Source organism: Streptomyces hygroscopicus, from assembly GCF_026168105.1.
In the GTDB taxonomy this organism is placed as follows: domain Bacteria; phylum Actinomycetota; class Actinomycetes; order Streptomycetales; family Streptomycetaceae; genus Streptomyces; species Streptomyces hygroscopicus_D.
On sequence record NZ_LBMW01000027.1, the window covers coordinates 1 to 54,946 of the forward strand.

61 protein-coding genes and 1 tRNA gene (1 of these 62 cut by a window edge) are annotated in these 54,946 nt (G+C 68.0%); 51 read left to right on the forward strand and 11 right to left on the reverse strand.

Going from position 1 to position 54,946, the window contains the following annotated elements:
• Positions 1–159: 159 nt before the first annotated feature.
• Positions 160–1,191 carry an adenosine deaminase gene (locus AAW14_RS24120; RefSeq protein ID WP_265566037.1) on the reverse strand — a complete coding sequence of 344 codons (1,032 nt, stop codon included), beginning with the start codon at positions 1,189–1,191 and terminating at the stop codon, positions 160–162.
• A gap of 135 nt (positions 1,192–1,326) precedes the next feature.
• On the reverse strand, positions 1,327–2,553 hold the full coding sequence (locus tag AAW14_RS24125) for a pyridoxal phosphate-dependent aminotransferase (RefSeq protein WP_265566038.1): 1,227 nt from the start codon (positions 2,551–2,553) through the stop codon (positions 1,327–1,329).
• 261 nt (positions 2,554–2,814) lie between these two features.
• On the opposite strand from AAW14_RS24125, the gene AAW14_RS24130 reads away from it, so the two are divergent.
• From AAW14_RS24130 to AAW14_RS24155, 6 genes are all read left to right on the forward strand, one after another.
• Positions 2,815–2,887 (forward strand) — tRNA-Trp (locus AAW14_RS24130).
• Between the two features lie 107 nt (positions 2,888–2,994).
• The gene (secE, locus tag AAW14_RS24135; RefSeq protein ID WP_265566039.1) at positions 2,995–3,282 is read left to right on the forward strand and encodes a preprotein translocase subunit SecE; all 288 of its coding nucleotides are present in this window, start codon (positions 2,995–2,997) and stop codon (positions 3,280–3,282) included.
• An 80-nt stretch (positions 3,283–3,362) separates the two neighbouring features.
• Positions 3,363–4,196, forward strand: coding sequence for a transcription termination/antitermination protein NusG (nusG, locus tag AAW14_RS24140; RefSeq protein ID WP_265566040.1), 834 nt, complete (start codon positions 3,363–3,365; stop codon positions 4,194–4,196).
• 169 nt (positions 4,197–4,365) lie between these two features.
• Positions 4,366–4,800 (forward strand): 50S ribosomal protein L11, encoded by a 435-nt coding sequence (rplK, locus tag AAW14_RS24145; protein ID WP_055493153.1) that lies wholly within the window; start codon positions 4,366–4,368, stop codon positions 4,798–4,800.
• A gap of 103 nt (positions 4,801–4,903) precedes the next feature.
• Positions 4,904–5,629 (forward strand): 50S ribosomal protein L1, encoded by a 726-nt coding sequence (rplA, locus tag AAW14_RS24150; RefSeq protein ID WP_265566041.1) that lies wholly within the window; start codon positions 4,904–4,906, stop codon positions 5,627–5,629.
• A gap of 221 nt (positions 5,630–5,850) precedes the next feature.
• Positions 5,851–6,729: a hypothetical protein gene (locus AAW14_RS24155; protein ID WP_265566042.1), complete on the forward strand. Its 879-nt coding sequence runs from the start codon at positions 5,851–5,853 to the stop codon at positions 6,727–6,729.
• On the opposite strand, the gene AAW14_RS24160 is transcribed toward AAW14_RS24155, so the two are convergent.
• Positions 6,645–6,947, reverse strand: a complete 303-nt coding sequence (locus AAW14_RS24160) for a hypothetical protein (RefSeq protein WP_265566043.1) — start codon at positions 6,945–6,947, stop codon at positions 6,645–6,647. The genes AAW14_RS24155 and AAW14_RS24160 overlap by 85 nt on opposite strands.
• Positions 6,948–7,437: 490 nt before the next feature.
• On the opposite strand from AAW14_RS24160, the gene rplJ reads away from it, so the two are divergent.
• The 4 genes from rplJ to AAW14_RS24180 all read left to right on the forward strand — a co-directional run bounded on the left by rplJ (position 7,438) and on the right by AAW14_RS24180 (position 16,651).
• Entirely contained in the window at positions 7,438–7,968 is a 531-nt protein-coding gene (gene rplJ / locus AAW14_RS24165) for a 50S ribosomal protein L10 (RefSeq protein ID WP_265566044.1), read from the forward strand.
• A 111-nt stretch (positions 7,969–8,079) separates the two neighbouring features.
• The gene (rplL, locus tag AAW14_RS24170) at positions 8,080–8,466 is read left to right on the forward strand and encodes a 50S ribosomal protein L7/L12 (protein ID WP_265566045.1); all 387 of its coding nucleotides are present in this window, start codon (positions 8,080–8,082) and stop codon (positions 8,464–8,466) included.
• A 703-nt stretch (positions 8,467–9,169) separates the two neighbouring features.
• Positions 9,170–12,658, forward strand: a complete 3,489-nt coding sequence (gene rpoB / locus AAW14_RS24175; protein ID WP_265566046.1) for a DNA-directed RNA polymerase subunit beta — start codon at positions 9,170–9,172, stop codon at positions 12,656–12,658.
• Between the two features lie 93 nt (positions 12,659–12,751).
• Positions 12,752–16,651, forward strand: coding sequence for a DNA-directed RNA polymerase subunit beta' (locus AAW14_RS24180; protein WP_265566047.1), 3,900 nt, complete (start codon positions 12,752–12,754; stop codon positions 16,649–16,651).
• Between the two features lie 66 nt (positions 16,652–16,717).
• Here AAW14_RS24180 and AAW14_RS24185 read toward each other — a convergent pair whose 3' ends face one another.
• From AAW14_RS24185 to AAW14_RS24210, 6 genes are all read right to left on the reverse strand, one after another.
• Positions 16,718–17,971, reverse strand: coding sequence for a M48 family metalloprotease (locus AAW14_RS24185; protein WP_265566048.1), 1,254 nt, complete (start codon positions 17,969–17,971; stop codon positions 16,718–16,720).
• A gap of 53 nt (positions 17,972–18,024) precedes the next feature.
• Positions 18,025–18,597, reverse strand: a complete 573-nt coding sequence (locus AAW14_RS24190) for a Pycsar system effector family protein (protein ID WP_265566049.1) — start codon at positions 18,595–18,597, stop codon at positions 18,025–18,027.
• Positions 18,594–20,246 (reverse strand): hypothetical protein, encoded by a 1,653-nt coding sequence (locus tag AAW14_RS24195; protein WP_265566050.1) that lies wholly within the window; start codon positions 20,244–20,246, stop codon positions 18,594–18,596. Before AAW14_RS24195 ends, AAW14_RS24190 begins: the two co-directional genes overlap by 4 nt.
• Before the next feature lie 138 nt (positions 20,247–20,384).
• A complete protein-coding gene (locus AAW14_RS24200; protein ID WP_265566051.1) occupies positions 20,385–22,598 on the reverse strand; it encodes a hypothetical protein in 2,214 nt (737 codons plus the stop codon).
• The gene (locus AAW14_RS24205) at positions 22,595–23,503 is read right to left on the reverse strand and encodes a hypothetical protein (RefSeq protein ID WP_265566052.1); all 909 of its coding nucleotides are present in this window, start codon (positions 23,501–23,503) and stop codon (positions 22,595–22,597) included. The genes AAW14_RS24200 and AAW14_RS24205 overlap by 4 nt, the downstream gene beginning before the upstream one ends.
• Before the next feature lie 398 nt (positions 23,504–23,901).
• Positions 23,902–24,654, reverse strand: coding sequence for a Crp/Fnr family transcriptional regulator (locus AAW14_RS24210; protein ID WP_265566117.1), 753 nt, complete (start codon positions 24,652–24,654; stop codon positions 23,902–23,904).
• 481 nt (positions 24,655–25,135) lie between these two features.
• Between AAW14_RS24210 and rpsL the strand changes: the two genes are divergently transcribed.
• The 38 genes from rpsL to AAW14_RS24400 all read left to right on the forward strand — a co-directional run bounded on the left by rpsL (position 25,136) and on the right by AAW14_RS24400 (position 50,357).
• The gene (gene rpsL, locus AAW14_RS24215; protein WP_003948652.1) at positions 25,136–25,507 is read left to right on the forward strand and encodes a 30S ribosomal protein S12; all 372 of its coding nucleotides are present in this window, start codon (positions 25,136–25,138) and stop codon (positions 25,505–25,507) included.
• Between the two features lie 2 nt (positions 25,508–25,509).
• The gene (gene rpsG, locus AAW14_RS24220) at positions 25,510–25,980 is read left to right on the forward strand and encodes a 30S ribosomal protein S7 (protein WP_003992340.1); all 471 of its coding nucleotides are present in this window, start codon (positions 25,510–25,512) and stop codon (positions 25,978–25,980) included.
• Positions 25,981–26,019: 39 nt separating this feature from the next.
• A complete protein-coding gene (gene fusA, locus AAW14_RS24225) occupies positions 26,020–28,146 on the forward strand; it encodes an elongation factor G (RefSeq protein ID WP_265566053.1) in 2,127 nt (708 codons plus the stop codon).
• 143 nt (positions 28,147–28,289) lie between these two features.
• Complete coding sequence (gene tuf, locus AAW14_RS24230; RefSeq protein WP_265566054.1) at positions 28,290–29,483, forward strand: elongation factor Tu; 1,194 nt, start codon at positions 28,290–28,292, stop codon at positions 29,481–29,483.
• A gap of 310 nt (positions 29,484–29,793) precedes the next feature.
• Positions 29,794–31,200 carry an alpha/beta hydrolase family protein gene (locus AAW14_RS24235; RefSeq protein ID WP_265566055.1) on the forward strand — a complete coding sequence of 469 codons (1,407 nt, stop codon included), beginning with the start codon at positions 29,794–29,796 and terminating at the stop codon, positions 31,198–31,200.
• Between the two features lie 64 nt (positions 31,201–31,264).
• On the forward strand, positions 31,265–31,387 hold the full coding sequence (locus AAW14_RS24240; RefSeq protein WP_265566056.1) for a hypothetical protein: 123 nt from the start codon (positions 31,265–31,267) through the stop codon (positions 31,385–31,387).
• 573 nt (positions 31,388–31,960) lie between these two features.
• Positions 31,961–32,269 carry a 30S ribosomal protein S10 gene (gene rpsJ, locus AAW14_RS24245; protein WP_003948644.1) on the forward strand — a complete coding sequence of 103 codons (309 nt, stop codon included), beginning with the start codon at positions 31,961–31,963 and terminating at the stop codon, positions 32,267–32,269.
• A gap of 17 nt (positions 32,270–32,286) precedes the next feature.
• Entirely contained in the window at positions 32,287–32,931 is a 645-nt protein-coding gene (gene rplC, locus AAW14_RS24250) for a 50S ribosomal protein L3 (RefSeq protein WP_265566057.1), read from the forward strand.
• An 8-nt stretch (positions 32,932–32,939) separates the two neighbouring features.
• Positions 32,940–33,593, forward strand: coding sequence for a 50S ribosomal protein L4 (gene rplD, locus AAW14_RS24255; RefSeq protein ID WP_265566058.1), 654 nt, complete (start codon positions 32,940–32,942; stop codon positions 33,591–33,593).
• A complete protein-coding gene (gene rplW, locus AAW14_RS24260; protein ID WP_265566059.1) occupies positions 33,593–34,012 on the forward strand; it encodes a 50S ribosomal protein L23 in 420 nt (139 codons plus the stop codon). The genes rplD and rplW overlap by 1 nt, the downstream gene beginning before the upstream one ends.
• 52 nt (positions 34,013–34,064) lie before the next feature.
• Positions 34,065–34,901, forward strand: coding sequence for a 50S ribosomal protein L2 (gene rplB / locus AAW14_RS24265; RefSeq protein WP_006140909.1), 837 nt, complete (start codon positions 34,065–34,067; stop codon positions 34,899–34,901).
• Between the two features lie 12 nt (positions 34,902–34,913).
• On the forward strand, positions 34,914–35,195 hold the full coding sequence (gene rpsS, locus AAW14_RS24270; protein WP_003948639.1) for a 30S ribosomal protein S19: 282 nt from the start codon (positions 34,914–34,916) through the stop codon (positions 35,193–35,195).
• A gap of 43 nt (positions 35,196–35,238) precedes the next feature.
• Positions 35,239–35,586 carry a 50S ribosomal protein L22 gene (gene rplV / locus AAW14_RS24275; protein WP_030778516.1) on the forward strand — a complete coding sequence of 116 codons (348 nt, stop codon included), beginning with the start codon at positions 35,239–35,241 and terminating at the stop codon, positions 35,584–35,586.
• Complete coding sequence (gene rpsC / locus AAW14_RS24280; RefSeq protein WP_055706471.1) at positions 35,586–36,404, forward strand: 30S ribosomal protein S3; 819 nt, start codon at positions 35,586–35,588, stop codon at positions 36,402–36,404. Before rplV ends, rpsC begins: the two co-directional genes overlap by 1 nt.
• A 5-nt stretch (positions 36,405–36,409) precedes the next feature.
• A complete protein-coding gene (rplP, locus tag AAW14_RS24285) occupies positions 36,410–36,829 on the forward strand; it encodes a 50S ribosomal protein L16 (protein ID WP_030174541.1) in 420 nt (139 codons plus the stop codon).
• Positions 36,829–37,053, forward strand: a complete 225-nt coding sequence (gene rpmC, locus AAW14_RS24290; protein ID WP_018564811.1) for a 50S ribosomal protein L29 — start codon at positions 36,829–36,831, stop codon at positions 37,051–37,053. Before rplP ends, rpmC begins: the two co-directional genes overlap by 1 nt.
• Positions 37,053–37,337, forward strand: a complete 285-nt coding sequence (gene rpsQ, locus AAW14_RS24295; protein ID WP_004984524.1) for a 30S ribosomal protein S17 — start codon at positions 37,053–37,055, stop codon at positions 37,335–37,337. Before rpmC ends, rpsQ begins: the two co-directional genes overlap by 1 nt.
• Before the next feature lie 192 nt (positions 37,338–37,529).
• Positions 37,530–37,898, forward strand: coding sequence for a 50S ribosomal protein L14 (gene rplN / locus AAW14_RS24300; protein ID WP_003998823.1), 369 nt, complete (start codon positions 37,530–37,532; stop codon positions 37,896–37,898).
• A 2-nt stretch (positions 37,899–37,900) separates the two neighbouring features.
• Positions 37,901–38,224, forward strand: coding sequence for a 50S ribosomal protein L24 (rplX, locus tag AAW14_RS24305; RefSeq protein ID WP_265566060.1), 324 nt, complete (start codon positions 37,901–37,903; stop codon positions 38,222–38,224).
• Entirely contained in the window at positions 38,224–38,781 is a 558-nt protein-coding gene (gene rplE / locus AAW14_RS24310; protein WP_019753095.1) for a 50S ribosomal protein L5, read from the forward strand. Before rplX ends, rplE begins: the two co-directional genes overlap by 1 nt.
• 5 nt (positions 38,782–38,786) lie before the next feature.
• A complete protein-coding gene (locus AAW14_RS24315) occupies positions 38,787–38,972 on the forward strand; it encodes a type Z 30S ribosomal protein S14 (RefSeq protein WP_003956452.1) in 186 nt (61 codons plus the stop codon).
• Positions 38,973–39,181: 209 nt separating this feature from the next.
• Positions 39,182–39,580 carry a 30S ribosomal protein S8 gene (gene rpsH, locus AAW14_RS24320; protein WP_030046382.1) on the forward strand — a complete coding sequence of 133 codons (399 nt, stop codon included), beginning with the start codon at positions 39,182–39,184 and terminating at the stop codon, positions 39,578–39,580.
• A gap of 24 nt (positions 39,581–39,604) precedes the next feature.
• Positions 39,605–40,144, forward strand: coding sequence for a 50S ribosomal protein L6 (rplF, locus tag AAW14_RS24325; RefSeq protein ID WP_265566061.1), 540 nt, complete (start codon positions 39,605–39,607; stop codon positions 40,142–40,144).
• A gap of 3 nt (positions 40,145–40,147) precedes the next feature.
• On the forward strand, positions 40,148–40,531 hold the full coding sequence (rplR, locus tag AAW14_RS24330; RefSeq protein WP_190181497.1) for a 50S ribosomal protein L18: 384 nt from the start codon (positions 40,148–40,150) through the stop codon (positions 40,529–40,531).
• A gap of 37 nt (positions 40,532–40,568) precedes the next feature.
• Positions 40,569–41,174: a 30S ribosomal protein S5 gene (gene rpsE, locus AAW14_RS24335; protein ID WP_009190144.1), complete on the forward strand. Its 606-nt coding sequence runs from the start codon at positions 40,569–40,571 to the stop codon at positions 41,172–41,174.
• Positions 41,174–41,356 (forward strand): 50S ribosomal protein L30, encoded by a 183-nt coding sequence (gene rpmD, locus AAW14_RS24340; protein ID WP_265566062.1) that lies wholly within the window; start codon positions 41,174–41,176, stop codon positions 41,354–41,356. The genes rpsE and rpmD overlap by 1 nt, the downstream gene beginning before the upstream one ends.
• A gap of 2 nt (positions 41,357–41,358) precedes the next feature.
• On the forward strand, positions 41,359–41,814 hold the full coding sequence (gene rplO / locus AAW14_RS24345) for a 50S ribosomal protein L15 (protein ID WP_265566063.1): 456 nt from the start codon (positions 41,359–41,361) through the stop codon (positions 41,812–41,814).
• A gap of 242 nt (positions 41,815–42,056) precedes the next feature.
• A complete protein-coding gene (secY, locus tag AAW14_RS24350) occupies positions 42,057–43,370 on the forward strand; it encodes a preprotein translocase subunit SecY (protein ID WP_265566064.1) in 1,314 nt (437 codons plus the stop codon).
• On the forward strand, positions 43,370–44,035 hold the full coding sequence (locus tag AAW14_RS24355; protein ID WP_265566065.1) for an adenylate kinase: 666 nt from the start codon (positions 43,370–43,372) through the stop codon (positions 44,033–44,035). Before secY ends, AAW14_RS24355 begins: the two co-directional genes overlap by 1 nt.
• Positions 44,036–44,169: 134 nt before the next feature.
• Positions 44,170–45,006: a type I methionyl aminopeptidase gene (gene map, locus AAW14_RS24360; protein ID WP_265566066.1), complete on the forward strand. Its 837-nt coding sequence runs from the start codon at positions 44,170–44,172 to the stop codon at positions 45,004–45,006.
• Positions 45,007–45,147: 141 nt separating this feature from the next.
• Positions 45,148–45,369, forward strand: coding sequence for a translation initiation factor IF-1 (gene infA, locus AAW14_RS24365; RefSeq protein WP_003948620.1), 222 nt, complete (start codon positions 45,148–45,150; stop codon positions 45,367–45,369).
• 62 nt (positions 45,370–45,431) lie between these two features.
• Positions 45,432–45,545: a 50S ribosomal protein L36 gene (gene rpmJ, locus AAW14_RS24370; protein WP_003998809.1), complete on the forward strand. Its 114-nt coding sequence runs from the start codon at positions 45,432–45,434 to the stop codon at positions 45,543–45,545.
• A gap of 192 nt (positions 45,546–45,737) precedes the next feature.
• Complete coding sequence (rpsM, locus tag AAW14_RS24375; protein WP_030788235.1) at positions 45,738–46,118, forward strand: 30S ribosomal protein S13; 381 nt, start codon at positions 45,738–45,740, stop codon at positions 46,116–46,118.
• A 64-nt stretch (positions 46,119–46,182) separates the two neighbouring features.
• The gene (rpsK, locus tag AAW14_RS24380) at positions 46,183–46,587 is read left to right on the forward strand and encodes a 30S ribosomal protein S11 (protein WP_003956432.1); all 405 of its coding nucleotides are present in this window, start codon (positions 46,183–46,185) and stop codon (positions 46,585–46,587) included.
• A gap of 159 nt (positions 46,588–46,746) precedes the next feature.
• On the forward strand, positions 46,747–47,769 hold the full coding sequence (locus AAW14_RS24385) for a DNA-directed RNA polymerase subunit alpha (protein ID WP_003966937.1): 1,023 nt from the start codon (positions 46,747–46,749) through the stop codon (positions 47,767–47,769).
• A 174-nt stretch (positions 47,770–47,943) separates the two neighbouring features.
• Positions 47,944–48,447: a 50S ribosomal protein L17 gene (gene rplQ / locus AAW14_RS24390; protein ID WP_265566067.1), complete on the forward strand. Its 504-nt coding sequence runs from the start codon at positions 47,944–47,946 to the stop codon at positions 48,445–48,447.
• A 98-nt stretch (positions 48,448–48,545) separates the two neighbouring features.
• Positions 48,546–49,409, forward strand: coding sequence for a tRNA pseudouridine(38-40) synthase TruA (truA, locus tag AAW14_RS24395; protein WP_265566068.1), 864 nt, complete (start codon positions 48,546–48,548; stop codon positions 49,407–49,409).
• A gap of 186 nt (positions 49,410–49,595) precedes the next feature.
• Positions 49,596–50,357, forward strand: coding sequence for a polyprenol monophosphomannose synthase (locus tag AAW14_RS24400; protein WP_265566069.1), 762 nt, complete (start codon positions 49,596–49,598; stop codon positions 50,355–50,357).
• Positions 50,358–50,375: 18 nt separating this feature from the next.
• Here AAW14_RS24400 and AAW14_RS24405 read toward each other — a convergent pair whose 3' ends face one another.
• Positions 50,376–51,251 (reverse strand): hypothetical protein, encoded by an 876-nt coding sequence (locus tag AAW14_RS24405; protein ID WP_265566070.1) that lies wholly within the window; start codon positions 51,249–51,251, stop codon positions 50,376–50,378.
• A 349-nt stretch (positions 51,252–51,600) separates the two neighbouring features.
• Between AAW14_RS24405 and rplM the strand changes: the two genes are divergently transcribed.
• The 3 genes from rplM to glmM all read left to right on the forward strand — a co-directional run bounded on the left by rplM (position 51,601) and on the right by glmM (position 54,210).
• Positions 51,601–52,044 carry a 50S ribosomal protein L13 gene (gene rplM / locus AAW14_RS24410; RefSeq protein ID WP_265566071.1) on the forward strand — a complete coding sequence of 148 codons (444 nt, stop codon included), beginning with the start codon at positions 51,601–51,603 and terminating at the stop codon, positions 52,042–52,044.
• A 42-nt stretch (positions 52,045–52,086) separates the two neighbouring features.
• Entirely contained in the window at positions 52,087–52,599 is a 513-nt protein-coding gene (rpsI, locus tag AAW14_RS24415; protein WP_265566072.1) for a 30S ribosomal protein S9, read from the forward strand.
• Between the two features lie 252 nt (positions 52,600–52,851).
• Entirely contained in the window at positions 52,852–54,210 is a 1,359-nt protein-coding gene (gene glmM / locus AAW14_RS24420; protein WP_265566073.1) for a phosphoglucosamine mutase, read from the forward strand.
• Between the two features lie 146 nt (positions 54,211–54,356).
• Here glmM and coaA read toward each other — a convergent pair whose 3' ends face one another.
• On the reverse strand, positions 54,357–54,946 hold the 3' portion of the coding sequence (gene coaA / locus AAW14_RS24425) for a type I pantothenate kinase (protein WP_265566074.1). The gene runs 379 nt beyond the window's last position; the window shows 590 of its 969 coding nt (coding positions 380–969); its start codon lies beyond the right edge, outside the window — the gene reads right to left on this strand; its stop codon occupies positions 54,357–54,359.

Below are 54,946 nucleotides of genomic sequence, written 5' to 3' on the forward strand. Positions count from 1 at the left end.
CCCCCGGGTCCCGCCGGGGACGGCGTCCCCTGGGCCCTTCCGGCGGTGTGCCTGCGTCCCCTGAGGCCCCTCCCGTGAAGCCCCTCCCGGCTGCTGCCTGCCCGCGCCCCTGCCCGGGAACTGCCCCCGCCCCGACACCGACCCCGATCTGCCCCGGGCTCACGCGGTGAGCCAGTCGTCCACCCCGGTGAGCAGTTTCGTCTTCATGTTCTCGGGGGCCGCCGAACCCCGTACCGACTGCCGCGCCAGTTCCGCCAGTTCCTCGTCCGTGAAGCCGTGCTGGTGGCGGGCGATCTCGTACTGGGCCGCCAGCCGGGAGCCGAACAGCAGAGGGTCGTCCGCGCCCAGGGCCAGCGGGACACCCGCCTCGAAGAGCGTCCTCAGCGGGACGTCCTCCGGCTTCTCGTACACCCCCAGCGCGACGTTCGACGCCGGGCACACCTCGCACGTCACCCCGCGCTCCGCCAGGCGCCGGAGCAGACGCGGGTCCTCCGCCGCGCGCACCCCGTGGCCCACCCGGTTCGCGTGCAGGTCGTCCAGGCAGTCGCGGACCGAGGACGGGCCGGTCAGTTCGCCGCCGTGCGGGGCCGAGAGCAGGCCCCCCTCGCGGGCGATGGCGAAGGCGCGGTCGAAGTCGCGCGCCATGCCACGGCGTTCGTCGTTCGAGAGGCCGAAGCCCACCACACCGCGGTCGTGGTACCGCACCGCCAGACGGGCCAGCGTGCGGGCGTCCAGGGGGTGCTTCATACGGTTCGCGGCGACCAGGACCCGCATGCCCAGGCCCGTCTCGCGCGACGCCGCCTCCACCGCGTCCAGGATGATCTCCATTGCGGGAATCAGACCGCCCAGACGTGGCGCGTACGACGTCGGGTCCACCTGGATCTCCAGCCAGCCCGAGCCGTCCTTGACGTCCTCCTCCGCGGCCTCCCGCACCAGGCGCTGGATGTCCTCCGGCTCCCTGAGGCACGAACGGGCCGCGTCGTACAGCCGCTGGAAGCGGAACCAGCCCCGCTCGTCCGTCGCCCGCAGCTTCGGCGGTTCCCCGCTGGTCAGGGCTTCGGTCAGCGCCTCCGGCAGGCGCACGCCGTACTTGTCGGCCAGTTCGAGCAGGGTGGCGGGCCGCATGGACCCGGTGAAGTGCAGGTGCAGATGGGCTTTCGGCAGCTCAGAGACATCACGTACACGCTCCATCCCAGGATCCTGCCGCACGTCCCCGGCGTCCCTCCAGCGGTTTCCCCGTTCGTGGTCTTGCTCGCACAAAAGAACGGGGCGGTCACCTCCCCCGGAAGGGGAGACGACCGCCCCGCAGGACGGGGGAGCGGGACGTCAGTCCTGCGCCTCCGCCAGCAGCTTCTGAAGCCGGCTCACGCCCTCGACCAGGTCCTCGTCACCGAGGGCGTACGACAGCCGCAGGTAGCCGGGGGTGCCGAAGGCCTCGCCGGGCACCACCGCGACCTCGGTCTCCTCCAGGATCAGCGCGGCCAGCTCCACCGTGTTCTGCGGGCGCCGACCGCGGATCTCCTTGCCGATCAGCGCCTTCACCGACGGGTACGCGTAGAACGCGCCCTCCGGCTCCGGGCACAGCACGCCGTCGATCTCGTTCAGCATGCGCACGACGGTCCTGCGACGCCGGTCGAAGGCCTCGCGCATCTTCGCGACCGCCTCCAGGTCACCGGAGACCGCCGCCAGAGCCGCCACCTGCGCAACGTTCGACACGTTGGAGGTCGCGTGCGACTGAAGGTTCGTCGCCGCCTTCACCACGTCCTTGGGGCCGATGATCCAGCCCACGCGCCACCCCGTCATCGCGTACGTCTTGGCGACGCCGTTGACCACGATGCACTTGTCCCGCAGCTCCGGCAGGATCGCGGGCAGCGAGGTGAACTTCGCGTCGCCGTAGACCAGGTGCTCGTAGATCTCGTCCGTCAGCACCCACAGGCCGTGCTCGACCGCCCAGCGGCCGATCGCCTCGGCCTCGGCCTCGCTGTAGACCGCGCCGGTCGGGTTCGAGGGGGAGACGAAGAGGACGACCTTCGTCTTCTCGGTGCGGGCCGCTTCCAGCTGCTCGACGGAGACGCGGTAGCCGGTCGTCTCGTCCGTGACGACATCCACCGGGACACCCCCGGCCAGCCGGATCGACTCCGGGTACGTCGTCCAGTACGGCGCCGGGACGATCACCTCGTCGCCCGGGTCGAGGATCGCGGCGAAGGCCTCGTAGATGGCTTGCTTGCCGCCGTTGGTGACCAGGATCTGGGAGGCGTCGACCTCGTACCCGGAGTCGCGCAGCGTCTTCGCGGCGATCGCGGTCTTCAGCTCGGGAAGGCCGCCGGCCGGCGTGTAGCGGTGGTACTTCGGGTTCTTGCAGGCCTCGACGGCCGCCTCGACGATGTAGTCGGGTGTCGGGAAGTCGGGCTCGCCGGCGCCGAAGCCGATCACCGGGCGCCCGGCGGCCTTGAGGGCCTTGGCCTTGGCGTCCACGGCGAGGGTGGCGGACTCGGAGATCGCGCCGATCCGGGCGGAGACCCGACGCTCGGTGGGAGGGGTTGCAGCGCTCATGGGACCCATCGTTTCAGACCGGAAACTGCCCCGGCACGCGGGTTTCACAGACTGGGCAGGACAGGGCCGTGGACCGGACAGACGTCCGAATTCGTGCGGTGGCCTGGCCGATCTTGCGGGGGCAAGGCCCCTACGGGCACTTTCTGTTCGACGCCCAGCCGTGGACCACGTACACTCTCACCTCGTTGGCCTCCAGCGGCCTCGCCCGAGCCGGTGCACACCGAGCACCCGGCCGGATGCGGTACGTTGGGGTACACACAAAGGGTCGTAGCTCAATTGGTAGAGCACTGGTCTCCAAAACCAGCGGTTGGGGGTTCAAGTCCCTCCGGCCCTGCTACACACTCCTCCACCAGGAAGTGTGCGCACAGTACGTACGTATTGCACGCCGTGCGGCTCCACCGGGCGCGGCACGGCCACGACCCGGGAATCAGGTGAGGACGAGTGACGGACGCCGTGGGCTCCATCGACATGCCTGACGCCCAGGACGAGGTGCAGGAGTCGAAGAAGAAGACCCGCAAAGGCGGCAAGCGAGCCAAGAAGGGCCCGCTCAAGCGCCTTGCCCTCTTCTACCGCCAGGTCATCGCGGAGCTCCGCAAGGTTGTCTGGCCGACGCGCAACCAACTGACGTCGTACACCACCGTGGTGATCTTCTTCGTCGCGATCATGATCGCCCTGGTGACTCTGATTGACTATGGGCTCAACCACGCCGCCAAGTACGTCTTCGGCTGAGCCGAGAGCGAAGGACGCCGAGGTAGCCGGCGTCCCTTTCGCGTGTTCCACCCCTATGTATCCAGGAAGAAGCAGCCACCGTGTCTGACCCGAACCTGAACGACGCCATGGAGCCTCGCGGGGAGGCCGTCGAGTCCGTGGATGACGAGCTCGACATCGTCGAGGGCGCGGACGAGGTCGACGAGGCCGAGGCTGCCGAAGCCGCCGCGGGCGAGCCGGCCGAGGAGACCGCCGTGCACGTCGTCGACGAGGACGAGGTCGCGTCCGAGGAGCCCGAGGGCGAGCAGGAGCCCGAGCTCGACCCGGTCGAGCAGCTCCGCCAGGAGCTGCGCACCCTGCCGGGCGAGTGGTATGTGATCCACACCTACGCCGGTTACGAGAACCGCGTGAAGACCAACCTCGAGCAGCGTGCCGTCTCGCTGAACGTCGAGGACTACATCTTCCAGGCCGAAGTGCCGCAGGAAGAGGTGGTCCAGATCAAGAACGGCGACCGCAAGACCATCCGTCAGAACAAGCTCCCGGGCTACGTCCTGGTGCGCATGGACCTGACGAACGAGTCCTGGGGAGTCGTCCGCAACACGCCCGGTGTCACCGGCTTCGTGGGCAACGCCTACGACCCGTACCCGCTGACGCTGGACGAGATCGTCAAGATGCTCGCTCCGGAAGCCGAGGAGAAGGCCGCCCGTGAGGCCGCGGAGGCCGAGGGCAAGCCTGCTCCGCAGCGCAAGGTCGAGGTCCAGGTGCTGGACTTCGAGGTCGGCGACTCGGTCACCGTCACCGACGGTCCGTTCGCCACGCTGCAGGCGACCATCAACGAGATCAACGCCGACTCCAAGAAGGTCAAGGGCCTCGTGGAGATCTTCGGCCGCGAGACTCCGGTCGAGCTCTCCTTCGACCAGATCCAGAAGAACTGACACCTTCTGGTACAGCACCTCCGACCAGGTCAGACAGGCTCCCGCAGCTGGTCTGACCTGCTCGGTTTTTGGCCGCGCAGAGGTACCCGTTATCGTTGTGCGGTATGCCTCCATCCGGATGATCCGGATTGGACGGCGGAAAACTCTCACTAAGGACCCGGAGAGAGCAATGCCTCCCAAGAAGAAGAAGGTCACGGGGCTCATCAAGCTCCAGATCCAGGCCGGCGCCGCCAACCCGGCCCCGCCGGTCGGCCCGGCGCTGGGTCAGCACGGCGTCAACATCATGGAGTTCTGCAAGGCCTACAACGCCGCGACCGAGTCGCAGCGCGGTTGGGTCATCCCGGTGGAGATCACGGTCTACGAGGACCGTTCCTTCACCTTCATCACCAAGACTCCACCGGCCGCCAAGATGATCCTCAAGGCCGCGGGCGTCGAGAAGGGCTCCGGCGAGCCGCACAAGACCAAGGTCGCCAAGATCACCGAGGCGCAGGTCCGCGAGATCGCCCAGACCAAGATGCCCGACCTCAACGCCAACGACCTGGACGCCGCCGCGAAGATCATCGCCGGCACCGCGCGTTCCATGGGCGTCACGGTCGAGGGCTGAACCCCACCTTCGTAGAACCATGCAGCTGCCGAATACGCGGCCGCACGTGGCAGGGCCTGCTCGGCCCGTACCACGACTCCTTTCAGAACACACAGGAGCAGTTGTGAGCAAGCGCAGCAAGGCTCTCCGCGCTGCGGACGCCAAGATCGACCGGGAGAAGCTCTACGCCCCGCTCGAGGCCGTCCGTCTCGCCAAGGAGACCTCCACGACCAAGTTCGACGGCACCGTCGAGGTCGCCTTCCGTCTGGGTGTCGACCCGCGCAAGGCCGACCAGATGGTCCGTGGCACCGTGAACCTCCCGCACGGCACCGGTAAGACCGCCCGGGTCCTGGTCTTCGCGACCGGTGACCGTGCCGAGGCCGCTCGTGCCGCGGGCGCCGACATCGTCGGCGCCGACGAGCTGATCGACGAGGTGTCGAAGGGCCGTCTGGACTTCGACGCCGTCGTCGCCACCCCGGACCTCATGGGCAAGGTCGGCCGCCTCGGCCGCGTGCTCGGTCCCCGTGGTCTGATGCCGAACCCCAAGACCGGCACCGTGACCCCGGACGTCGTCAAGGCCGTCAACGACATCAAGGGCGGCAAGATCGAGTTCCGCGTCGACAAGCACTCGAACCTGCACTTCATCATCGGCAAGACGTCCTTCGACGACGCCAAGCTGGTGGAGAACTACGGTGCGGCGCTGGAGGAGATCCTCCGTCTTAAGCCGTCCGCCGCCAAGGGTCGCTACATCAAGAAGGCCGCCATCACCACCACGATGGGCCCCGGCATTCCGCTCGACCCGAACCGCACCCGCAACCTCCTCGTCGAGGAGGACCCGGCCGCCGTCTGATCCTGACGGCAGCCGCGGGCACGCGCAGCTGACGCCGGGCCCCGCACCTTCCGAGGTGCGGGGCCCGGCGTGTTTTTTCGGCTCGCTCGCCGCCGGAGTGCGCCCCGGCGGCGCACTCCGGTGCGACGATCCGGGGCACATGGCGTTTCCCGGGAGGTGCGTGCCGTGTCCCCTGCGTCGGAGTTAGCGTGAAGATCACGGAGCGCACGAGGGGGGAACGGATGAGGGACAGGATCGTGAGGCGCGGGATCCTCCCGGTCGTGGCGGTCACGGCACTGTCCACCCTGGCTGCGTGCGGCTTCCCCGGGGACGACGACCACAAGGACTCCGCGCGGCCGCCACACGGCCGCACAGGCCGTGTCGACCCCCGGTCGGCGTCCGCCCTGCGGGCCGTCGTGAAGGCCACCTCGAGGGCCGGTTCCGCGCGGATCGAGTCCACGACCGCCATGGGCGGGATGCTCTCCCTGAGGACGGACGGCGCCCTCGGCTGGTCCGGCGACCCGGTCGGCACGCTCCGCATCACCTACACCGGCGGCCGGCTCGCCGAGACCATGCGCACGCTGAACAGCACCTCCATGGAAGCCCGGGTGCTGCCCGACGCCTACTACGCGAAGGTCGGGGCCGCGTTCGCCCGCCGTCTGCACGGCAGGCACTGGATCAGGTACGCGTACGAAGACCTGTCCGCCCTTCCCGGGGGCTCGGGTGCGCATCTGAGGGACCAACTGCGCAGCACGGCCCCTCTTCAGCCGGTCAGGCTGCTTCTCGCCTCCGGGGACGTGCGCAGGGACGGCGAGGAGACCGTGCGCGGCCGGCACACCACGCACTACTCGGGAACGGTCACCGCCGCGGACCTCAACGGCGAGGGCGCGGCCGGGCTCAAGGCGCAGCTGGAGCAGGCCGGAGTCACCACGGAGACCGTCGACATCTGGGTCGACGACCACGACCTGCTGGTCAAGAAGGTCGAACGGGGTGAGCTGTCGAGCGGACGGCTGTCCTCGACGGCGTACTACCACGACTACGGCGTGCAGTTCTCGGCCGCGAAGCCGCCGGTGGCGGACACCGCCGACTTCAAGGAGCTGATTGGCACCCCGGTCTCGTAGGACGTGGCCCCGGTCTCGTAGGACGTGGCCCCGGTCTCGTAGGACGTGGCCCCGGTCTCGTAGGACGTGGCCCCGGTCTCGTAGGACGTGGCCCCGGTCTCGTAGGACGTGGCCCCGGTCTCGTAGGACGTGGCCCCGGTCTCGTAGGACGTGGCCCCGGTCTCGTAGGACGTGGCCCCGGTCTCGTAGGACGTGGCCCCGGTCTCGTAGGACGTCATGGCCGCCCCCGGCCCAGGGAAATCAGGAGTCTTCGACGCCCGGTCAGGGCAGGCTCGCGGTCCTGCTGTGAACCGCCCCCCGGCTCCGCCACCCTGGGCATGGACAAGCCCCTGGGCATGGACAAGCCAAGCCGGTGACGGTGACGGCTCGCCCGCCAAGGACACGGCCGACCTCGCCGAGATGATGAGGGGCGCCCAGCAGGGCTGAGCCGTGGGAGCGGATTTGCTTGCCGGCGATCCGTTCCTCTACTCTCCTACAGAAGCCAAAGACCGCTGGTCGTTGCCGTGCGCTCGGATGAGGGCGCGGTGGCCGAAGGATCCGCTGAACTGCGGACGACCCGCGCAGGTGACAGTGGAAGAGCTCCCGGAGTATGTGCGTCCGCCGCACGTGCAACCGGTCGAGTCCGCCCCGTGCGCCTGCGCCGGGGCGTTTCGTTTTCCCCAGCCCCTTCCGAGCGGTCCTCATCACCCGGAAGGAGGCCGACGCTCTATGGCAAGGCCCGACAAGGCTGCCGCGGTAGCCGAGCTGGCGGAGCAGTTCCGCAGCTCGAACGCCGCCGTGCTGACCGAGTACCGGGGTCTCACCGTGGCGCAGCTGAAGACGCTGCGTCGTTCGCTCGGTGAGAACGCCCAGTACGCCGTGGTGAAGAACACGCTGACCAAGATTGCGGCCAACGAGGCCGGGATCTCGACGCTCGACGACCTGTTCAACGGTCCGACGGCGGTCGCCTTCGTCACCGGTGACCCGGTGGAGTCGGCGAAGGGTCTTCGTGACTTCGCCAAGGACAACCCGAACCTCGTCATCAAGGGCGGTGTCCTTGACGGCAAGGCGCTGTCCGCCGACGAGATCAAGAAGCTTGCGGACCTTGAGTCCCGCGAGGTTCTGCTCGCCAAGCTGGCGGGCGCCATGAAGGGCAAGCAGTCCCAGGCTGCCGCGCTCTTCCAGGCGCTCCCGTCGAAGCTCGTCCGCACCGTGGACGCTCTTCGCGCCAAGCAGGCCGAGCAGGGCGGTGCCGAGTAATTCGGCTCGCGAAATGACCGCCGCCACAGGCGACGGTCGTAGCGGGCCGAACGTACGCCCGCCATACATGTACATCCGGCACCAGCCGAATTAGTGGAAGGATCGCCCATCATGGCGAAGCTCAGCCAGGAAGACCTGCTCGCGCAGTTCGAGGAGATGACCCTCATCGAGCTCTCCGAGTTCGTGAAGGCGTTCGAGGAGAAGTTCGACGTCACCGCCGCCGCCCCGGTCGCGGTTGCCGGTGTCGCGGGCCCGGGTGCCCCGGCCGCCGAGGCCGAGGAGGAGAAGGACGAGTTCGACGTCATCCTCACCGGTGCCGGCGACAAGAAGATCCAGGTCATCAAGGTCGTGCGTGAGCTGACCTCCCTGGGCCTGAAGGAGGCCAAGGACCTCGTGGACGGCGCCCCCAAGCCCGTCCTGGAGAAGGTCGCCAAGGACGCCGCCGAGAAGGCCGCCGAGTCCCTCAAGGGCGCCGGCGCCTCCGTCGAGGTCAAGTAACACCTCCGGGCCTGCACGGGCCCACGGGTCCGTACCGGACTCATCGGGCCGTACGGGCCTCGCTCCGTACGGCCCGCTCGCGACCGCCGGTCGCGGCTCACTCGAACGCCGCAACGGCGCCCTCGGGCCGACGGACACGGCTCACTCCTGGGCTGTAACGCGGACGCACCGAAGAGCGATCATCCATCCGGGTGGTCGCTCTTCGTCGTTCCGGAGGGTCCGGCGGCGGCTGCCTTGCGACCGTCGTCGCGGGGAGTATGGTGATCTTCGTCGTGCCTCCCGAGGGCCCCGGTGACAGGTTGCACGTGACGATGGCAGCACCCGGTTTTGGGCAAGGGGGGCCTTGACGAACTGCACGCAGCGCGCAATTCTCAGGACGCGTCGTCACAACGATCCGGATCCGAGGCATGGATCGACGACGAAGAGGGCAGTATCGATGTGCAACGAGGGCGTGGCTTGCCGCAGGTGTTGAGGGACAACGAGGGACTCCGTCGTGAGCCTGCAAACCCGCACTGGACATCAGTGTGCCAAGTGGCTACACTGACCCTTTGCGCTGCCTGTTAGCTGTCTCCTGCCCGTCACCAGGAGCACGCTCCCTGCTTGAGCACGACGATCAAAAGTCTCTGACCTGGGACTTCTATCTCTGTGCCCGGCGGGGACCGGGACGCGCGTAGTGAGTCCGAGCCCTCGGAAGGACCCCCTCTTGGCCGCCTCGCGCACCGCCTCGACCGCGAATACGAACAACGGCGCCAGCACCGCCCCGCTGCGCATCTCCTTTGCAAAGATCAAGGAGCCCCTCGAGGTTCCGAACCTTCTCGCGCTGCAAACCGAGAGCTTCGACTGGCTGCTCGGCAACGACGCGTGGAAGGCTCGCGTCGAGGAGGCTCTCGAGAACGGGCAGGACGTCCCCACCAAGTCCGGCCTCGAGGAGATCTTCGAGGAGATCTCCCCGATCGAGGACTTCTCCGGGTCGATGTCGCTGACCTTCCGCGACCACCGCTTCGAGCCGCCGAAGAACTCGATCGACGAGTGCAAGGAGCGCGACTTCACGTACGCGGCTCCGCTCTTCGTCACGGCCGAGTTCACCAACAACGAGACCGGCGAGATCAAGTCCCAGACCGTCTTCATGGGCGACTTCCCGCTCATGACGAACAAGGGCACCTTCGTCATCAACGGCACCGAGCGTGTCGTGGTGTCGCAGCTGGTCCGTTCGCCGGGTGTCTACTTCGACTCCACCATCGACAAGACGTCCGACAAGGACATCTTCTCCGCCAAGATCATCCCGTCCCGGGGTGCCTGGCTGGAGATGGAGATCGACAAGCGCGACATGGTCGGTGTCCGCATCGACCGCAAGCGCAAGCAGTCCGTGACCGTCCTCCTGAAGGCGCTCGGCTGGACGACCGAGCAGATCCTCGAGGAGTTCGGCGAGTACGAGTCCATGCGCGCCACCCTGGAGAAGGACCATACCCAGGGCCAGGACGACGCGCTGCTCGACATCTACCGCAAGCTGCGCCCGGGCGAGCCCCCGACGCGTGAGGCCGCGCAGACGCTGCTCGAGAACCTCTACTTCAACCCGAAGCGCTACGACCTCGCGAAGGTCGGCCGCTACAAGGTCAACAAGAAGCTGGGTGCGGACGCTCCGCTCGACGCGGGCATTCTGACCGTCGAGGACGTCATCTCGACGATCAAGTACCTGGTGAAGCTGCACGCCGGTGAGACCGAGACGGTCGGCGACAGCGGTCAGAAGATCGTCGTCGAGACCGACGACATCGACCACTTCGGCAACCGTCGTCTGCGCAGCGTCGGCGAGCTCATCCAGAACCAGGTCCGCACGGGTCTGGCCCGTATGGAGCGCGTCGTGCGCGAGCGCATGACCACGCAGGACGTCGAGGCGATCACGCCGCAGACCCTGATCAACATCCGGCCGGTCGTCGCCTCCATCAAGGAGTTCTTCGGCACCAGCCAGCTGTCCCAGTTCATGGACCAGAACAACCCGCTGTCGGGTCTGACGCACAAGCGGCGTCTCTCCGCGCTCGGCCCGGGTGGTCTCTCCCGTGAGCGGGCCGGCTTCGAGGTCCGTGACGTGCACCCCTCGCACTACGGCCGCATGTGCCCGATCGAGACGCCCGAAGGCCCGAACATCGGTCTGATCGGCTCGCTCGCCACCTACGGTCGCGTGAACGCGTTCGGTTTCGTCGAGACCCCGTACCGCAAGGTCGACGAGAACGGTGTCGTGTCCGAAGAGGTCCACTACCTCACGGCCGACGAAGAGGACCGGTTCGTCATCGCCCAGGCCAACGCGCCGCTGACCGAGGACCTTCGGTTCGCCGAGGGCCGTGTCCTGGTCCGCCGCCGTGGCGGTGAGGTCGACTACGTCGCGCCCGAGGACGTGGACTACATGGACGTCTCGCCGCGCCAGATGGTGTCGGTCGCGACCGCCATGATCCCGTTCCTCGAGCACGACGACGCCAACCGTGCCCTCATGGGCGCGAACATGATGCGCCAGGCCGTTCCGCTGATCCAGTCGGAGGCCCCGCTCGTCGGCACCGGCATGGAGTACCGCTCCGCGGTCGACGCCGGCGACGTCGTCAAGGCCGAGAAGGCCGGTGTGGTCCAGGAGGTCTCCGCGGACTACATCACCACCGCCAACGACGACGGCACGTACATCACGTACCGCCTGGCCAAGTTCGCCCGCTCCAACCAGGGCACCTCGGTCAACCAGAAGGTCGTCGTCAACGAGGGCGACCGCATCATCGAGGGCCAGGTCCTCGCCGACGGTCCCGCCACCCAGAACGGCGAGATGGCACTCGGCAAGAACCTGCTCGTGGCGTTCATGCCGTGGGAGGGTCACAACTACGAGGACGCGATCATCCTGTCGCAGCGCCTCGTGCAGGACGACGTCCTCTCCTCGATCCACATCGAGGAGCACGAGGTCGACGCCCGTGACACCAAGCTCGGCCCCGAGGAGATCACCCGGGACATCCCGAACGTCTCCGAGGAGGTCCTCGCCGACCTCGACGAGCGCGGCATCATCCGCATCGGTGCCGAGGTCATCGCCGGTGACATCCTCGTCGGCAAGGTCACCCCGAAGGGTGAGACCGAGCTGACCCCCGAGGAGCGTCTGCTGCGCGCGATCTTCGGTGAGAAGGCCCGTGAGGTCCGTGACACCTCGCTGAAGGTGCCGCACGGCGAGACCGGCAAGGTCATCGGCGTGCGCGTCTTCGACCGCGAGGAGGGCGACGAGCTGCCGCCGGGCGTGAACCAGCTGGTCCGCGTCTACGTCGCGCAGAAGCGCAAGATCACCGACGGCGACAAGCTCGCCGGCCGGCACGGCAACAAGGGTGTCATCTCCAAGATCCTGCCGATCGAGGACATGCCGTTCCTGGAGGACGGCACCCCGGTCGACATCATCCTCAACCCGCTCGGTGTCCCGTCCCGAATGAACCCGGGACAGGTCCTGGAGATCCACCTCGGCTGGCTCGCCAGCCGCGGCTGGGACGTCTCCGGTCTCGCCGACGAGTGGGCTCAGCGCCTGCAGGCCATCGGCGCCGACCAGGTCGACCCGGGCACGAACGTCGCGACCCCCGTCTTCGACGGTGCGCGCGAGGACGAGCTCGCGGGTCTGCTGCAGCACACCATCCCGAACCGCGACGGCGAGCGCATGGTGCTCCCGACCGGTAAGGCGCGGCTGTTCGACGGCCGTAGCGGTGAGCCGTTCCCGGACCCGATCTCGGTCGGCTACATGTACATCCTGAAGCTGCACCACCTGGTCGACGACAAGCTGCACGCTCGCTCGACCGGTCCGTACTCGATGATCACCCAGCAGCCGCTGGGTGGTAAGGCTCAGTTCGGTGGCCAGCGCTTCGGCGAGATGGAGGTGTGGGCCCTCGAGGCCTACGGCGCCGCGTACGCCCTCCAGGAGCTGCTGACCATCAAGTCCGACGACGTCACCGGCCGCGTGAAGGTCTACGAGGCCATCGTCAAGGGCGAGAACATCCCCGAGCCCGGCATCCCCGAGTCCTTCAAGGTGCTCATCAAGGAGATGCAGTCCCTGTGCCTGAACGTGGAGGTGCTGTCCAGCGACGGTATGTCCATCGAGATGCGCGACACCGACGAGGACGTCTTCCGCGCTGCGGAGGAGCTCGGCATCGACCTGTCCCGGCGCGAGCCGAGCAGCGTCGAAGAGGTCTGACGGGAGTCCGGCGGGCCTGACTTCCAGGCCCGCCGACCCCGGGACCCCCGTACAGACCGAAAGACTTACGACCCTGAGAGGGATTGACGCATAGTGCTCGACGTCAACTTCTTCGACGAGCTCCGGATCGGCCTGGCCACCGCTGACGACATCCGTCAGTGGAGCCACGGCGAGGTCAAGAAGCCCGAGACCATCAACTACCGCACCCTCAAGCCCGAGAAGGACGGCCTCTTCTGCGAGAAGATCTTCGGCCCCACCCGGGACTGGGAGTGCTACTGCGGCAAGTACAAGCGCGTCCGCTTCAAGGGCATCATCTGTGAGCGCTGTGGCGTCGAGGTCACACGCGCGAAGGTGCGTCGTGAGCGGATGGGCCACATCGAGCTGGCCGCCCCCGTGACGCATATCTGGTACTTCAAGGGCGTTCCGTCGCGGCTGGGTTACCTGCTCGACCTCGCCCCGAAGGACCTGGAGAAGGTCATCTACTTCGCGGCGTACATGATCACGTACGTCGACGAGGAGCGCCGTACGCGTGACCTGCCCTCCCTGGAGGCGCACGTCTCCGTCGAGCGGCAGCAGATCGAGAACCGCCGCGACGCCGACCTGGAGGCCCGCGCCAAGAAGCTCGAGGCCGACCTGGCCGAGCTGGAGGCCGAGGGCGCCAAGGCCGATGTGCGCCGCAAGGTGCGCGAGGGTGCCGAGCGCGAGATGAAGCAGCTGCGCGACCGTGCGCAGCGCGAGATCGACCGCCTCGACGAGGTGTGGACCCGGTTCAAGAACCTCAAGGTCCAGGACCTCGAGGGCGACGAGCTGCTCTACCGCGAGCTGCGTGACCGCTTCGGCACGTACTTCGACGGTTCGATGGGTGCCGCGGCGCTGCAGAAGCGCCTGGAGTCCTTCGACCTCGAGGAGGAGGCCGAGAAGCTCCGCGAGATCATCCGCACCGGCAAGGGCCAGAAGAAGACCCGCGCCCTGAAGCGGCTGAAGGTCGTCTCCGCGTTCCTGCAGACGTCCAACAGCCCCAAGGGCATGGTTCTCGACTGCGTGCCGGTCATCCCGCCGGACCTGCGTCCGATGGTGCAGCTGGACGGTGGCCGCTTCGCGACCTCCGACCTGAACGACCTGTACCGCCGTGTCATCAACCGCAACAACCGTCTGAAGAGGCTCCTGGACCTCGGTGCCCCGGAGATCATCGTCAACAACGAGAAGCGCATGCTTCAGGAGGCCGTTGACGCCCTCTTCGACAACGGTCGTCGCGGCCGCCCGGTCACGGGTCCCGGCAACCGCCCGCTGAAGTCCCTCAGCGACATGCTGAAGGGCAAGCAGGGCCGCTTCCGTCAGAACCTGCTCGGCAAGCGTGTCGACTACTCGGCGCGTTCCGTGATCGTCGTCGGTCCGCAGCTGAAGCTGCACCAGTGCGGTCTGCCGAAGGCGATGGCGCTGGAGCTCTTCAAGCCGTTCGTGATGAAGCGCCTGGTCGACCTGAACCACGCGCAGAACATCAAGTCGGCCAAGCGCATGGTCGAGCGCGGCCGCACGGTCGTGTACGACGTGCTGGAAGAGGTCATCGCGGAGCACCCGGTTCTGCTGAACCGTGCGCCCACGCTGCACCGCCTCGGCATTCAGGCCTTCGAGCCGCAGCTGGTCGAGGGCAAGGCCATCCAGATCCACCCGCTCGTCTGCACCGCGTTCAACGCGGACTTCGACGGTGACCAGATGGCCGTGCACCTGCCGCTGTCCGCGGAGGCGCAGGCCGAGGCCCGCATCCTGATGCTGTCCTCGAACAACATCCTCAAGCCGGCCGACGGCCGCCCGGTCACGATGCCGACCCAGGACATGGTCCTCGGTCTGTTCTTCCTGACCACGGACGGCGAGATGCGGAACGTGAAGGGCGAGGACCGCTCCTTCGCGTCCGTGGCCGAGGCGATCATGGCGTTCGACGCCGGCGAGCTCTCGCTGCAGGCGCGCGTGGACATCCGCTTCCCGGTGGGCACCATCCCGCCGCGCGGCTGGACCCCGCCGGCCCAGGAGGAGGGCGAGCCGGAGTGGCAGCAGGGTGACAGCTTCCGTCTGCGGACGACGCTGGGCCGTGCGCTCTTCAACGAGCTGCTGCCGGAGGACTACCCGTTCGTCGACTACGAGGTCGGCAAGAAGCAGCTCTCCGAGATCGTCAACGACCTCGCCGAGCGCTACCCGAAGGTCATCGTGGCGGCGACGCTCGACAACCTGAAGGCGGCCGGCTTCTACTGGGCCACCCGTTCCGGTGTCACCGTCGCCATCTCCGACGTCGTCGTTCCCGAGGCGAAGAAGGAGATCGTCAAGGGCTACGAGGCGCAGGACGAGAAGGTCCAGAAGCAGTACGAGCGCGGTCTGATCACCAAGGACGAGCGCACGCAGGAGCTCATCGCGATCTGGACCAAGGCGACCAACGAGGTCGCCGAGGCGATGAACGACAACTTCCCGAAGACCAACCCGATCTTCATGATGGTGAACTCGGGTGCACGAGGCAACATGATGCAGATGCGTCAGATTGCCGGTATGCGTGGTCTGGTGTCGAACGCGAAGAACGAGACGATCCCGCGGCCCATCAAGGCGTCGTTCCGTGAGGGTCTTTCCGTGCTGGAGTACTTCATCTCCACGCACGGTGCCCGTAAGGGTCTCGCGGACACCGCTCTGCGTACCGCCGACTCGGGTTACCTGACCCGTCGTCTGGTGGACGTGTCGCAGGACGTCATCATTCGCGAGGAGGACTGCGGCACCGAGCGCGGCCTCAAGCTCCACATCGCGGAGCGCGGTGCGGACGGCGTGCTGCGCAAGGCGGACAACGTCGAGACGTCCGTGTACGCGCGCTGCCTCGCCGAGGACATCGTCGTCGACGGCCAGGTGCTGGCCCCGGCCGGCACCGACCTGGGCGACGTGCTCATCGAAGAGCTGGTCGCGCGGGGCATCGAGGAGGTCAAGACCCGCTCGGTCCTGACCTGTGAGTCGGCGGTCGGCACGTGCGCCATGTGCTACGGCCGTTCGCTCGCCACCGGCAAGCTGGTCGACATCGGTGAGGCGGTCGGCATCATCGCCGCCCAGTCCATCGGTGAGCCCGGTACCCAGCTGACGATGCGTACCTTCCACACCGGTGGTGTGGCCGGTGACGACATCACCCAGGGTCTGCCGCGTGTCGTCGAGCTCTTCGAGGCCCGTACGCCGAAGGGTGTCGCCCCGATCTCCGAGGCCTCCGGCCGCGTCCGGATCGAGGAGACCGAGAAGACCAAGAAGATCGTCATCACGCCGGACGACGGCAGCGACGAGATGGCCTACCCCATCTCGAAGCGCGCCCGGCTCCTGGTCGGCGAGGGCGACCACGTCGAGGTGGGCCAGAAGCTCACCGTGGGTGCCGTCAACCCGCACGACGTGCTGCGCATCCTGGGTCAGCGTGCCGTCCAGGTCCACCTGGTCGGCGAGGTCCAGAAGGTGTACAACTCGCAGGGTGTGTCGATCCACGACAAGCACATCGAGATCATCATCCGGCAGATGCTCCGCCGCGTGACGATCATCGAGTCCGGCGATGCCGAGCTGCTGCCCGGCGAGCTGGTCGAGCGCTCGAAGTTCGAGCACGAGAACCGTCGTGTGGTCCAGGAGGGCGGTCACCCGGCCTCCGGTCGTCCGCAGCTCATGGGTATCACCAAGGCCTCGCTGGCCACGGAGTCCTGGCTGTCGGCGGCGTCCTTCCAGGAGACGACCAGGGTCCTCACGGACGCGGCGATCAACGCCAAGTCCGACTCCCTGATCGGCCTCAAGGAGAACGTCATCATCGGTAAGCTCATCCCGGCCGGTACGGGCCTGTCCCGCTACCGCAACATCCGGGTCGAGCCGACCGAGGAGGCCAAGGCCGCGATGTACTCGGCCGTGGGCTACGACGACATCGACTACTCGCCGTTCGGCACCGGCTCCGGCCAGGCCGTACCGCTGGAGGACTACGACTACGGTCCGTACAACCAGTAAGCGAGCAGCCTGAACCGAAGGGCGGCCACCCCGCAGAGGGTGGCCGCCCTTCGGCGTGTCCGGGCCTCAGTGCTGCCGCGTCTCGAGGTACGGCTGCAGATGATGCAGCCGGGTGTGGTAGTCCGGGTGCGACGAGAGCAGCTTGCTGAGTGCGCTCTCCTCGACGTGGGCACCGCCGTTGCGGGCCCTCAGCTCGGCCGCCTCCCGTTGCTCCTGCTGGTGCAGCTTGTCCAGTACGGCGGCCAGCATGGGGGCGAAGCCCAGGGCGGCCGCGTGCTCGTCGGCGCGCAGCTCGGCGCGGCGGCCGACGGCGGCGAGCGCGTACGGCACGCCCAGGATCAGCAGCGGGAGCCCGTAGAGCGAACTGATCGTCGCCAGCGCGATGCCGCCGATGAACAGCACCACGAAGGCGGCGCCGAAGCAGCCGAACGCACGCGACACCGTGAACACGAAGCCGGAGAAGGCCTTCAGGAAGCGCCAGGCGACGCGGCCGGGCAGGGCGTACCAGTAGCCGAGCAGCGAGGACCAGGCGTGGCCGCCGACATGGTGGCCGAGCTCGTGCGCCATGACGGCGGCCAGCTCGCCGTTGGGCAGCCGGTTGAGGGCGAAGCGGGTGACGCCGACGATATGGCCGGCCGCGGCGACCGCGTTCAGGGCGTCGCTGTCCTCCACCCACAGCTCGTAGGTGCGGCTCTCGATGCCGGCACGGGCCGTGACTTCGTGCCAGACCGGTTCGAGTTTGGCTCGTTCTTGTGGAGTGGGGTAGCGCAAACGGAGCAGACGGCGCGCGAGGGCGCTTTCCGCGGGGCGATAGAACACGAGTGCGCCGCTGGCGAGCCAGGCCAGAATCACCAGGAAGGCGAGATCGCCGAAGAAGGCGGAGACCAGGCCGACGACGGCGAGACTGCACAGGAAGTTCGGCAGGTAGAGCAGCAGGTTGCCGACCGCGGTGGCATCGGTGCGGCGCTGGTCCTTGGTGATGTGCACGCGGCGGCGGTCGGTGCTGATGTGGTGGGGGTGCGCGGGATCGTCGGGGGAGAGGGCGGCGGTGGGTGGAGCGCTGGCGGTGGCGCTCCGGGGGTACTGGGGCTGGATCCCGGCAGGGGCGGTCTGGGGGTAAGGAGGCGGAGGCGCCGTCTGCGGGTACTGCGGGGGCTGGTGGGGTTGGGCTGCTTGTGGGTACTGCGGGGGCTGCTGGGGTTGGGCCGGTTGTGGGTACTGCGGAGGCTGCTGGGGGTACTGCGGCGGTATCGGCTGCTGCGGGGCGGACTGCGCGGGCGACTCGGGATACTCCGGCGGGGACGGATGCGGGTGGGTCATGGTCGTTCGTTCCTTCACTTGCGGGATGCGGGGACGGCTGTCGGTGCGGTGGGTCAGCCCGTCAACAGGGAGGCGGGCAGCAGGACCGTGCCGGAGCAGAAGGCGACGAGGCCGCAGCGGATCCACTGGTGCTTGCGGGCGGCGATCCGGCTCGTCTCGGTCAGGGCCCTGGTCAGGCCGACCGCGGGAGAGGCCTCCGTGACGGCGAGTGCAGCCTCCAAGTGGCCCTGCCGGGCGGCCTGTTGGATGTCACCGAAGTAGGACAGGGGCTGACCCGGCGCCCAGGCCCCGGAGCGGTATCGGGGGAGCACGGCGAGCAGCAGGGCGAACAGGGAGAACGTCAGGGAGACGCACCCGGCCCACCACAGGGCGGTGCCAGGCCAGGGGAGCGCGGCCGGGGACCACTTCCGCCCGGCGAGCAGCCCGCTGAAGACACCGGCGGTCATGCCGAGGGCGGCGACCAGGACGGACGCCTTGCTGTCGGCACGGGCGATCTCGGCGCGCAGCTCGGACAGGAGCCGCTCACAGAGCCGGGCGAGTGCGGCCGGGTCGCCGACGGCGCCGGGTTCTCCGAGGGCGCCGGGTTCTCCGGCGCGCGGGGCGGGCGCCGGGTCGAGGGCGGTCATGTGCCCCTCTCCTCGGTGCCGGTGCCGGCGTCCTCCGTGCTGCTGCCGTCCTCGGTGGCGTGCGTCACGGGGGCTTCGGCCGGGGACACCGGGTTCCGCTGGTCGGGCAGTTGGCCGGGCAGGGTCGGCGCCGTGCCGTAGCCGGGCGGCGGCTGCCAGGCGGGGACCGGCGGTGCGTACGGCGTGACAGGCGGCTGGGGATACGCCGTGCCCATGACTCCGTACGGTGCGGGCGTCCCCGGGGGCGGAGGCGGGAAGGGAGCCGCGGTCGGGCCCGTCGGCGGGGTGAACGGTGGTGTCGCGGGCGCCGGTGGCGTGAACGGGCCGGCGGTCGGCTGCGGAACGGGGTGGGGCGCGGGATGAGGAGCCGCGAACGGTGACGGGGCTTCCGTTCCCGGTGCGGCCTCGGCCGGCGAGGCCCCGGTGAGTGCAGCGCCGGGCGTCGGAACCGTCGGCGGCTGCGGTGACTGCGGTGATGGCGGTGTTTGCGGATGGGGATACGCCGAACCCGGACCCTCGGGAAGCGGTGGCGGGGTGTGCGGTACCCCCGGGAGGCGCTGGTTGAGGATGTCGCTGACCGTGCGCAGGGCCAGCTGCTTGGGTCCCTCCAGCTCGTAGTTCTCCGCCGTGTCGCCGCTCAGGAGCTGCTTCACGAGATCCATCTGGGCCTGGATCATGCGGAGTTGGTCGTCGCGCATGCTGGACATGACGAGCCGGGAGTCCTCCGGGCGCTGGGCGAGATGGAGGGCCCAGGCATGGACGCCGCCCTGCTGCAGATGCCACTCGTAGAAGGCGATCTTCTGGGCCTCGAGCTGCTGCAACTCCAGCTGCTGCTGACCCTGTTGCAGGGCGAGCTGGTGCTGCTGCCCGCTGTTCAGCACGGCCTGCTCGTGCTGCCACCGCTGCTGCTGGAGGATCAGCTCCTGCTGCTGCGTGCCGTACGCCATGGCCCGTTCGATCTGCAGGGCGTCCTGCTGCCGCTGCCGGCGGTCCACCTCGACGTCGACCTCGATGCCGCGCTGGGCCAGGTGGACATGCTCGGTGGCGGAGTGGTCGATGGCCTGCAGCCGCTGCTGGTGTTCGATGTTCGCCTGGTCGCGTTTGAGCCGCAGAGTCCAGGTGACCTGCAGGCCCGCGGGTGCCCCGAGCGGGCCCAGCACGATGACGGCTTGCAGCAGCTCCCGCTCGGCAGCCGCGCTGTCGGCGATGGCGAAGCGACGGGTCACCGGCCGTGCCGCCTGCTGGAGTTCACCCAGGAGCAGCCCCGGCACGTCCCGGTGGCCGCTCGCCACGAACCGGGCCGGGTCCAGGACCTGCCAGGAGATGTCGACCTCGGCCGTGAACTCGAAGGCGTCGTTGTCGCTGGGCAGGGCGAGTTCCGCCGTGTGCGGATGGACGCCCATGTCCACCTCGTACACGGCCGTGTAGCGCTTGGCCGCGATCTCGCTGCGCGTCGGGCGGTGCGGCGGCAGGTACGCGTCGTAGGAGCCCTTCGGGGTGGAGAACACCAGGGCATGGTCGATGCGGACCAGGGATTTCACGTTGAACTCGAAGCGCGACAGCTGGCGCACGGTGAGGACCGGGTCGACCAGTTGCGTGTGCCGGTCCGCCGACTGCTGCCACTCGGGCTGGCGGTGGAATGAGGGCATCGTGCGTATGTCTCCTCGGGACGTGCCGACGGGCGTGGGGCGGGAGAGACGGGGCGGCGGCCCCGTCGTCCGGACGGGCTTCAGCGGGCTAAGGCGTGGTCAGGGGCGGAAGGTCTGGCGAGCTGATGGAGAGGCGTGTCAGCGGCCGGGAAGGGTGGTCAGCAGACGGGCCGCCACCGGTGGCGGGGGAGCGCCGTCCTCGCCGGGCATGGTCCGCAGCAGATGGCTCAGCCGCTGGTGCTCGGCGGACGTGGTGACGAGCGTGGGCAGCAGCGCGGCCAGCGCCCACTCGACGGCCGTGGACCGGTCGGCGATCAGCACCCACTCGCGCAGCACCTCGAGCGCGTGCCGGGTGGTGCGCGGATCGGCGAGCGCGGCCTGCCACAGGAACGGGATGCCCTGGGCGGCCGGCCCGCCCTCGGTGGCGGCACGGGCGTACCAGTCCAGGACGAGGGGACGGCCGTACCGCTCGTCGTCCTGAGTGCGCCTGCACGCGCCCACGAAGCCGCCGAGCGCGAGGTCGCGCACGGCCCGGTCGTCGTCAAGGTGCGCGCGCAGTTCGACCAGGACGCGGTCGCTCGCCGCCGACAGCAGCAGCAGCTCCACGGCCTCCGCGAGCTCCCGCGCGAGTTCGCCGCCCGTGCCGTCGGGTGCGTCGGCGTACAGCCGCCGTACCGCGCCGCGCAGCGCGGCCAGGGCCTGCTCCGGTCGTTCCGGGCCGATCAGCCCGTACGCCCGCACCGCCACCCAGCGCAGCCGCGGGTCCTCGCCCGCGCACCAGGCGTCCAGGATGCGTGGGACGTTGGGCGTGCCGACGAGGTGGGCGAGGGTGAGCGCGTTGACCGCGACGAGCCGCTGCCGGTACCGCCTGGAAGTGCCCCAGACCTCGATGACCAGCGCCATCGCGGACGGCAGGTCGGTGCGGGCGAGGACGGCGACGGTGGACGCGGCACGGGTACGGACCAGCGGGCGGCCGTCGTCGGCGAGTCGGCGCAGCCAGCGGATCAGGGCGGGCCGGGCGGACGGATGGCCGGTCCACACCTCGCGCAACAGCACGAGGGAGGCCCGCTCGTCGCGGAATCTGGCCTTCTGCTGGGTCACCGGCCCCCACTCGGTGTGCTCGTCGTCCTCGTACTTCTCGGCGCGGGCCAGTTGCAGGCGCTTGCCGACGTGCGTGCCGAAGACGGGGACCTCGGGGACGCGGGCCGGGTTCTCGGTCTCCTGCAGGAAGCGGTAGAGAAGATCGCTCAGTTCGGCGGTGAGGGCGTACGGGCCGCCGTCGAAGGCGGCGAGAGCGATGAGGAACGCCTTGTCCCGCAGATGGAGGGAGACCTCGTCCTCCTCGAACCACTCCTGGACCTGGTTCTCCAGCGACACCAGCGAGAACTGCCCGACCGCCTCCTCGGTGACCTCCCCGGCGGCGTATCCGCCGAGCAACTGGGCGAACGCGGCTGCCTCGCGGGGCTGGTGACTGCGACTCAGGAAGTCGGAGACCTGCGGGAGGTCCCGCAGCCTCGCGGCGGTCTCGTCATCGGTGCGGGTGCGCAGATGGGCGGCGAGCACATCGGCGGCAGCCGGGGGCCGCCACTCGTCGACGGTCACGTCGTCCAGTACGGCCCCGGGATCGAGGGTGACGACGAGGTACGCGTCCCGCTCGGCGAGGCGGTCACGGGCGGCGAGCAGGTGGGTCCAGCGCAGTGGGTCCTCACGGCGGGTGGTGAGGTCGCACAGGACATGGCCGCGGGCCTGGTGCTCGCCGGTGAACTGCTCGGCCAGGGTGCCCGGGCTGGTGTCGCGGACCAGGGTGCGCACCGGGAGGGCGCCGAGTCGGTGCAGGAGCATCAGGGCCGCGGTGCGCCGGCCGGTGAAGCGGGCCCCGGACAGGACCAGGACGCGCTCGTGGCGCAGTCGGTCCAGGAGGCGGGCCATGAGCGCCTCGTCGGCGACGAAGCGTCCGGCCAACTGCTCCAGGGTCGTGTGCGGGACCTCGCCGGAGGAGGACGCGGGAGCGGTGAGACCGGGCGCGGCGAGCTGGTAGATCTCCGTCTTGCTGCCCAGGAAGACGTCGCCGGAGAAGTGGCCGCCGCTGATGCCGCCGTGCTGGTCGCCGCCGAGCAGGCCGCCGCTGAAGCGGGCCCGGGCGCCGACGTTCATGCTCCTCGGGCTGTGGTCGACCAGGTCGCGCCGCGCCGACCAGGCATTCTGCGGCTGGTCCAGTTCTTCGGACGCGCCCTCGTCGCCGTGACCCGTGTCGTCCTCGGGGGCGGAGTCCGCCGTGGGCTGGTCCGGCGCGGGTCCCGGTACGGCACCGGCGTCCGGGTACGCCGGAGCCTCGGCCTCGGCCGTGCTCATGCGCGCTCACCCCGTTCGCGGTCTCGGTCGCCGGCCCCGCCGAGGGCCACGTCGCCGGAGAACCGGCCGCCGAGCACCACGTCGCCGGAGAAGTGGCCGCCGCTGATGCCGCCGTACTGGGTACCGCCGATCACACCGCCGTTGAACGTCCCGCCGTGGACGTTGACGACGGGGCCCGGCGCCGGGGCTCCCCCTGATCCGGCCGGCGCCGGGCGGTCCTCGTGGGGGCCACCCTGCGGGGAGGCCTTCGGTGCCGGGCGGCCCCCCGGACCGCCCGGCACCTCCCCCGCCCCCGTGTCACTGTGGTCTTCGTGCCCGTCCGTGGCTGCTCCGCCGGGCACCGGGCCGTGCAGCCACGCCTTCAGCGGGCCGTTCTTGCTGTCCACCGTCACCGGGTGGAACTCGGCGGCCGGGATGCCGACGTGGTCGTGCCGTACGACCCCGGAGTACAGCGGGTTGGAGACGCACAGAGCGAAGTCGTCGGGCCGCTCGCGCAGGGCCTCGCGCAGCAGCGGGGCGTCGAGCAGACGGCAGGCGTGGTTCAGATCGGAGCCGACCCAGCCGTCGCGTTCGTCGACGGCGACGTACCCGGTGGCGACGACGCCGCGCAGCCGGATCTGCGCGGAGCGGGACGCCATGCGGTTGATCGCCCGCAGCTGCGCGGGCACCTCCGTGAGCAGGGCCCGCAGCAGCGCGGTGACCGGGGCGTTCGCGTCGATGAGCTCCATCACGGAGTCGCCCCGGTCGGCCCGCAGCCGCCGGGTCTCGTCGATGCCCGCGCTCTCCAGGGCGCGGTCGGTGATGTCGTAGAGCATGCGGCGCAGATACGCCTGCTCCACGTCGTCCCGGTCGCTGTACCTCTCGATGTCCAGCAGCAGGATCGTGCGGCTCACGGGGTCGGTCATGGTCGCCTCTCGAGGGGGTTCGCCGTGCAGATCAGCAGACTGGCGGCGCGAGGCCGTGGGCCGTGAGGGCGGATGACCCACTTGGAGTGTGACCGTGTGCACAGAGCGGTTCGAGGGGCGCCGGGGGGTGGAGACGCCGTTGGGCGGCCCGTTACCCGTGGACCGCTGCCGACGGGTGGGTGCTGCCGCACCCTCACCCACCGCTTCGGACTTGACGGCCTCGACGTCGAACGCGTGACGGGTCGCATTTCGCCGGCCCGTGACGGGCCGGATTCCGACCTGGGACGGGCCGCATTTCGCCGACCTGGGACGGGCCGGATTTCGCCGACCGGAATTTGACAGCGCGGCCCGCGCGGGTGGGCGCGGCCTCGTCCTCGCGCCCCGCACGGGCCGTGCCGTCACCCCTCCGGCGACCCCGGCGGCGACGGAATCCCCGGCGCCGACCCGGTCGCCGCGATGCGCCGCAGGATGTCGGGGCGGCGGATCAGCAGGGTACGGCGGCCCGTGACGACGGCCTCCCGGTCGCGGAGCTCCTTCAGCAGCCGCTGCACCATCTCCCGTGAGGCACCCACCGAGCCCGCCAGTTCCTGCTTGCTCAGCGGGACGGAGAGTTCGATGCCCTCGGCGGTGCGGCGGCCGTGGGTGCGGGCGAGGTCCAGCAGGAGGACGGCGAACCGTTCCCGCACGCTCATGGACGCGAACTCCAGTCGGCGGCGGTCGGCCGCGCGGGTGCGGTCCGCCGTCAGGCCCAGCAGCGCGAACGACACGGCGGGGGAGCGGTTCAGGAAGTCCTTGAACCGCTCGTGCTCCACCGCCACCGCCCGCACCGGCTCCAGGGCGGTCACCGTCGCCGACCGAGGCCGCCCGGTCAGCGCCGCCGACTCGCCGACGATGTCACCGGGCCCGCGCAGCGCCAGCAGCGCCTCGTAGCCGTTGGCCGCCGAGGCGGTGACCTTCGTCCAGCCGTGCACCAGGAAGAGGACGTGGGAGGAGGGCTCGCGCTGGTGGATCAGGACCATCCGCGCGGCAAAGGTCAGCTCGCGGCCGAGCGACAGCAGCGCCGAGCGGTCCTCGGCCTCCAGACGCGCAAGGAACGGAACCCGGTCGTCCAGGCCGCCGTCGTCCGGCGAGTACGCCGTCGTCCACGCCATGGTCATGCCCATCCCCCGATCCCTCGTCCTTGCAGCGGGCGGATCAACGTACTGAAAGCGCAACAACGCGGCGCGTGAAAGGGCGCGATCCAGCCATCCGGGCCGACAGGGCCGCGGACGGGTTCCGGCCTGCCCGGCGGCCTCCGTGTCGGCCGTCCGGGCACCGCCGGACTTGCTGGGACGAACCGGAGGTGAGGCGCGGAGAGGGCTGGGGAGAGGAGGGGAGAAGTCCGGCGTGTCGCGCTGGACTGCATTTGTTTTGACCGAAGTCCGTGAGGTAGGTACGCTCAGACCTTGTGCCTGGGGTGTGCCCTGGCTCTTGTGCGTGCCCTCAACCGCATAGCGAGCCGTGACTGGCCACCGTAATCTGCGCCCTTTTCGCCTTGCGGCGGGAGTCTGCGGGATTCGACACACCCGACCGCGTGGGTCGGCGACGTTCCAGGTTAGCTGTACCCATCGGCACACAGAAACCGGAGAAGTAGTGCCTACGATCCAGCAGCTGGTCCGCAAGGGCCGGCAGGACAAGGTCGAGAAGAACAAGACGCCCGCACTCGAGGGTTCCCCTCAGCGTCGCGGCGTCTGCACGCGTGTGTTCACGACCACCCCGAAGAAGCCGAACTCGGCCCTGCGTAAGGTCGCGCGTGTGCGCCTGACCAGCGGGATCGAGGTCACGGCTTACATTCCGGGTGAGGGACACAACCTGCAGGAGCACTCCATCGTGCTCGTGCGCGGCGGCCGTGTGAAGGACCTGCCGGGTGTTCGCTACAAGATCATCCGCGGCTCGCTCGACACCCAGGGTGTCAAGAACCGCAAGCAGGCCCGCAGCCGCTACGGCGCCAAGAAGGAGAAGTAAGAATGCCTCGTAAGGGCCCCGCCCCGAAGCGCCCGGTCATCATCGACCCGGTCTACGGTTCTCCTCTGGTGACCTCCCTGATCAACAAGGTGCTGCTGAACGGCAAGCGCTCCACCGCCGAGCGCATCGTCTACGGCGCCATGGAGGGTCTGCGTGAGAAGACGGGCAACGACCCGATCATCACGCTGAAGCGTGCGCTGGAGAACATCAAGCCGACCCTCGAGGTCAAGTCCCGCCGTGTCGGTGGTGCGACGTACCAGGTTCCGATCGAGGTCAAGCCCGGTCGCGCCAACACGCTCGCGCTGCGCTGGCTGGTCGGTTACTCCCGCGCCCGTCGCGAGAAGACCATGACCGAGCGTCTGCTGAACGAGCTCCTCGACGCCTCCAACGGCCTCGGTGCCGCTGTGAAGAAGCGCGAGGACACCCACAAGATGGCCGAGTCCAACAAGGCCTTCGCGCACTACCGCTGGTAGTCGCTACCCCATCGAGAACCGAGAGAAGACTGAAGCCTTATGGCTACCACTTCACTTGACCTGGCCAGGGTCCGCAACATCGGGATCATGGCCCACATCGACGCGGGCAAGACGACCACCACCGAGCGGATCCTGTTCTACACCGGCGTTTCGTACAAGATCGGTGAGGTCCACGACGGCGCTGCCACCATGGACTGGATGGAGCAGGAGCAGGAGCGTGGCATCACGATCACCTCTGCTGCCACCACCTGTCACTGGCCGCTGGAGAACGTCGACCACACCATCAACATCATCGACACCCCGGGTCACGTCGACTTCACGGTCGAGGTGGAGCGCTCCCTGCGCGTGCTCGACGGTGCCGTGACGGTGTTCGACGGCGTTGCCGGCGTTGAGCCGCAGTCCGAGACGGTGTGGCGTCAGGCGGACCGCTACGGCGTTCCGCGCATCTGCTTCGTCAACAAGCTCGACCGCACCGGTGCCGAGTTCCACCGCTGTGTCGACATGATCTCCGACCGCCTGGGCGCGCAGCCGCTGGTCATGCAGCTGCCGATCGGTGCCGAGGCGGACTTCAAGGGCGTCGTCGACCTGGTGACGATGAAGGCCCTGGTCTGGTCCGCCGAGGCCACCAAGGGCGAGATGTACGACACCGTCGACATCCCGGCCACGCACACCGAGGCGGCCGAGGAGTGGCGCGGCAAGCTGCTCGAGGCCGTCGCGGAGAACGACGAAGAGATCATGGAGCTGTACCTGGAGGGCGAGGAGCCTTCCGTGGAGCAGCTGTACGCCGCGATCCGTCGTATCACCATCGCGTCCGGCAAGTCCAAGGACACCACGGTCACCCCGGTGTTCTGCGGCACCGCGTTCAAGAACAAGGGCGTCCAGCCCCTGCTCGACGCGGTCGTGCGCTACCTGCCTTCCCCGGTTGACATCGAGGCCATCGAGGGCCACGCGGTCAACAACCCGGAGGAGGTCGTCAAGCGCAAGCCGTCCGACGGCGAGCCGCTGTCGGCGCTGGCGTTCAAGATCATGAGCGACCCGCACCTCGGCAAGCTCACCTTCGTCCGTGTGTACTCCGGTCGCCTGGAGTCCGGCACTCAGGTGCTGAACTCCGTCAAGGGCAAGAAGGAGCGCATCGGCAAGATCTACCGCATGCACGCGAACAAGCGTGAGGAGATCGAGTCGGTGGGCGCCGGCGACATCGTCGCCGTGATGGGCCTCAAGCAGACCACCACCGGTGAGACGCTGAGCGACGACAAGAAGCCGGTCATCCTGGAGTCCATGGACTTCCCGGCGCCGGTCATCCAGGTCGCCATCGAGCCCAAGTCGAAGGGCGACCAGGAGAAGCTGGGCGTCGCGATCCAGCGCCTGGCCGAGGAGGACCCGTCCTTCCAGGTCCACTCGGACGAGGAGACCGGCCAGACCATCATCGGTGGTATGGGCGAGCTGCACCTCGAGGTGCTGGTCGACCGTATGCGCCGTGAGTTCAAGGTCGAGGCCAACGTCGGCAAGCCGCAGGTCGCGTACCGCGAGACCATCCGCAAGACTGTCGACAAGGTCGACTACACGCACAAGAAGCAGACTGGTGGTACCGGCCAGTTCGCCAAGGTGCAGATCTCGATCGAGCCGCTCGAGGGTGGCGACACCTCGTACGAGTTCGTGAACAAGGTGACCGGTGGTCGTATCCCGAAGGAGTACATCCCTTCGGTCGACGCCGGTGCGCAGGAGGCCATGCAGTTCGGCATCCTCGCCGGTTACGAGATGACCGGTGTGCGCGTCACGCTGCTCGACGGTGGCTACCACGAGGTCGACTCCTCCGAGCTGGCGTTCAAGATCGCCGGTTCGCAGGCCTTCAAGGAGGCCGCCCGCAAGGCCAGCCCCGTGCTGCTCGAGCCGATGATGGCCGTCGAGGTCACCACGCCCGAGGACTACATGGGTGAGGTCATCGGTGACATCAACTCCCGCCGTGGCCAGATCCAGGCCATGGAGGAGCGTGCCGGCGCCCGTGTCGTGAAGGGCCTGGTTCCGCTGTCGGAGATGTTCGGCTACGTCGGCGACCTCCGCAGCAAGACGTCGGGTCGCGCGAGCTACTCGATGCAGTTCGACTCCTACGCCGAGGTTCCGCGGAACGTCGCCGAGGAGATCATCGCGAAGGCCAAGGGCGAGTAACGCACCCCGTTTACACGCTTTAGGCTTGACACCGAACGCCGGGGTTCCGACCCCAGGAAAGAACCCCGGCGGGCGGCACCCCAGCAAAGATCACCTGGCGCCGATGAGTAAGGCGTACAGAACCACTCCACAGGAGGACCCCAGTGGCGAAGGCGAAGTTCGAGCGGACTAAGCCGCACGTCAACATCGGCACCATCGGTCACATCGACCACGGTAAGACGACCCTCACGGCCGCCATTACCAAGGTGCTGCACGACGCGTACCCGGAGCTGAACGAGGCCACCCCGTTCGACAACATCGACAAGGCGCCCGAGGAGCGCCAGCGCGGTATCACCATCTCCATCGCGCACGTCGAGTACCAGACCGAGTCGCGTCACTACGCCCACGTCGACTGCCCGGGTCACGCGGACTACATCAAGAACATGATCACCGGTGCCGCCCAGATGGACGGCGCGATCCTGGTGGTCGCCGCGACCGACGGCCCGATGCCGCAGACCAAGGAGCACGTGCTCCTGGCCCGCCAGGTCGGCGTTCCCTACATCGTCGTCGCCCTGAACAAGGCCGACATGGTGGACGACGAGGAGATCCTGGAGCTCGTCGAGCTCGAGGTCCGTGAGCTCCTCTCCGAGTACGAGTTCCCGGGCGACGACGTTCCGGTCGTCAAGGTCTCCGCGCTGAAGGCCCTCGAGGGCGACGCGCAGTGGACCCAGTCGGTCCTGGACCTGATGAACGCCGTCGACACCTCCATCCCGGAGCCCGAGCGTGACGTCGACAAGCCGTTCCTGATGCCGATCGAGGACGTCTTCACGATCACCGGTCGCGGTACGGTCGTCACCGGCCGTATCGAGCGCGGTATCCTCAAGGTCAACGAGACCGTCGACATCATCGGCATCAAGACCGAGAAGACCACCACCACGGTCACCGGCATCGAGATGTTCCGCAAGCTGCTCGACGAGGGCCAGGCCGGTGAGAACGTCGGTCTGCTGCTCCGCGGCATCAAGCGCGAGGACGTCGAGCGCGGCCAGGTCATCATCAAGCCGGGTTCGGTCACCCCGCACACCGAGTTCGAGGCGCAGGCCTACATCCTCTCCAAGGACGAGGGTGGCCGCCACACGCCGTTCTTCAACAACTACCGTCCGCAGTTCTACTTCCGTACGACGGACGTGACCGGCGTGGTGACCCTCCCCGAGGGCACCGAGATGGTCATGCCGGGTGACAACACCGAGATGAAGGTGGAGCTCATCCAGCCCGTCGCCATGGAGGAGGGCCTGAAGTTCGCCATCCGTGAGGGTGGTCGCACCGTGGGCGCCGGCCAGGTCACCAAGATCAACAAGTGAGCTCGGCTCGCTTGAAGGTCTGACCCCATGGGTCGCTTGACCTGAAGAGGCCCGTACGACTTCGGTCGTACGGGCCTCTTCGCGTTGTCCGAGAGAGCGAACGGTACGGCGTCCCGCGCCGGACCCTCGCCGCCCTCGCGCCCGGCACCGTGCAGGTCTCGGTCCTCGTCTGCGCGTCGATGGTCCCCCGGGCCGAGCTGACGCGCGTGTCGCGCCTGCGGCACCGGAGGTACGCGGACCGGGCTGTTCGGGCGAATGGCGGGTGTCGTGCGGAGGTGTGAGACCGGCGCGGCTCATACGTTCGGGTGGCATGAAGAACGCAGCGGCGGATCGGACGTCCGCCCCCAGCAGGCGCAGCACCATTTCCGGGCTCGTCGGCGCAGCCGGGGCGCTGCTGGCCGCCGGGTGCACGGCCACGGACCCCATGTCGGCGCCGGGCCCCACGCCCACCGGGCCCGGTTCGGCCCCGGCCGGCGGCCCCACCCCCGGCGTGATGACGCTCTTCGACAATCCGGAGTTCAATTTCAGCGGCCTCCTGGCGCTCGGCGGATCCGGTCAGGGCAGCGGCGAGGTGGGCGAGGTACTCACCGCCGTGAACGCGATCAACAAGGCCGGCCTCTCCGCACAGTCGTACGTCCAGACCTTCAGGAAGCTCGGCGACCAGTTGATGGAGGCGCCCGAGGGCGGCAGACCCGGCCGGGGGACCAGGCGCTTGCGTGCGCTGCGGGCCGCCCAGTACTACGCCCAGGCGCTCTTCTTCGTTCTCGGCTCCGACGACCCCGGCAGCGAGGAGGCTCTGTACAAGGCCGGCCGTGGCGCCTGGGACGTGTTCTGCAAGCTGTGCGACCCGGCGCCGGTCATGGGGGATGTTCCGTACGGCAAGACCCCGCTTCCCGTGTGGTTCTTCCGCCCCGACGCATCAGGACGACGCCGCCCCACGGTGATCCTCACCAACGGCAGCGACGGACAGAACGTCGACATGTGGACGTACGGTGTCCCCGCCGCCCTGGAGCGCGGCTGGAACGCCCTCGTGTACGACGGGCCCGGCCAGGGACAGCTGATCTTCGTGGACAGGGTGGTGTTCACTCCGCGCTGGGAGAACGTCGTCACCCCGCTCGTCGACTGGCTGGTCGCCCGCACCGACGTGGACCCCGGCAAGATCGCTCTGACCGGGTTGAGCATGGCGGGCGACCTGGTTTCCCGCGCGGCGGCCTTCGAGCGGCGGATCGCGGCCGTGGTGGCGATGCCCGGCTGCCTGGAGCCGTGGCTGGGCTTCCCTCCGGAGATCCGGAGGATTCTGACCCCGAGCAAGGAGGAGACCAACACCGTCTGGAAAAAGGAGGTGGTCCCGAAGCTGTCGCCCGCCGACGCCGCGACGATGAAGAAGCGCTTCGAACCCTTCTCCGTGCCTGCGATGCTCGCTGCCCGCCGGGGCAGGCTCTTCACCGACTTCTACACCCCGGCCCGGCTCATCCGGTCGCTGACCGTCACGGACGTCGTGGGCCGCATCAAGGCGCCCACACTGGTCCTCGACTACGAGTTCGAGCAGTTCTACCCGGGCCAGGCACGGCGGCTGTTCGACAAGCTGACGGCCCCCAAGGCCTACGTGAAGCTCACCGCGGCAACCGGCGCCCAACTGCACTGCTCACCGATGGCTCCGCAACAGCACTGCGAGGTGGTCTTCGACTGGTTGGGGGAGACGCTCCCGGGCGGCTGACGCCCAGGACGCAGTGGGCCGCCGACTTCAATCACGGCATCAGCAGCCGCTGAGTACGGCGCTGATGTTCAACCCGGTGCCGGACCTCAGCCCCGTGGGAGATCTCGCCACGAGATCGGTCGACCTGTGGACGTACGAGCCCAACAAGGAGCACACGGCCGAGGCGAAATCTCAAAGCGACGGATGACAACGTCGGCCAAGAAGCCGGGATACGGCCTGCACGCGTACTACGCTGCCGTCGCCAAGGACTTCCGCACGCGGAACACGGTCCCCGGTGCGGCTGGAACCCGGCGGGGGTGTTCAAGCTGTGACCGACGGTGAAACCCGCGGCCGCCGGGTGAGCCCTTTGTTTGACCTGCGTCACCCCCGCGGTATTCTCTCCGGCCCGATTGGCCAGCCCCCCGCCCCCTATGGCAGACTGTCGGAGTTGCTCGGTCGAGTGTTGATGCTGCGCGCCTCCCGCCGGGAGGACTGGAAGCGAGTCCCACAGTACTCGTCGCCCTAACTGCCTGATGGCAGCGCTGGGGCGGACGTACGGGAATCTTCCGGGAAGCGTGGGCGCGGCACCGGCCAGGCACCCGGTGGGCATTTCGCTCCCGGTCGCACGGTTCCGGAAGGGCTGTGCTCCCCCCAGCAGGGATGTTCGAACAAGGGGCATCTGTGTCAGCGGGAGTGCGACACGCCCGACCGCGTGGGTCGGAGAAGAAGACATGGAACACCGGGTTCCAGAGCGTATGAGAGACAGGACTACGAAGTAGCCATGGCGGGACAGAAGATCCGCATCCGGCTCAAGGCCTACGACCACGAGGTCATCGACTCCTCGGCGAAGAAGATCGTCGAGACGGTGACCCGTACCGGTGCGTCGGTCGCGGGCCCGGTGCCGCTGCCCACTGAGAAGAACGTGTACTGCGTCATCAAGTCGCCGCACAAGTACAAGGACTCGCGCGAGCACTTCGAGATGCGCACGCACAAGCGCCTGATCGACATCCTCGACCCGACCCCCAAGACCGTTGACTCTCTGATGCGACTCGACCTCCCGGCCGGTGTCGACATCGAGATCAAGCTCTGAGGCCGGTGATCTGAGAGATGACCAAGCAGATCAAGGGCATCCTGGGCGAAAAGCTCGGAATGACGCAGGTGTGGGACGAGAACAACCGTGTCGTTCCCGTCACCGTCGTCAAGGCCGGGCCGAATGTCGTGACCCAGGTTCGTACGAACGACGTCGACGGCTACGAGTCCGTCCAGATCGCCTTCGGCGAGATCGACCCGCGCAAGGTGAACAAGCCCCTCAAGGGTCACTTCGCCAAGGCCGACGTCACCCCGCGTCGTCACCTCGTCGAGATCCGCACGTCGGATGCCTCCGAGTACACCCTCGGCCAGGAGATCACCGCTGAGGTGTTCGAGGCCGGTGTGAAGGTCGACGTCACCGGCAAGAGCAAGGGCAAGGGCTTCGCCGGTGTCATGAAGCGTCACAACTTCAAGGGCCTCGGCGCCGGTCACGGCACCCAGCGCAAGCACCGCTCCCCCGGTTCCATCGGTGGCTGTGCCACCCCGGGCCGTGTGTTCAAGGGCCTCCGCATGGCGGGTCGCATGGGCAACGAGCGGGTCACCACCCAGAACCTGACCGTCCACGCCGTTGACGCGGAGAAGGGTCTGCTGCTCATCAAGGGCGCGGTTCCCGGTCCGAACGGCGGCCTCGTCCTGGTCCGCACCGCGGCCAAGGGGGCCTGAGGTAACCGATGAGCACTGTTGACATCCTTTCGCCGGCGGGCGAGAAGGCCGGTTCCGTCGAGCTCCCTGCGGAGATCTTCGACGTTGAGAAGGTCAGCATCCCGCTGATCCACCAGGTCGTCGTCGCGCAGCTGGCCGCTGCCCGCCAGGGCACGCACAAGACGAAGACTCGTGGCGAGGTCCGTGGTGGTGGCAAGAAGCCTTACCGCCAGAAGGGCACCGGTCGCGCCCGTCAGGGTTCGACCCGCGCGCCGCAGTTCGCCGGTGGTGGCGTCGTGCACGGTCCCGTGCCGCGCGACTACTCGCAGCGGACCCCGAAGAAGATGAAGGCCGCGGCCCTGCGCCACGCCCTCACCGACCGGGCTCGCAACAACCGCATCCACGTCGTCACCGACGTGGTGGAGTCGGACATCTCCACCAAGGCCGCCAAGGCTCTCCTCGGCAAGATCAGCGAGCGCAAGAACGTGCTCCTGGTCGTCGAGCGCGAGAACGAGAAGGCCCTGCTGTCCGCTCGCAACCTGCCCCAGGTCCACATCCTGGAGCCGGGCCAGCTGAACACGTACGACGTGATCGTCTCCGACGACGTGGTCTTCACCCAGGCCGCTTTCGAGTCCTTCGTGTCCGGCCCGAAGGCCATTGACACCGAAGGGAGCGAGGCCTGATGGCTATCCGTCACCCCGCCATTGCCTCGAAGGCCGCCAAGGCCGCCAAGGCCGCGCGCGTCGCCAAGGCGCGTCGCCACGCCACCGAGGGCAAGAACACCGTCGTCACCCCGGCGAGCAAGGCGTACACGGACCCCCGTGACGTCCTGATCAAGCCGGTCGTGTCCGAGAAGAGCTACGCGCTCCTCGACGAGAACAAGTACACGTTCATCGTGGACCCGAGCGCCAACAAGACCCAGATCAAGCAGGCCGTCCAGTCGGTCTTCTCGGTCAAGGTCACCGGGGTCAACACGATCAACCGCCAGGGCAAGCGCAAGCGGACCCGCACGGGCTTCGGCCAGCGCGCCGCCACCAAGCGCGCGATCGTGACCCTCGCTGAGGGCGACCGTATCGACATCTTCGGCGGTCCGACCGCCTGACGGCGGTTCGGAATCGTCCAGATAATCGGAATCTTCCGAGGACTGAGAGACAATGGGTATCCGCAAGTACAAGCCGACGACTCCTGGCCGTCGTGGCGCCAGCGTCGCCGACTTCGTCGAGGTCACGCGGTCTACGCCGGAGAAGTCGCTGGTCCGTCCCCTGCACAGCAAGGGCGGCCGTAACAATTCCGGTCGTGTGACCGTTCGCCACCAGGGTGGCGGACACAAGCGCGCCTACCGCGTGATCGACTTCCGTCGTCACGACAAGGACGGCGTGCCGGCGAAGGTCGCGCACATCGAGTACGACCCCAACCGCACCGCGCGCATCGCGCTCCTGCACTACGCGGACGGCGAGAAGCGTTACATCCTCGCGCCGCGTGGCCTGAGCCAGGGCGACCGCGTCGAGAACGGTCCCGGGGCCGACATCAAGCCGGGCAACAACCTTGCCCTGCGCAACATCCCGGTCGGTACGACTCTGCACGCCATCGAGCTGCGTCCGGGCGGCGGCGCCAAGTTCGCCCGCTCGGCCGGTGCCTCCGTGCAGCTGCTCGCGAAGGAGGGCTCCATGGCCCACCTGCGCATGCCGTCCGGTGAGATCCGTCTGGTCGACGTCCGCTGCCGCGCCACCGTTGGCGAGGTCGGCAACGCCGAGCAGAGCAACATCAACTGGGGTAAGGCGGGCCGCAAGCGCTGGCTGGGCGTTCGCCCGACCGTGCGTGGCGTGGTCATGAACCCGGTTGACCACCCGCACGGTGGTGGTGAGGGCCGGACCTCCGGTGGCCGCCACCCTGTGTCCCCGTGGGGCAAGAAGGAAGGCCGTACTCGTTCTCCCAAGAAGGCGAGCAACAAGTACATCGTCCGCCGCCGCAAGACGAACAAGAAGCGCTAAGGACGGGTTGAGATGCCTCGTAGCTTGAAGAAGGGACCCTTCGTCGACGACCACCTGATCAAGAAGGTGGACGTCCAGAACGAAGCCGGTACCAAGAACGTCATCAAGACCTGGTCCCGTCGCTCGATGATCGTCCCGGCCATGCTCGGCCACACGATCGCGGTGCACAACGGCAAGACCCACATCCCGGTGTTTGTCACCGAGTCCATGGTCGGCCACAAGCTCGGCGAGTTCTCGCCGACGCGCACCTTCCGGGGTCACGTCAAGGACGACCGGAAGTCGAAGCGCCGCTAGTAGCGGGGTGGAATGACCAATGACAAACACTGAAGGGACAACCATGGAAGCCAGGGCCCAGGCGCGGTACATCCGCGTCACGCCCATGAAGGCCCGCCGTGTGGTGGACCTCATCCGTGGCATGGACGCCACGGAGGCTCAGGCGGTCCTGCGTTTCGCCCCGCAGGCCGCGAGCGTGCCGGTCGGCAAGGTGCTGGACAGCGCCATCGCCAACGCCGCGCACAACTACGACCACACCGATGTCGACAGCCTCTTCGTTTCCGAGGCCTACGTCGACGAGGGCCCGACCCTGAAGCGGTTCCGTCCGCGTGCCCAGGGCCGTGCCTACCGGATCCGCAAGCGGACCAGCCACATCACCGTGGTCGTCAGCAGCAAGGAAGGAACCCGGTAATGGGCCAGAAGGTAAACCCGCACGGGTTCCGGCTCGGTGTCACGACCGACTTCAAGTCGCGTTGGTACGCCGACAAGCTGTACAAGGACTACGTCAAGGAAGACGTCGCCATCCGTCGGATGATGACGTCCGGCATGGAGCGCGCCGGCATCTCCAAGGTCGAGATCGAGCGCACCCGTGACCGTGTGCGTGTGGACATCCACACCGCGCGTCCGGGCATCGTCATCGGCCGCCGTGGCGCCGAGGCCGACCGCATCCGCGGCGACCTCGAGAAGCTCACGGGCAAGCAGGTCCAGCTGAACATCCTCGAGGTCAAGAACCCCGAGACCGACGCTCAGCTGGTTGCCCAGGCCGTTGCCGAGCAGCTGTCCTCCCGCGTCTCCTTCCGCCGTGCCATGCGCAAGAGCATGCAGTCGGCGATGAAGGCGGGCGCCAAGGGCATCAAGATCCAGTGCGGTGGCCGCCTCGGCGGCGCCGAGATGTCCCGCTCGGAGTTCTACCGCGAGGGCCGTGTGCCCCTGCACACGCTCCGCGCGAACGTGGACTACGGCTTCTTCGAGGCCAAGACGACCTTCGGCCGCATCGGTGTGAAGGTCTGGATCTACAAGGGCGATGTCAAGAACATCGCCGAGGTCCGCGCCGAGAACGCTGCCGCCCGTGCGGGTAACCGCCCGGCCCGCGGTGGCGCCGACCGCCCGGCCCGTGGTGGCCGCGGTGGCGAGCGGCGCGGTCGCAAGCCGCAGCAGGCTGCCGGCGCCGAGGCCCCCAAGGCCGAGGCCCCCGCCGCTCCGGCTGAGAGCACCGGAACGGAGGCCTGACCGACATGCTGATCCCCCGTAGGGTCAAGCACCGCAAGCAGCACCACCCGAAGCGCAACGGTATGTCCAAGGGTGGAACGCAGGTTGCGTTCGGCGAGTACGGCATCCAGGCGCTGACCCCGGCGTACGTCACGAACCGCCAGATCGAAGCGGCTCGTATCGCCATGACCCGTCACATCAAGCGTGGCGGCAAGGTCTGGATCAACATCTACCCGGACCGCCCGCTGACCAAGAAGCCCGCCGAGACCCGCATGGGTTCCGGTAAGGGTTCGCCCGAGTGGTGGATCGCGAACGTCAAGCCTGGTCGCGTGATGTTCGAGCTGTCCTACCCGAACGAGAAGATCGCCCGTGAGGCGCTGCTTCGTGCGGCCCACAAGCTGCCGATGAAGTGCCGGATCGTCAAGCGCGAGGCAGGTGAAGCGTGATGTCGGCCGGTACCAAGGCGTCCGAGCTGCGCGAGCTGGGCAACGAGGAGCTTCTGGGTAAGCTCCGCGAGGCCAAGGAAGAGCTGTTCAACCTCCGCTTCCAGGCGGCGACCGGGCAGCTCGAGAACCACGGCCGTCTGAAGGCGGTCCGCAAGGACATCGCGCGGATCTACACCCTGATGCGCGAGCGTGAGCTGGGCATCGAAACGGTGGAGAACGCCTGATGAGCGAGAACAACGTGACTGAGAACACTGAGGCGCGCGGCTTCCGCAAGACCCGCGAGGGTCTCGTCGTCAGCGACAAGATGGACAAGACCGTCGTCGTCGCCGTCGAGGACCGCGTCAAGCACGCGCTGTACGGCAAGGTCATCCGCCGTACGAACAAGCTCAAGGCGCACGACGAGCAGAACGCCGCGGGCGTCGGCGACCGTGTCCTCCTGATGGAGACCCGGCCGCTGTCCGCGACCAAGCGCTGGCGCGTCGTCGAGATCCTCGAGAAGGCGAAGTAAGGAAGCGGGGGCTCGCCGCCCCCGCTGACCCCCGCTGGGGGCCGCACCGTCAGGTGCCCGGCCCCCGGCATGGGTTTCCGCCTGGAGAGGCGTAAGTAATTCCTGCGGGTCATCCCCCGCAGGACAGTTCCGCCAGGCTCGCAGCTGACCGGCAGGTCTCTGCGGGAACCGGCAGACGATCAGGAGATAGACGTGATCCAGCAGGAGTCGCGACTGCGCGTCGCCGACAACACTGGTGCGAAGGAGATCCTTTGCATCCGTGTGCTCGGTGGCTCAGGTCGCCGCTACGCGGGCATCGGTGACGTCATCGTCGCCACCGTCAAGGACGCGATCCCCGGTGGCAACGTGAAGAAGGGTGACGTCGTCAAGGCGGTCATCGTTCGCACCGTCAAGGAGCGCCGCCGTCCGGACGGCTCGTACATCCGCTTCGACGAGAACGCCGCCGTCATTCTGAAGAACGACGGCGACCCTCGCGGCACCCGCATCTTCGGCCCGGTCGGCCGTGAGCTGCGCGAGAAGAAGTTCATGAAGATCATCTCGCTCGCGCCGGAGGTGCTGTAAGCATGAAGATCAAGAAGGGCGACCTGGTCCAGGTCATCACCGGCAAGGACAAGGGCAAGCAGGGCAAGGTCATTGCCGCTTACCCGCGCGAGGAGCGCGTCCTGGTCGAGGGTGTCAACCGGGTCAAGAAGCACACCAAGGCCGGTCCGACGGCCGGCGGCTCGCAGGCCGGCGGCATCGTCACCACCGAGGCCCCCATCCACGTGTCCAACGTTCAGCTGGTCGTGGAGAAGGACGGCAACAAGGTCGTGACCCGTGTCGGCTACCGCTTCGACGAGAACGGCAACAAGATCCGCGTTGCCAAGCGGACGGGTGAGGACATCTGATGGCTACCACCACCACTCCGCGTCTGAAGCAGAAGTACCGCGAGGAGATCGCGGGCAAGCTGCGTGACGAGTTCAAGTACGAGAACGTCATGCAGGTTCCCGGCCTCGTCAAGATCGTGGTCAACATGGGTGTCGGCGACGCCGCCCGTGACTCCAAGCTGATCGAGGGCGCGATCCGCGACCTCACCACGATCACCGGTCAGAAGCCGGCCGTCACCAAGGCCCGCAAGTCCATCGCGCAGTTCAAGCTGCGTGAGGGTCAGCCGATCGGTGCCCACGTCACGCTCCGTGGCGACCGCATGTGGGAGTTCCTGGACCGCACCCTGTCGCTCGCGCTGCCGCGCATCCGCGACTTCCGTGGTCTGTCCCCCAAGCAGTTCGACGGCCGTGGCAACTACACCTTCGGTCTCACGGAGCAGGTCATGTTCCACGAGATCGACCAGGACAAGATCGACCGCGTCCGGGGTATGGACATCACCGTGGTCACCACGGCGACCAACGACGCTGAGGGCCGTGCGCTCCTTCGTCACCTCGGCTTCCCGTTCAAGGAGGCGTGAGCGAGATGGCGAAGAAGGCTCTGATTGCCAAGGCTGCTCGCAAGCCCAAGTTCGGTGTGCGCGCGTACACCCGCTGCCAGCGCTGCGGCCGTCCGCACTCCGTGTACCGCAAGTTCGGCCTGTGCCGCGTGTGCCTTCGTGAGATGGCTCACCGTGGCGAGCTGCCGGGCGTGACCAAGAGCTCCTGGTAACAGCCCAGTTGGGTTGATTCCAGGCTCTCGGTAAGCAACTGGGCCGGCAGGCGGCCCGACTCACATGCCTTAGGCTTGTGGGGTTGGGCGTCTGCCGCCCGTACGACTTACTACGCCGTAGGTCCACCGCGCCGCACCCGTCCCGTCTCGGATCGGGGAGAGGGATGGCGCACCAGGAAACCCCGGCGAGAGAGGCCGAAGGCCAATTCATGACCATGACTGATCCGATCGCAGACATGCTTACGCGTCTGCGGAACGCGAACTCGGCGTACCACGACTCCGTGACGATGCCGGCATCGAAGATCAAGTCGCACATCGCGGAGATCCTCCAGCAGGAGGGCTTCATCACGGGCTGGCGCGTCGAGGACGCGGAGGTCGGCAAGAACCTCGTCCTGGAGCTGAAGTTCGGCCCCAACCGTGAGCGCTCCATCGCGGGCATCAAGCGGATCTCCAAGCCCGGTCTCCGGGTTTACGCGAAGTCCACCAACCTGCCGAAGGTGCTCGGCGGCCTCGGCGTGGCGATCATCTCCACGTCACACGGGCTCCTCACCGACAAGCAGGCCGGCAAGAAGGGCGTAGGCGGAGAAGTTCTCGCCTACGTCTGGTAACGGAAGGGAACGGAGGAAACAGCTATGTCGCGCATCGGCAAGCTCCCCATCGCGGTTCCCGCCGGCGTGGACGTCACCATCGACGGCAGCACGGTCGCGGTCAAGGGCCCCAAGGGCGAGCTGACCCACACCGTCGTCGCGCCGATCGAGATCGTCAAGAACGAGGACGGCACCCTCCAGGTGACCCGCCCGAACGACGAGCGTCAGAACAAGGCCCTGCACGGCCTGTCCCGCACGCTGGTGGCGAACATGATCACCGGCGTGACCCAGGGTTACGTGAAGAAGCTCGAGATCAGCGGTGTCGGTTACCGCGTGACCGCCAAGGGCTCGAACCTCGAGTTCGCCCTCGGTTACAGCCACCCGATTCTGGTCGAGGCCCCCGAGGGGATCACCTTCAAGGTGGAGACCCCGACCCGTTTCTCGGTCGAGGGCATCGACAAGCAGAAGGTCGGCGAGGTTGCGGCCAACATCCGCAAGCTGCGCAAGCCCGACCCGTACAAGGCCAAGGGCGTCAAGTACGAGGGCGAAGTCATCCGCCGCAAGGTCGGAAAGGCGGGTAAGTAAGCCATGGCATACGGGCAGAAGATCCTGAAGGGCGACGCCTACAAGCGCGCCGCGATCAAGCGCCGTCACATCCGGATCCGCAAGCGGATCGCCGGTACGGCGGAGCGTCCCCGTCTGGTCGTGACCCGCTCCAACCGTCACATCGTGGCGCAGGTGATCGACGACCTGAAGGGCCACACCCTGGCGTCGGCGTCCACCCTGGACAGCTCGATCCGTGGTGGCGAGGGCGACAAGTCCGCGCAGGCCAAGCAGGTCGGCGCCCTGGTCGCCGAGCGTGCCAAGGCCGCCGGTGTCGAGGCCGTCGTGTTCGACCGTGGTGGCAACCAGTACGCCGGGCGCATCGCCGCCCTGGCGGACGCCGCCCGCGAGGCCGGGCTCAAGTTCTGAGCCGCCGTAGCTAGCGGAAAAGAGAGAGGTAAATCCAATGGCTGGACCCCAGCGCCGCGGTGGCGGTGCCGGTGGCGGCGAGCGGCGGGACCGGAAGGGCCGTGACGGCGGCGCTGCTGCCGCCGAGAAGACCGCGTACGTTGAGCGCGTTGTCGCGATCAACCGCGTCGCCAAGGTTGTGAAGGGTGGTCGTCGCTTCAGCTTCACCGCGCTGGTCGTGGTGGGCGACGGTGACGGCACCGTGGGTGTCGGATACGGCAAGGCCAAGGAGGTGCCGGCCGCCATCGCCAAGGGCGTTGAGGAGGCCAAGAAGCACTTCTTCAAGGTCCCCCGGATCCAGGGCACCATCCCGCACCCGATCCAGGGTGAGAAGGCTGCCGGCGTTGTGCTGCTCAAGCCCGCGTCGCCCGGTACCGGCGTTATCGCCGGTGGCCCGGTGCGTGCCGTGCTCGAGTGCGCCGGTATCCACGACGTGCTGTCGAAGTCGCTCGGCTCCGACAACGCGATCAACATCGTGCATGCCACCGTGGAGGCCCTGAAGGGTCTGCAGCGTCCCGAGGAGATCGCGGCCCGCCGCGGTCTGCCGCTCGAGGACGTCGCTCCCGCGGCCCTGCTGCGTGCGCGTGCCGGGGCGGGTGCGTGATGGCTCAGCTCAAGATCACGCAGGTCAAGTCCTACATCGGCAGCAAGCAGAACCACCGCGACACCCTGCGCTCGCTCGGGCTGAAGAGGCTCGGCGACGTGGTCGTCAAGGAGGACCGCCCCGAGTTCCGCGGTATGGCTCACGCCGTCCGCCACCTCGTGACGGTCGAGGAGGTCGACTGATCATGGCGGAGCAGAACCCGCTCAAGATCCACAACCTCCGTCCCGCCCCGGGCGCCAAGACCGCCAAGACCCGTGTCGGTCGTGGTGAGGCGTCGAAGGGTAAGACGGCCGGTCGTGGTACCAAGGGCACGAAGGCCCGCTACCAGGTTCCGGAGCGCTTCGAGGGCGGCCAGATGCCGCTGCACATGCGCCTCCCGAAGCTGAAGGGCTTCAAGAACCCGTTCAAGACCGAGTTCCAGGTCGTGAACCTCGACAAGCTGGCCGCGCTCTACCCCGAGGGTGGCGAGGTCACGGTCGAGGACCTGGTGGCCAAGGGTGCCGTTCGTAAGAACAGCCTGGTCAAGGTCCTGGGCCAGGGCGAGGTCTCCGTGGCGCTGCAGGTGACGGTCGACGCCGTCTCCGGCTCCGCCAAGGAGAAGATCACCGCCGCCGGCGGCACGGTCACCGAGCTCGTCTGACACTTTCAGGCGTCTCGATGACTTGAGCGATCCCGACCGGGGATACCCCACAATTGGGGTATCCCCGGTTGGTCGTTCCAAGGGGGGCGGTCTCGCCGGTAAGGTGGCTTGGACTGCCAACTTTCACAGGGTGCCGCGGTACGGGCACTCTCGGCGGCAGTTGACCGTTACGTATGTCGTTGTTCAGTCGGAATCTCAAGACTCACCCTTGACGCAGTTGCGCGGGGGTCGCAGGAGGCACCGTGCTCACCGCGTTCGCCCGGGCGTTCAGGACGCCCGACCTGCGCAAGAAGCTGCTCTTCACGCTCGGCATCATCGTGGTCTACCGCGTGGGTACCCACATTCCGATCCCGGGTGTCGACTACAAGAACGTCCAGATCTGCGTGCAGCAGGCGTCGGGCAACCAGGGCCTCTTCGGTCTGGTCAACATGTTCAGCGGTGGCGCCCTGCTGCAGATCACGATCTTCGCGCTGGGCATCATGCCGTACATCACGGCCAGCATCATTCTGCAGCTGCTGACCGTCGTGATTCCGCGTCTCGAAGCCCTCAAGAAGGAGGGACAGGCGGGAACCGCGAAGATCACCCAGTACACGCGCTACCTGACGATCGCCCTGGCCATCCTGCAGGGCACCGGCCTGGTGGCGACGGCGCGCAGCGGCGCGCTGTTCGGCACCTGCTCGGTCGGCAACCAGATCGTCCCCGACCAGTCGATCTTCGCCACCATCACGATGGTCATCTGCATGACCGCCGGCACCGCCGTCGTCATGTGGCTCGGCGAGCTGATCACGGACCGCGGTATCGGCAATGGCATGTCGATCCTCATGTTCATCTCGATCGCCGCGACCTTCCCGTCCGCGCTGTGGGCCATCAAGAAGCAGGGCACCCTGGCCGGCGGCTGGATCGAGTTCGGCACCGTGATCTTCGTCGGCCTGGTCATGGTCGGCCTGGTGGTCTTCGTCGAGCAGGCGCAGCGGCGTATCCCCGTCCAGTACGCCAAGCGCATGATCGGCCGCCGTTCCTACGGCGGTACGTCCACCTACATCCCGCTGAAGGTGAACCAGGCGGGTGTGATTCCCGTCATCTTCGCGTCGTCGCTGCTGTACATCCCGGCCCTGATCGCGCAGTTCGCCGGGGGCAACTCCAACTGGAAGACGTGGGTCCAGCAGAACCTCACCAAGGGTGACCACCCGATTTACATCACCCTTTACTTCTTGCTGATCGTTTTCTTCGCGTTCTTCTACGTGGCGATCTCGTTCAACCCCGAGGAAGTCGCCGACAACATGAAGAAGTATGGTGGCTTCATCCCGGGCATCCGGGCCGGTCGGCCCACCGCTGAGTACCTCTCGTATGTGCTCAACCGGATCACCTGGCCGGGGTCGCTGTACCTGGGTCTGATCGCTCTCGTACCGACAATGGCGTTGGTTGGCTTCGGGGCAAGCCAGAACTTCCCGTTCGGTGGCACCAGCATCCTGATCATCGTGGGTGTGGGTCTCGAGACGGTGAAGCAGATCGAGAGCCAGCTCCAGCAGCGCAATTACGAAGGGTTCCTCCGCTGATGCGAATCGTCCTCGTCGGGCCGCCCGGTGCAGGCAAGGGAACGCAGGCAGCGTTCCTCGCCAAGAACCTGTCGATCCCGCACATCTCCACGGGCGACCTGTTCCGCGCCAACATCAGCCAGCAGACGGAGCTCGGCAAACTTGCGAAGTCCTACATGGACAAGGGCGAGCTGGTGCCGGACGAGGTCACCATCGCGATGGCCAAGGACCGCATGGAGCAGCCCGACGCGGAGAACGGCTTCCTGCTGGACGGCTTCCCGCGCAACGTCAAGCAGGCCGAGGCGCTGGACGAGATGCTCAAGACCGAGGGCATGAAGCTGGACGCCGTCCTCGATCTCGAGGTTCCCGAGGAAGAGGTCGTCAAGCGGATCGCGGGGCGCCGCGTCTGCCGCAACGACTCGTCGCACGTCTTCCACGTGTCGTACAAGCCGGCGAAGCAGGAGGGCGTCTGCGACCTCTGCGGCGGCGAACTGTACCAGCGGGACGACGACTCCGAGGAGACCGTACGCACGCGGCTGGAGGTCTACCACACGCAGACCGAGCCGATCATCGACTACTACAAGTCGCAGGGCCTGGTCGTCACGATCCCGGCGCTCGGCAAGGTGGAAGAGGTCACCCAGCGCGCGATGGAAGCGCTGCGGCAGAAGGTCGGCGACAAGAACTAGCCGGCCCTGACGTCACTGCCGCTCCACGGCCGCGGTTCCCCTGGCGGGGCCGCGGCCGACGTGTGGGCAGTGCGCGATCCGTCGCCCCGTATCGTTGAAGTGTCCGTCCCCGGTCCAGAAAGGCCGCAGCCCCCATGGTGCAGATCAAGACCCCCGAGCAGATCGCCAAGATGCGTGAGGCGGGACTGGTCGTCGCCGCCGTGCACGCGGCGACCCGCGAGGCGGCCGTGCCGGGTGCCACGACGAAGGACCTGGACGAGGTCGCCCGCAAGGTACTCGCGGAGCACGGGGCCAAGTCGAACTTCCTGGGGTACGGCGGCTTCCCCGCGACCATCTGCACCTCGGTGAACGAGGTTGTCGTCCATGGCATCCCGTCCGACGAGGTGGTCCTGAAGGACGGCGATGTCATCTCCATCGACGCCGGCGCGATCGTGGACGGCTGGCACGGGGACGCGGCCTTCACCGCGTTCGTGGGCTCCGGTCATGCTCCGGAGCTGATAGAGCTGTCGCGGGTGACCGAGGAGTCCATGTGGGCCGGGATCGCGGCGGTGAAGCAGGGCAACCGGCTCGTCGACGTCTCCCGGGCGATCGAGACGTACATCCGCCGGCAGCCCAAGCCGGGCGGCGGACGGTACGGGATCATCGAGGACTACGGCGGGCACGGCATCGGCACCGAGATGCACATGGACCCGCACCTGCTGAACTACGTGGACCGGCGGCGGGGCAAGGGTCCCAAGCTGGTGACGGGGTTCTGCCTCGCCATCGAGCCGATGGTGTCGCTGGGCACACCGAAGACCGAGGTCCTGTCGGACGACTGGACGGTCATCACCACGGACGGGACATGGTCCTCCCACTGGGAGCACTCCGTCGCGCTGACCGAGCAGGGTCCGCTCGTCCTCACCGCTCCCGACGGCGGGAGGGCGAAGCTCGCCGAGTACGGCATCACCGCCGCCCCCGATCCGCTCGCATAACGATCTCGGTCCTGGGGCAGACTTCCCCGATTCGTGTTTCCTGGTGCCCTGACGTAGACTGACTCGTCGGCTCTCGTGCATCCGCATGTCCGCATGCGCTCGTACGGAGTCGATCAAGGTAGTCGATTCGAAGGGCGAAGCGTGGCCAAGAAGCAAGGTGCCATCGAGATCGAGGGCACTGTCGTCGAGTCTCTGCCGAACGCCATGTTCAAGGTCGAGCTCCAGAACGGCCACCAGGTCCTGGCACACATCAGCGGCAAGATGCGTATGCACTACATCCGTATCCTCCCTGACGACCGGGTCGTGGTGGAGCTGTCTCCGTACGACCTGACGCGTGGCCGGATCGTCTACCGCTACAAGTAGATCTTGCCCACGTCCCGCGTGAGCGGGGCTGCCGGCAACTGACCCGGAGAACCTCACATCCCATGAAGGTCAAGCCGAGCGTCAAGAAGATCTGCGACAAGTGCAGGGTGATCCGCCGTCACGGCCGGGTCATGGTCATCTGCGAGAACCCGCGCCACAAGCAGCGCCAGGGCTGACGCACGACCGCACCCTCTGCGATTCGCAGAGCTTCGCGCGACGCAAGCTGAATATGTTCATACGCAGGGCACGGGCCTGATCCGTCAGGTCTGACACCCCCGGTTCGGAGGCCGGGGACCCAGTTCGTACCTCGTACGGCGGCTGGGAGCCGGTTCTGCGGAAGACCTCCGAAGATCAACTGGAGCCATTGAATGGCACGCGTTTCCGGTGTTGACATCCCGCGCGACAAGCGCGTGGAGGTCGCCCTCACCTACGTGTTCGGCATCGGCCGGACCCTCTCGCAGGAGACGCTGGCTGCGACCGGCGTCGACCCGAACACCCGTGTTCGCGACCTCTCCGAGGAGCAGCTCGTCGCGATCCGCGAGTACGTCGACAACAACATCAAGACCGAGGGTGACCTCCGTCGCGAGATCCAGGCCGACATCCGCCGCAAGGTCGAGATCGGCTGCTACCAGGGTCTGCGGCACCGCCGCGGTCTGCCCGTCCGCGGTCAGCGCACCAGCACCAATGCCCGCACCCGCAAGGGCCCGCGTCGCGCCATCGCCGGCAAGAAGAAGCCGGGCAAGAAGTAGTCCGCAGCGGACACCTGTCCACGGTCTTCGCTGTAGGACCGACCACCTCCGTAGGAGTTAAAGGATGCCCCCCAAGGGACGTCAGGGCGCTGCCAAGAAGGTGCGCCGCAAGGAAAAGAAGAACGTCGCTCACGGCCACGCGCACATCAAGAGCACGTTCAACAACACCATCGTTTCGATCACCGACCCGTCGGGCAACGTGATCTCCTGGGCCTCCGCCGGCCACGTCGGCTTCAAGGGCTCCAGGAAGTCCACGCCGTTCGCCGCGCAGATGGCCGCCGAGTCGGCCGCCCGCCGCGCCCAGGAGCACGGCATGCGCAAGGTCGACGTGTTCGTCAAGGGCCCGGGCTCCGGTCGTGAGACCGCCATCCGCTCCCTGCAGGCCACGGGCCTCGAGGTCGGCTCCATCCAGGACGTCACCCCGACCCCGCACAACGGCTGCCGCCCGCCGAAGCGCCGCCGCGTCTGACGCTGCTGCCGCTTCGCGGTCTGCGGTTTTCGGGCGGTACGGCCCTGTCGGGCCGTACCGCCCGTACCCTTGCAGTACGCAGTACCCCGTGCTTGCGAGGCGCGGGTTCCGTCGGGCGTCATATAGCGGGCGCCCACGACTGAAGGATCTGATCCACACATGCTGATCGCACAGCGTCCGTCGTTGACCGAAGAGGTCGTCGACGAGTTCCGCTCCCGGTTCGTGATCGAGCCGCTGGAGCCGGGCTTCGGCTACACCCTCGGCAACTCCCTGCGTCGTACGCTCCTCTCCTCGATCCCGGGTGCGGCCGTCACGTCCATCCGCATCGACGGCGTTCTGCACGAGTTCACCACCGTGCCGGGCGTCAAGGAGGACGTCACCGACCTGATCCTCAACATCAAGCAGCTGGTCGTCTCCTCGGAGCACGACGAGCCGGTCGTGATGTACCTGCGCAAGCAGGGCCCGGGTCTGGTCACCGCCGCCGACATCGCGCCGCCGGCCGGTGTCGAGGTGCACAACCCCGACCTCGTCCTCGCCACGCTCAACGGCAAGGGCAAGCTGGAGATGGAGCTGACCGTCGAGCGCGGTCGCGGCTATGTCTCCGCCGTGCAGAACAAGCAGGTGGGCCAGGAGATCGGCCGTATCCCGGTCGACTCGATCTACTCGCCGGTTCTGAAGGTCACGTACAAGGTCGAGGCGACCCGTGTCGAGCAGCGCACCGACTTCGACAAGCTGATCGTCGACGTCGAGACCAAGCAGGCCATGCGGCCGCGTGACGCCATGGCGTCGGCCGGCAAGACCCTGGTCGAGCTGTTCGGTCTCGCCCGCGAGCTGAACATCGACGCCGAGGGCATCGACATGGGTCCGTCCCCGACGGACGCCGCCCTCGCCGCCGACCTGGCGCTGCCGATCGAGGAGCTGGAGCTCACGGTCCGCTCCTACAACTGCCTCAAGCGTGAGGGCATCCACTCCGTGGGTGAGCTCGTCGCCCGCTCGGAGGCCGACCTCCTGGACATCCGCAACTTCGGTGCGAAGTCCATCGACGAGGTCAAGGCGAAGCTGGCCGGCATGGGCCTGGCCCTGAAGGACAGCCCCCCCGGATTCGACCCGACCGCCGCCGCGGACGCCTTCGGCGCGGACGACGACGCGGACGCCGGGTTCGTCGAGACCGAGCAGTACTAAGCGCTCCGCGGGGAGGCCGTACTGCGTCTGCGGGCCGGTTGTGGCTGGTCGCGCAGTTCCCCGCGCCCATTCCAGGCCTCCTTCGGGGGGTCTGGATCTCCGACAGGCGACCGTCTGCTCGGATACTGACCCCGGTACCTGACACGGCCGGGGCAGACACCTAGGAGAAACACGATGCCGAAGCCCACCAAGGGTGCCCGCATGGGCGGCAGTGCCGCGCACGAGAAGCTGCTCCTCGCGAACCTCGCGAAGTCGCTGTTCGAGCACGGCCGTATCACCACCACCGAGGCGAAGGCCCGCCGCCTGCGCCCGTACGCCGAGCGTCTGATCACCAAGGCGAAGAAGGGCGACCTTCACAACCGCCGTCAGGTGCTTCAGGTCATCACGGACAAGAGCATCGTCCACACGCTCTTCACCGAGATCGGCCCGCGCTATGAGAACCGTCCGGGTGGCTACACCCGCATCACCAAGATCGGTAACCGCCGTGGCGACAACGCGCCCATGGCCGTGATCGAGCTGGTCGAGGCGCTGACGGTTCAGCAGAAGGCGGTCGGCGAGGCCGAGGCGGCGACCAAGCGCGCCGTCAAGGAGTCCGAGGCTGCCAAGGTCGAGGAGACCAAGGTCGAGGAGTCCGAGGCTCCGGCCGCGGAGGCTGCCGAGGAGTCCAAGGACGCCTGAGGTTGACCTCGCCGGAAGCGGGTCCGTCCGTTGGGGCGGGCCCGCTTTCGCGTTGGCGGGGACGCAGCGTGCCGCAGCCGCCTGAGAGGATTCAGTACGTGAGTGATGAAGTACAGCCCGGTTCGGTACGGGTGCGTCTCGACCTCTCCTACGACGGCGCCGAGTTCTCCGGGTGGGCCAAGCAGGCCGGGGGCCGGCGGACCGTGCAGGGGGAGATCGAGGACGCTCTGCGCACGGTGACGCGGTCGAAGGACGCCTACGAGCTGACGGTGGCCGGGCGGACCGATGCCGGGGTGCATGCGCGGGGACAGGTCGCCCATGTCGATCTGCCCCGGGAGGTCTGGGGCGAGCACCGTGGGAAGCTGCTCAAGCGGCTCGCCGGGCGGCTGCCCAAGGATGTGCGGGTGTGGGCCCTGAGGGAGGCGCCCAGCGGCTTCAACGCCCGTTTCTCCGCGATCTGGCGGCGGTACGCCTACCGGGTCACCGACAACCCCGGCGGTGTCGATCCCCTGCTGCGCAACCACGTGCTGTGGCACGACTGGCCGTTGGACGTGGACGCCATGAACGAGGCCGCTCAGCGGCTGCTCGGGGAGCACGACTTCGCCGCGTACTGCAAACGGCGCGAAGGGGCCACCACGATCCGTACGCTCCAGGAGCTGAGCCTGGTGCGCGGTGACGACGGGATCATCACCGCCACCGTGCGCGCGGACGCCTTCTGCCACAACATGGTGCGGTCGCTGATCGGGGCGCTGCTGTTCGTCGGTGACGGCCACCGGGCGCCCGACTGGCCGGGGAAGGTGCTTGCCGCCGGTGTCCGGGACTCGGCCGTGCACGTCGTACGGCCGCACGGGCTCACGCTCGAGGAGGTCGGCTACCCGGCCGACGAGCTGCTCGCCGCGCGCAACAAGGAGGCGCGGAACAAGCGGTCGCTGCCCGGTGCCGCCAGGTGCGACACCTGTTAGCCAGTCAGCCGGACGCAGTGCCGGGTGGCCGGGCACGCGGAGCGCCCTCGCAGATGATCAGTACGATCGCACGTCTAATATCTGCGGACAAGACCGGTCACGCCCAGTGGCAGAGTGTGTTCGGCATGGAGTGCGCGCGTGCCGCATCTGGATCAAGACCGCCTGAATGCCGGGAGAGGCAGGAAGATGACGGAACACGAGGCACACGGCGACATACCGGTCACCGTGGTGATGCCCACGTACAACGAGGCGGCGAACCTGCCGCGGATGGCCGAGGCCGTGCTGGGGCTGCCGCTCGACGGGCTGCACCTGAAGATCGTCGACGACTCCAGCCCGGACGGTACCGGGCGGATCGCCGAGGAGCTCGCCGAGAAGTACAACGACACCGCGGACGGCCGGCGCCGGATGAGCGTGCTGCACCGCACCGAGAAGGACGGCCTGGGGCGGGCGTACACGGCGGGCATGACCGCCGCGCTGGATGAGGGCGCCGCGTACGTCGTCCAGATGGACGCCGACGGCAGTCACCCGGTGGAGGCGGTCCCGCGCATGCTGGACGCGGCGGTCACCTCCGGCGCCGGACTGGTCATCGGCAGCCGGTACGTGGACGGCGGCTCGCTGGACGAGGACTGGGGTGTGCACCGGGTCCTGCTGTCCCGCTTCGCCAACCGCTACGCCCGGGCCGTCCTCGGCACGAAGATCAAGGACATCACGGCGGGCTTCAACCTGTGGTCGGCGGGGACGCTGCGGGACGTGGACCTCTCCACGCTGGACAGCGCGGGCTACAGCTTCCAGGTCGAGCTGAAGTACAAGGCCACCCGGGCCGGGCACAGCGCCGTCGAGATCCCGATCCGGTTCGCGGAGCGCACCGAGGGTGTCTCGAAGATGACGCTGCGCACCCAGCTGGAGTCGGCGGTGGTGCCGATCAGGCTGCGCCTGAAGCACCGGTAGGCCTGGGCGGCGGTCCGCCTACTGGTTGGCCGCCGCGTTCGCCTGTGCCTCGCCGCGGCGGCGGATCTGGCGGAACGCGAACTCCGCCAGATCGTCGCCGGCGGCGAAGACCTTCGCGTCCTTGGCTGTGACGTCCTTGCCGTTGGTGAAGCCGGCGAGCGTGAAGTAGGCGTAGCGGCCGTAGGAGTTGGTGGTCGAGCGGCAGACCGTCGTACGGCAGAAGGCGGGCACGCCCTGGCCGGTCAGCGAGGTGATGATGCTCTTGCTGTCCGCCTGCTGCTTTGCCGCCGTGGCCTTGGCCGTGGTGTCGAAGAGGGCCACGCCGACCGTCACGGCGACGCCGTCCTTGGTGTAGGTGGCGCGGAAGAGGCGGGTGCAGCCGTTCTTGGTGAGCACCGCGGGCAGTGTGCCCTGCACTGCCGACGCGCAGTTCGTCGTGGCGGCCGTGGGGCCCTTCGCGTAGACGTTCGCGCCGATGGTCAGCTGGGTGCCCGGGAACAGCGTGTCCACGCTGATCGGCGCCGTGTCCTTCTTCGCGCTGGAGATGAAGTCCATCGGGTTCAGCGGGGGAGGGGCCGAGGTAGGTGCGAACGACGGAGCGGTGTCGGCGCTCTGACTGGGAATCTTCGCGGTGCCGGGCAGCTGGCTGGTGGGCTTGTTGGAGGCCTGGGTGCTGCCGTTGGCGGACACCACCGCCACCGCGACGGCCGCGCCGACCCCTACCGTGGCCAGGGCGCCGCCGAAGATCAGCAGCAGCCGGCGGCGTTTGTTGCGCGCCTCGGAGGCCTCGGCGAGCGCGGCCCAGTCGGGGCCGCTGCTCCGGCTGCCCCACTGCTGTTGCTGGGAACTCGGTTTCCAGGGATCCCACTGAGGCTCCCCCTGCCCATAACTCATGCGGCGCATCTTAGACGGGGGACGGGCCGCGTTGTCCCGTACCTTCGAGCGGCACGGTGAGCGGCACAGTGACAACACAGGCCACATCAGGCACAACGGCACCGTGCGTCCGGGCGCCGGGCCACGCGCGAGCCTTCATTTTGACCCGTGTGGGCGCCCCCGTTATCCTGGCTGTTCGTTATGTGTATTGGCTTGCTCATTCTCACGTGAGGGGCCCTTACACCGGTCCACCGGGCCGATGACCAGCGACCAGCACGCGGTTTGCGTCACCGCTGTGCGGTCAGGGCTGTCGTGATCGTCTTCGGTGACCTTGTCAGGATCCTCACTGAAGAAGCGAAGGCTACGAACCGTGCGTACGTACAGCCCCAAGCCCGGCGATGTGACGCGTCAGTGGCACGTCATTGACGCCCAGGACGTCGTCCTGGGCCGTCTGGCCACCACCGCCGCCACCCTTCTGCGCGGCAAGCACAAGCCGATCTATGCGCCCCACGTGGACGCCGGCGACTTCGTCATCATCATCAACGCGGACAGGGTTCACCTGTCCGGCAACAAGCGGACCCAGAAGATGGCGTACCGCCACTCCGGCTACCCGGGTGGTCTGCGCTCCGTCCGCTACGACGACCTGCTGGCCAACAACCCCGAGAAGGCCGTCGAGAAGGCCGTCAAGGGCATGCTCCCCAAGAACACCCTGGGTCGTCAGATGCTCTCGAAGCTGAAGGTCTACTCGGGCGACCAGCACCCGCACGCTGCCCAGCAGCCGGTGCCGTACGAGATCACCCAGGTCGCGCAGTAAGTCCGGCCACCCCCTAAGACTGAACAGAATCTGAGGAGAATCGTGGCCGAGACCACTGCCGAGCAGCCGCTCGAAGAGCTTGACATCGACAGCTACACCACCGAGACCGAGGTCCCGCTGGAGGGTGAGTACACCTCCGAGTCCCTCGCGTCCCGCTTCGGTGAGCCCCAGCCGGCCGCCGGCCTGGGCCGCCGTAAGAACGCCATCGCCCGCGTCCGGATCGTTCCGGGCTCCGGCAAGTGGAAGATCAACGGTCGCACCCTCGAGGACTACTTCCCGAACAAGGTGCACCAGCAGGAAGTCAACGAGCCCTTCAAGGTGCTCGAGCTCGAGGGCCGCTACGACGTCATCGCCCGCATCGCTGGTGGCGGTGTCTCCGGCCAGGCCGGTGCGCTCCGTCTCGGTGTCGCCCGTGCGCTGAACGAGGCGGACGTCGACAACAACCGCGGCGCGCTGAAGAAGGCCGGCTTCCTCCGCCGCGACGACCGTGCGGTCGAGCGGAAGAAGGCCGGACTGAAGAAGGCCCGCAAGGCTCCGCAGTACAGCAAGCGCTAAGCGCGCTGGTCGCGCGGGCGTCCTACGCCTGTCGCGCGCACGTATCGCCCCGGCAGCACGCTCTGTGCCGCCGGGGCGGTTCGTTTACGGGAGGCGATTGCTTATCACGGGCTTATGGGGCAATTCCTGCACTCTCGGACATTTCATGGGGGGATAAGCCTGAAGACAGGTGTCCAGGGGATGTACGTATCCCCTCCCTGTCTGGAAACTCGGCATGAGCCGCACATTCGCAGCAAGTTCGGAGGACACCAAGTGGGACGACTCTTCGGCACGGACGGCGTGCGCGGTGTCGCCAACGCGGATCTCACGGCCGAGATGGCGCTCGGTCTGTCCGTGGCGGCGGCGCACGTACTCGCCGAGGCGGGCACGTTCGAGGGCCACCGGCCGACGGCGGTCGTCGGGCGCGATCCGCGCGCGTCCGGGGAGTTCCTGGAGGCAGCCGTGGTCGCCGGCCTCGCCAGCGCGGGCGTGGACGTGCTGCGCGTAGGCGTGCTGCCCACCCCGGCCGTCGCGCATCTGACGGGCGCGCTCGGTGCCGACCTGGGCGTGATGCTCTCCGCCAGCCACAACGCCATGCCCGACAACGGCATCAAGTTCTTCGCACGCGGCGGTCACAAGCTCGCCGACGAGCTGGAGGACAAGATCGAGGCCGTGTACGAGGAGCACCGCACCGGGGCTCCCTGGGACCGGCCCACCGGTGCCGGGGTCGGCCGTGTGAAGGCGTACGACGAGGGCCTCGAGCAGTACGTCGGCCATCTCCTCGACGTCCTGCCGAACCGGCTCGAGGGGCTGAAGGTCGTTCTCGACGAGGCGCATGGCGCCGCCGCCCGGGTGTCCCCCGAGGCGTTCACCCGCGCCGGCGCCGAGATCGTCACCATCGGCGCGGAGCCGGACGGCCTCAACATCAACGACGGCTGTGGCTCGACCCACCTGGACAAGCTGAAGGCCGCCGTCGTCGAGCACGGCGCCGACCTCGGCATCGCGCACGACGGCGACGCCGACCGGTGCCTCGCCGTCGACCACACGGGCGAGGAGGTCGACGGAGACCAGATCCTGGCCGTGCTCGCGCTGGCGATGCGGGAGCGTTCCGCACTGCGCTCCGGCACCGTCGTCGCGACGGTCATGTCCAATCTGGGCTTCAAGCTGGCCATGGAGCGTGAGGGCATCGAACTCGTCCAGACCGCGGTCGGCGACCGGTATGTGCTGGAGGAGATGAAGGAGAGGGACTACGCGCTCGGCGGCGAGCAGTCCGGTCATGTCATCGTCCTCGACCACGCCACCACCGGCGACGGCACGCTGACCGGTCTGCTGCTCGCGGCCCGGGTCGCCGAGACCGGCCGCACGCTCAAGGAGCTGGCGTCCGTGATGGAGCGGCTGCCGCAGGTGCTCGTGAACGTACCGGACGTCGACAAGTCCCGCGTCGCCACGTCCGCTGACCTGGCCGCCGCCGTCGCCGAGGCGGAGCGGGAGCTGGGCGCGACCGGGCGGGTGCTGCTGCGGCCGTCGGGGACCGAGCCGCTCGTCCGGGTCATGGTCGAGGCCGCCGACATCGATCAGGCGCGGTCCGTTGCCGGGCGGCTGGCCGACGCCGTCAAGTCCGCGCTGGGGTAGTTGGCGGGTTCCGGGCAGGGGGCGGGTCGTTCTGCCGTCCGCGGGCTGCGGCTTCTATGTGGCTTGTCGCGCAGTTCCCCGCGCCCCCCCCCCGCCCGGCATGACGCCCGGCATGGCGAGGGTCCAGGACCTGTCGGCCGCCGGGTTCACAGCTTGCGCAGGCTCAGCCGCTGCACCTTGTGGTCCGGGCCCTTGCGCAGCACCAGGGTGGCGCGGCCCCGGGTCGGGGCCACGTTCTCCAGCAGATTCGGCTTGTTGATGGTGCGCCAGGTCGTCCGGGCATAGTCGAGGGCCTCCTCCTCGGAGACCTGGGTGTACTTGCGGAAGTACGACGACGGGTTCTGGAAGGCCGTCTGACGGAGCTTCTTGAACCGGTTGAGGTACCAGCGTTCGATGTCCTCGGGGCGCGCGTCGACGTACACGCTGAAGTCGAAATAGTCCGCGAGGCCGACCCGGGTGCGGCCGTCCTTGCCGGGCAGGGCGGGCTGGAGCACGTTCAGGCCCTCGACGATGAGGATGTCCGGGCGGCGGACGGTGAGCCTCTGGCCGGGGACGATGTCGTAGATCAGATGCGAGTAGACGGGGGCCGTCACCTCGTGCTTGCCGGCCTTGATGTCGGCGACGAAACGGGTCAGGGCGCGGCGGTCGTACGACTCGGGGAAACCCTTTCGCGACATCAGCCCGCGGGCCTGCAGTTCCTTGGTGGGAAGCAGGAAGCCGTCCGTGGTGACCAGTT

Excerpts from the sequence above, each read along its gene's own strand:
- AAW14_RS24120 (WP_265566037.1), bottom strand. The coding sequence starts at position 1,191 with ATGGAGCGTGTACGTGATGTCTCTGAGCTGCCGAAAGCCCATCTGCAC.
- AAW14_RS24125 (WP_265566038.1), bottom strand. The coding sequence starts at position 2,553 with ATGAGCGCTGCAACCCCTCCCACCGAGCGTCGGGTCTCCGCCCGGATC.
- rplK (WP_055493153.1), top strand. The coding sequence starts at position 4,366 with ATGCCTCCCAAGAAGAAGAAGGTCACGGGGCTCATCAAGCTCCAGATC.
- AAW14_RS24155 (WP_265566042.1), top strand. The coding sequence starts at position 5,851 with ATGAGGGACAGGATCGTGAGGCGCGGGATCCTCCCGGTCGTGGCGGTC.
- AAW14_RS24160 (WP_265566043.1), bottom strand. The coding sequence starts at position 6,947 with ATGACGTCCTACGAGACCGGGGCCACGTCCTACGAGACCGGGGCCACG.
- rplJ (WP_265566044.1), top strand. The coding sequence starts at position 7,438 with ATGGCAAGGCCCGACAAGGCTGCCGCGGTAGCCGAGCTGGCGGAGCAG.
- rplL (WP_265566045.1), top strand. The coding sequence starts at position 8,080 with ATGGCGAAGCTCAGCCAGGAAGACCTGCTCGCGCAGTTCGAGGAGATG.
- AAW14_RS24185 (WP_265566048.1), bottom strand. The coding sequence starts at position 17,971 with ATGACCCACCCGCATCCGTCCCCGCCGGAGTATCCCGAGTCGCCCGCG.
- AAW14_RS24190 (WP_265566049.1), bottom strand. The coding sequence starts at position 18,597 with ATGACCGCCCTCGACCCGGCGCCCGCCCCGCGCGCCGGAGAACCCGGC.
- AAW14_RS24195 (WP_265566050.1), bottom strand. The coding sequence starts at position 20,246 with ATGCCCTCATTCCACCGCCAGCCCGAGTGGCAGCAGTCGGCGGACCGG.
- AAW14_RS24200 (WP_265566051.1), bottom strand. The coding sequence starts at position 22,598 with ATGAGCACGGCCGAGGCCGAGGCTCCGGCGTACCCGGACGCCGGTGCC.
- AAW14_RS24205 (WP_265566052.1), bottom strand. The coding sequence starts at position 23,503 with ATGACCGACCCCGTGAGCCGCACGATCCTGCTGCTGGACATCGAGAGG.
- AAW14_RS24210 (WP_265566117.1), bottom strand. The coding sequence starts at position 24,654 with ATGGCGTGGACGACGGCGTACTCGCCGGACGACGGCGGCCTGGACGAC.
- rpsG (WP_003992340.1), top strand. The coding sequence starts at position 25,510 with ATGCCTCGTAAGGGCCCCGCCCCGAAGCGCCCGGTCATCATCGACCCG.
- fusA (WP_265566053.1), top strand. The coding sequence starts at position 26,020 with ATGGCTACCACTTCACTTGACCTGGCCAGGGTCCGCAACATCGGGATC.
- AAW14_RS24235 (WP_265566055.1), top strand. The coding sequence starts at position 29,794 with ATGAAGAACGCAGCGGCGGATCGGACGTCCGCCCCCAGCAGGCGCAGC.
- AAW14_RS24240 (WP_265566056.1), top strand. The coding sequence starts at position 31,265 with ATGTTCAACCCGGTGCCGGACCTCAGCCCCGTGGGAGATCTCGCCACG.
- rpsJ (WP_003948644.1), top strand. The coding sequence starts at position 31,961 with ATGGCGGGACAGAAGATCCGCATCCGGCTCAAGGCCTACGACCACGAG.
- rplC (WP_265566057.1), top strand. The coding sequence starts at position 32,287 with ATGACCAAGCAGATCAAGGGCATCCTGGGCGAAAAGCTCGGAATGACG.
- rplD (WP_265566058.1), top strand. The coding sequence starts at position 32,940 with ATGAGCACTGTTGACATCCTTTCGCCGGCGGGCGAGAAGGCCGGTTCC.
- rplW (WP_265566059.1), top strand. The coding sequence starts at position 33,593 with ATGGCTATCCGTCACCCCGCCATTGCCTCGAAGGCCGCCAAGGCCGCC.
- rplB (WP_006140909.1), top strand. The coding sequence starts at position 34,065 with ATGGGTATCCGCAAGTACAAGCCGACGACTCCTGGCCGTCGTGGCGCC.
- rpsS (WP_003948639.1), top strand. The coding sequence starts at position 34,914 with ATGCCTCGTAGCTTGAAGAAGGGACCCTTCGTCGACGACCACCTGATC.
- rplV (WP_030778516.1), top strand. The coding sequence starts at position 35,239 with ATGGAAGCCAGGGCCCAGGCGCGGTACATCCGCGTCACGCCCATGAAG.
- rpsC (WP_055706471.1), top strand. The coding sequence starts at position 35,586 with ATGGGCCAGAAGGTAAACCCGCACGGGTTCCGGCTCGGTGTCACGACC.
- rplP (WP_030174541.1), top strand. The coding sequence starts at position 36,410 with ATGCTGATCCCCCGTAGGGTCAAGCACCGCAAGCAGCACCACCCGAAG.
- rpmC (WP_018564811.1), top strand. The coding sequence starts at position 36,829 with ATGTCGGCCGGTACCAAGGCGTCCGAGCTGCGCGAGCTGGGCAACGAG.
- rpsQ (WP_004984524.1), top strand. The coding sequence starts at position 37,053 with ATGAGCGAGAACAACGTGACTGAGAACACTGAGGCGCGCGGCTTCCGC.
- rplX (WP_265566060.1), top strand. The coding sequence starts at position 37,901 with ATGAAGATCAAGAAGGGCGACCTGGTCCAGGTCATCACCGGCAAGGAC.
- rplE (WP_019753095.1), top strand. The coding sequence starts at position 38,224 with ATGGCTACCACCACCACTCCGCGTCTGAAGCAGAAGTACCGCGAGGAG.
- AAW14_RS24315 (WP_003956452.1), top strand. The coding sequence starts at position 38,787 with ATGGCGAAGAAGGCTCTGATTGCCAAGGCTGCTCGCAAGCCCAAGTTC.
- rpsH (WP_030046382.1), top strand. The coding sequence starts at position 39,182 with ATGACCATGACTGATCCGATCGCAGACATGCTTACGCGTCTGCGGAAC.
- rplF (WP_265566061.1), top strand. The coding sequence starts at position 39,605 with ATGTCGCGCATCGGCAAGCTCCCCATCGCGGTTCCCGCCGGCGTGGAC.
- rplR (WP_190181497.1), top strand. The coding sequence starts at position 40,148 with ATGGCATACGGGCAGAAGATCCTGAAGGGCGACGCCTACAAGCGCGCC.
- rpsE (WP_009190144.1), top strand. The coding sequence starts at position 40,569 with ATGGCTGGACCCCAGCGCCGCGGTGGCGGTGCCGGTGGCGGCGAGCGG.
- rpmD (WP_265566062.1), top strand. The coding sequence starts at position 41,174 with ATGGCTCAGCTCAAGATCACGCAGGTCAAGTCCTACATCGGCAGCAAG.
- rplO (WP_265566063.1), top strand. The coding sequence starts at position 41,359 with ATGGCGGAGCAGAACCCGCTCAAGATCCACAACCTCCGTCCCGCCCCG.
- AAW14_RS24355 (WP_265566065.1), top strand. The coding sequence starts at position 43,370 with ATGCGAATCGTCCTCGTCGGGCCGCCCGGTGCAGGCAAGGGAACGCAG.
- map (WP_265566066.1), top strand. The coding sequence starts at position 44,170 with ATGGTGCAGATCAAGACCCCCGAGCAGATCGCCAAGATGCGTGAGGCG.
- rpmJ (WP_003998809.1), top strand. The coding sequence starts at position 45,432 with ATGAAGGTCAAGCCGAGCGTCAAGAAGATCTGCGACAAGTGCAGGGTG.
- rpsM (WP_030788235.1), top strand. The coding sequence starts at position 45,738 with ATGGCACGCGTTTCCGGTGTTGACATCCCGCGCGACAAGCGCGTGGAG.
- rpsK (WP_003956432.1), top strand. The coding sequence starts at position 46,183 with ATGCCCCCCAAGGGACGTCAGGGCGCTGCCAAGAAGGTGCGCCGCAAG.
- AAW14_RS24385 (WP_003966937.1), top strand. The coding sequence starts at position 46,747 with ATGCTGATCGCACAGCGTCCGTCGTTGACCGAAGAGGTCGTCGACGAG.
- rplQ (WP_265566067.1), top strand. The coding sequence starts at position 47,944 with ATGCCGAAGCCCACCAAGGGTGCCCGCATGGGCGGCAGTGCCGCGCAC.
- AAW14_RS24400 (WP_265566069.1), top strand. The coding sequence starts at position 49,596 with ATGACGGAACACGAGGCACACGGCGACATACCGGTCACCGTGGTGATG.
- AAW14_RS24405 (WP_265566070.1), bottom strand. The coding sequence starts at position 51,251 with ATGAGTTATGGGCAGGGGGAGCCTCAGTGGGATCCCTGGAAACCGAGT.